Origin of the sequence: Streptomyces sp. NPDC059743 (assembly GCF_042732975.1) — a bacterium.
In the GTDB taxonomy this organism is placed as follows: domain Bacteria; phylum Actinomycetota; class Actinomycetes; order Streptomycetales; family Streptomycetaceae; genus Streptomyces.
Window position 1 is genome coordinate 158129 of record NZ_JBHWGS010000012.1, and the last position, 57671, is coordinate 215799.

Below are 57671 nucleotides of genomic sequence, written 5' to 3' on the forward strand. Positions count from 1 at the left end.
TTTTTTTAAACCCCCCCTTTTCAAAACCTCACCCTGTTTTTCCTCCTCCTCCCCCTCCCCTATTATCACGGGGCGGCGGGCCCTGCGGGCCGGCCCGCCCCCCCCGCCGCCCGGCCCCCACGACAGGCCGGAGACACGGCGCATTTGGGTACCGCACGGTGGGAAGAATTCGATGTCGTCCGATCGCCCGCGTGCGCGTGCACAGTCAACTCGCCCTCAATACGCCGTCTCTGGTGCCGCAAAGGGGTGCGTATTTCGCACGGGGCCGCCCAGGGGTGCCAGGATCGGACAGTGGACGGTCAGACGCTTGGGGGGCGGGCATGATGGCACCAGACGGCATCGGCGCCATGCTGAGAGGACTCCGTGAAGCGGCGGACCTCACCCGTGAGGAACAGGCTCAGGTCTTACAGAAGGCCCAAGGCGGCAAGTGGTTCGACCCCGAGAACTTGAAACGCTGGGAGACCGAACGGCGTCTCCCCATCCCGAGGTGGCACCAACTGCTGGCAAACGGATACGGGCGGCCCGTGGAAGAGATCGTCCGGGCAGTAGCGGCTTCAAGGCGCCAACGCAGGCTTGAGCGCCGGGCGGCCGGCGGTGAGGGAGAGGAGGGTACGGCGGTGAACCGAAGGAAGTTTCTCGGCACGGCGGGGCTGGCGACAGGAGGCATCGCCCTGCCCGGTATCGCAGAGGCGCGCCAGGGCATCGATGTCGGGCTGTCCGGCTCCGACGCAGGTGACCTCGCCTATCTCAACGGGGCGTTCGAGCGCCATCGGGGCGGCTACCGCGGGCGCCCGCCCAGCGCCGTGCTCGCGCGGATGCGCGACGATCTGAACCTTCTGCGCGAGGTCCTCGGTCGGCCGCACCCTGCCGACGCCCGCGCGACGCTGGCCCGTACCGCCGCCGGGATCGCCGGCCTGGTCGCGATCATCCAGCACGACCGGGGCGACCAGCGCGACTCGCACGGCTGGTTCGCCACCGCCGAGCGAGCGGCCCGCGAGTCCGGCGACCGGCACATGCTCGCCTGGGTGCTGGCCCGGCACGCGATGGTCCCCCTCAACTATGGCGCTCCGGATGCCGCCGCCGCGCTGGCCGACCGGGCCTGCGCCGAAGCCGGCCGGACGCCGACCGCCGCCGCGGCGCTGGCTGCTGCGGTCTCCGCGCGAGCACGCGCCGCTGCCGGTGACCACAAGGGCGCACTCCGGGCTGTGGCCGATGCGCGCGGCATCGCCGAGAACCTGGACACCGCGCAGTCGGCCGACACCTGGTTCGGCTATCCCCAGCAGAAGCACCACGTCCATCTCTCGCAGGCGTTCACTCTCATGGGCCGCACACGCGAGGCATACGCCGAGCAGGAAGCCTCGCTGGCCCTCACCCGCTCCCAGTCCGTCATGACCCGCGCCCTGTTGGCCATGGACACCGCGACCTGCCTCCAAGCGGACGGCGACCCCACAGCGGCGGCCGACATGGCCGTGGACATCTGGCAGCAGCTACCGGAGGCGTACCGAGGCGGACTGGTCCAATCCCGGGCCGAAGCCCTGTATCACACGCTCTCCGGTACGGCCCAGACGCGGCTGGGCGATGTTCTCATCGGCCGCTAGCCGGGAGGTTCCCAAAGACGCCCAGTACTGCCCGCCCGGAAACCCTTCGGGCGAGTTCCGGAGCGGGCTGGCTTGACGGCTTACCCGATCCATCCAGAAATACAGAGATACGACACTTATGACGGAATCCCTGGAAGTAAGTAAGAACGAGCCCCTGGCCATGTAAACCAGCAGGTCAGCTCCTGTGGTCCCCGCGCAGGCGGGGTTGGTCCCTCGATCGTTCCCGTCGCCGGGCCACCTCCCGCGTGGTCCCCGCGCACGCGGGGTTGGTCCCCGCCAGGGCGTGTTCCGCCCGATCTCCCCGTAGTGGTCCCCGCGCACGCGGGGTTGGTCCCGCGCTGATGGTCAGCTTGTGGAGAACCCAGTGGTGGTCCCCGCGCACGCGGGGTTGGTCCCTTCGTTCTCCAGGGCCGCGATGCCCTGTCCCGGTGGTCCCCGCGCACGCGGGGTTGGTCCCCGGTAAGCCTTGACGCGCTTGTGCAGGTCAGGGTAGTCCCCGCGTATGCGGGGATGGTCCCAGCGGGACGGCGGCGTTTCACTGGGCGCTGGTGTGGTCCCCGCGCACGCGGGGTGAGGTGGGCTTGCGCGGCTTCGTCAGGCGGGGCTTACCTCGTTGGCCGGGGCGTCCAACCAGGCCGTCTGTTTGCCGGTTGGGGTGATGGTGAGGCCGAAGCGGGACAGGCGTGGGGTGCCCTGGTGTTGCCACCAGGTTCGGGCCGTGGTGATTTCGTCCCAGAGTCTTCGGGGGCCGGCCTGTTGGACCGCGTCGTCCGACTGCCAGTTCTGGTATCTGGCCGAGGCCCAGGACCCGTTCCCGTCCGCCAGTCGGATCTGGAAGGTGCCGGGCGGGTCGGCGACGTCCCAGGTGTGGGTGTAGCGGACATTCGGGACGCGCAGGCCGATGGCGAAGGCCGCGTGCACGTTCTCCAGGGCCAGGTCCGGGTCCATTTCGGAGCGGCCCATGTGGTCCGGGGGCGTGCCGGGCGCCGAAGGCTGGGTAGGGCGTTGCGCGCGCATCCACATGAAGCTGACGTCGGCGACGAAACGGCCGTACGAATCCTGGCCGCGTTCGCCGACCACCAGTCGCAGCAGACCGGCGTTGGCGTACGGCGTGCCCCATGGCGTGACGATCACGCCACCCGGCCGGGTCTGTTCGATCCAGGCGAGCGGGACGTGCCGTACGGCCGCCGTCGAGTGGATACGGTCGTACGGCGATCCGGCGGGCCAGCCGGCGAGACCGTCCCCGACCACGCGACGGGGAGCGAAGCCGGCCGCCTTCAACCGTTTCGCCGCGTCGGCCGCGAGCTGCGGGTCGACTTCCACGGTCGTCACGTGCTCGTCGCCGAGCCGGCCCGCGAGAAGGGCGCTTGTCCAGCCGGTGCCGGTGCCGATGTCCAGTACGACATCCCCGTCGGCCACGCTCAGGTGGTGGAGCATCGTCGCCACGAGCGAGGGCATGGACGCCGACGACGTGGCGACGCCCGGTCCGTCGTCCGCGCCGTCGTCGAGCTGTGTCACCACGGCGTCGTCGGCGTTGACCAGCGCCCACCACTCGGCCTCGTCGGCCGCCCTGGTGATCCGCCGGTAGCCGATGGGCGCACCGTCGTCCGGAACCCATACCGTCTCCGGCACAAAGGCCGACCGCGGAGCACGCCCGAACGCGCCCCGCCACTCCTCGCCCAGCGCACCGGTCTCCATGCGTCGATGCTCGCAGAAGCCCGGCCCCGGAACCCATGGCGCGGGTTTCGGGGCCGGGTGGTGGTGCAGGGGCTGGCCTGGGAAGGTCAGGACCAGGTGATCAGGCGCTTCGGCTGTTCCAGGATCGCCGCGGTGTCCGCGAGGACCTTGGAGCCCAGTTCGCCGTCGACCAGGCGGTGGTCGAAGGAGAGCGCGAGGGTGGTGACCTGGCGGGGCTTGACCTTGCCCTTGTGGACCCAGGGCTGGAGCTTGATCGCGCCGACCGCCAGGATCGCGGACTCGCCCGGGTTGAGGATGGGCGTGCCCGTGTCGACGCCGAAGACGCCGACGTTGGTGATGGTCACCGTGCCGCCCTGCATGGCCACCGGCGTCGTCCTGCCCTCACGGGCCGTGGAGACCAGTTCGCCCAGCGCGGCGGCCAGTTGAGGCAAGGTCTTGTCGTGCGCGTCCTTGATGTTCGGCACGATCAGTCCTCGCGGAGTGGCAGCCGCGATACCCAGGTTGACGTAGTGCTTGACCACGATCTCCTGGTTCGCCTCGTCCCAGGCCGCGTTGACCTCGGGATTGCGCTTGATGGCGACCAGCAGCGCCTTGGCGATGAGGAGCAGCGGATTGACCCGCAGGCCCGCCATGTCCTTGTCGGACTTCAGCTCCTCGACCAGCTTCATCGTGCGGGTCACATCGACGGTGACGAACTCCGTGACATGCGGCGCGGTGAACGCGCTGCCCACCATGGCCGCCGCCGTGGCCTTCCGTACGCCCTTGATGGGGATACGGGTCTCCCGGGCCGGACCGGCCTGTGCCGCCGGTACAACCGTCGGCGTGGGCGCGAGCGCCGGTGCCGCTGCCGGGGCCGCCGCTGTCACAGGCGCCGTCGCCGGGAGCGGCTCCCGTACCTGCTCCGTCGGCGCGACCGCCGCGTACACGTCCTCGCGAGTGATGATCCCGTCCTGGCCCGACGGCGTGACCGTCGTCAGATCCACTCCGAGATCCTTGGCGAGCTTGCGCACGGGCGGCTTGGCCAGCGGCCGTCCGCCACCCGGCACACCACCGGGCCCGCCCACGACCGGCGTTGCACGGCCATTCAGCTCCGCCTGGATCGCCGCAGCAGCGGCGGCGGAGACAGAAGCGCTCGCCTGCTCAGGTACGGACGCTCCCCTGCGCGGGCGCCGCTTCGTGGACGCCTCCGCCACTCCGTAGCCGACCAGCACCGGCTGACGGCCCGTCGGCTCCTCGGCGACCGGTCCGTCCACAGCGGCCGGTCCGGCGACAGCAGTCGGCGCCGCCACGGCCGGCTCACCGCTCCCCGGCGCCACATCCACCGTGATGATGGACACGCCGACATCGACCGTCGTGCCCTCCTCGAACCGCAGCTCGTGCACCACGCCGTCGTACGGAATGGGCAGTTCGACGGCCGCCTTCGCCGTCTCGACCTCGCACACCACCTGGCCGTCGGTCACCGCGTCGCCCGGCTGTACGTACCACTTGAGGATCTCGGCCTCGGTCAGGCCCTCGCCCACATCGGGCATCCTGAACTCGCGGTAGCGGTCCGGGGCGCCGGCAGCCGATGGGCCGGTGGAGGTATCAGCAGTCATGGTCACGGCACTCCTCAGTACGCGAGCGAGCGGTCGACGGCGTCGAGCACCCGGTCCAGGCCCGGGAGGTACTCGTCCTCCAGCCGGGCCGGCGGATAGGGCGAGTGGTAGCCGCCGACCCGCAGCACCGGTGCTTCAAGATGGTAGAAGCACCGTTCCGTGATCCGGGCGGCGATCTCCGCTCCCGAGCCGTAGAAAACGGGCGCCTCGTGCACCACGACCAGTCGGCGCGTCTTCTCCACCGACGTCTGGATCGTGTCGAAGTCGATCGGGGACATCGAGCGGAGATCGACGATCTCCAGCGACTTGCCCTCCTCCTCGGCCGCCGCGGCGGCTTCGAGACAGACCTTCACCATCGGGCCGTACGCGACGAGCGTGAGATCCGCTCCCTCCCGCGCCACCCGCGCCCGGTGCAGCGGGCCCGGGATGGCCTCGGTGTTGACCTCGCCCTTGTCCCAGTAGCGCCGCTTCGGCTCGAAGAAGATCACCGGATCATCGGTCTGGATGGCCTGCTGCATCATCCAGTACGCGTCCGACGCCGTGGACGGCGAGACGATCTTCAGACCGGCCACATGCGCGAACAGCGCCTCGGGCGACTCGCTGTGGTGCTCGACCGCGCCGATGCCGCCGCCGTACGGGATACGGATCACCACGGGCAGCTTGATCTTGCCCAGCGCGCGGGCGTGCATCTTCGCGAGCTGGGTGACGATCTGGTCGTACGCCGGGAAGACGAAACCGTCGAACTGGATCTCCACCACCGGGCGGTAACCGCGCAGCGCGAGACCGATGGCCGTGCCGACGATGCCCGATTCGGCGAGCGGCGTGTCGATGACCCGGCCCTCGCCGAAGTCCTTCTGGAGTCCGTCCGTGACGCGGAAGACACCGCCGAGCTTGCCGACGTCCTCGCCCATGATCAGGACTTTGGGGTCGGTGTCGAGGGCCTTGCGCAGCGACTCGTTGATCGCCTTGGCGATCGGAAGCTTCTGTACGGACATGATCAGCGATCCCCCTCGTGAACACCCGGGCCACCGGCAGCACCCGCCGCGCCGGCACCACCGGCCACGCCCGCCGTGCCGGCACCACCCGCACCACCCGCAGCACCCGCCACGCCCGTGACACCCGCCGCGGCGATCGCCGCGTCCGCAGCCGGATCCGCGTCCACGAACGACGCCTGGTACGCCGCGAACTGCGCACGCTCCTCGTCGACGAGCGTGTGCCCGTCGGCGTAGACATGGTCGAAGATCGCCATCGGGTCCGGGTCGGGCATCGCCCGTACCACCTCTCGTACCCGCTTCCCGAGCGTCTCGCTCTCCTCGTCCAGAGCCGTGAAGAACGCCTCGTCCGCGTGGCCCTCCCGCTCCAGATACCGGCGCAGCCGCAGGATCGGGTCCTTGGCCTCCCAGGCCTCGCGCTCCTCGTCCGCGCGGTACTTGGTCGGATCGTCGGAGGTGGTGTGCGCGCCCATGCGGTACGTGAACGCCTCGACCAGCGTGGGTCCCTCGCCCCGGCGCGCCCGCTCCAGCGCGGAGCGCGTCACGGCCAGACAGGCCAGTACGTCATTGCCGTCGACCCGGACGCCCGGGAAGCCGTAGCCCTGCGCTCGCTGGTAGAGCGGCACCCGGGTCTGCTTCTCGGTCGGCTCGGAGATCGCCCACTGGTTGTTCTGGCAGAAGAAGACGACCGGCGCGTTGTAGACCGCGGAGAAGGTGAACGACTCGGCGACATCGCCCTGGCTGGAGGCGCCGTCCCCGAAGTACGCGATCACGGCCGAGTCCGCGCCGTCCTTGGCGACGCCCATGGCATAGCCCGTGGCGTGCAGCGTCTGCGAGCCGATCACGATCGTGTAGAGATGGAAATTGTTGCTGTTGGGGTCCCAGCCGCCGTGGTTCACACCGCGGAACATGCCCAGCAGATTGGTGGGATCGACGCCGCGGCACCAGGCGACGCCGTGCTCACGGTAGGTCGGGAAGACATAGTCGTCGTCGCGCAGCGCGCGGCCCGAACCGATCTGCGCGGCCTCCTGGCCCAGCAGCGACGCCCACAGTCCCAGCTCGCCCTGGCGCTGGAGCGCCGTGGCCTCGGCGTCGAAACGGCGGGTCAGGACCATGTCCCGGTACAGCCCGCGCAGCTCCTCCGCCGTCACGTCGATCTGATAGTCCGGGTGCTCGACGCGCTCGCCCTCGGGGCTGAGCAACTGTACGAGCGGGGGCTCGGAACTCTGCGGCTGCGGCGTCCTCTTCGCGCTGGCGCGCTTGGTGCCGCTGCTGCGTCGCGGTTTGCGCGCGGCAGCAGTGCTCTCCACGGTCACGTGCGTGCTCCTCCGTCTGTCCGGCCCCCGGGATCCGCCGGGAACCAGTGCGGCTCGCCTGGACCCGCCACGGGCACGGGGTGGGTGCGACGCGGTCGGGACAGGCGTGACAGGTGCCCCGGCGAGCGCTCTGTCACAGGCACGTTACCCAGTGGGCCGCAATACTGCGAAACCCCATCTGACCTGCAATTTTGCTTGGATTTCCAAGTAAATCGACAAAGTCTGGAACAACCACTGGTCACAGCCTCGCAGGCCGCCGGAACAACGGCACGTTATCCCGCTGATCTGCGGCAGGGAAGGGCAGGGAGGAAGTGAGTGTGTGAGACTGAATTCTGTGCACCAAGAAGGAAAAATCACGGTATTTCTAGTTGATGACCATGAAGTCGTCCGTCGGGGTGTCTACGAACTTCTCTCCGTCGAGGACGACATGGACGTCGTAGGCGAAGCGGGCACGGCGGCGGACGCCATGGCCCGGATCCCGGCGACGCGCCCGGATGTGGCCGTGCTGGACGTCCGGTTGCCGGACGGCAGCGGAGTGGAGGTCTGCCGGGAGATCCGTTCGCAGGACGAGAGCATCAAGTGTCTGATGCTCACCTCCTTCGCCGACGACGAGGCGCTCTTCGACGCGATCATGGCCGGGGCCTCGGGTTATGTGCTCAAGGCGATCCGCGGCAACGAGCTGCTGACGGCGGTACGGGACGTGGCGGCGGGCCGCTCGCTGCTGGACCCGGTGGCCACGGCGCGGGTACTGGAGCGGCTGCGCAGCGGCAGCGGCCCCAAGGGCGACGACAAGCTGGCCGCGCTCACGGACCAGGAGCGCAAGATCCTGGATCTGATCGGCGAGGGCATGACCAACCGGGCGATCGGCGAGGCGCTGCATCTCGCCGAGAAGACGATCAAGAACTATGTCTCCAGCCTGCTCTCCAAGCTGGGGATGGAGCGGCGGTCCCAGGCGGCGGCGTATGTGGCGCGCCTCCAGGCGGAGAAGAACTGAGCCGGGGGGTCACCTGTTGCGTTGGGTCACCCGGTCGGCCGTGGTACCGCGTCAGGCCCTGTCCTAACCGGGACCAACGTCCCTCGGTTGAAGGGCCGCGTCCTCTGTTGACGAGGCGGTTCCGTGACGGAGAGTGGACAACATGTCCACCGAGGAAATCCGTGCCATAGAGCTGCTCACCCGCGTGTCGTACGGACGCGTCGCGACGAGCATGCGGGCCATGCCGTTCGTGGCCCCCGCCCGCCATGTGGTCACGGGCGGCTCGGTCCTGCTGCGGATGCACGCCGGCCACGGCTACCACCGGGCCTGCGGCGGCGGAGTGGTGGCGTACGGCGCGGACAACTTCAGCAGCGACGAGCCCGACCGCTGGTCGGTGCAGTTCACAGGGACGGCCGAGATCATCCAGCCGACGGCTCCTGAGGTGGAACTGTTCGGCGGAGGCCCGCACCGGGTGGACGGAGAACCGTTCGATCCGGTGTATATGCGGCTTGTACCACAGTTCGTCACCGTACATACGCTCGACTACTCCCGAGAGCGACGTAGCCAACACGCTGCGTGATCTAACATCTGACAAGTGCCGCGCTCATATGAAATCGCTGCGCCTGCTGCGACCGTTGTCATCCCTCAGCCCGTTGCCGCTCGTGCCAGCCATGCAAACCATGCAAGCCCTGTTCCCGTAAGCCTCGTAAGCCCCGCAAGTCCCGCCGGCTCCGTAAGTCCCGCCGGCTCCGTCAGCCTCGCAGTCCCCGTAAGTCCCGTAAGCCCGGCGTTACCCTTAGCCACCGCGATCCCCGGCGCGCGCGCCGGTCATTCCGCTCCTCCCGTCCGTACGCTGCTCCGCCGCTACCGGAACACGGGCGAGCCGCTGTCCTGCGAACCTGTCGCCCAAGGGCTGCTCAATCACGGCTACCGGGTCCGCACCACGCGCGGCTCCTACTTCCTCAAGCACCATCTCGACGGCGATCACCAGGCCATCACGCGCCAGCACCGCGCCACCCAGCGGCTCCAGACGCTCGGCGTGCCCGTCGCACCGCCCGTCGAGAACGCCGACGGCGACACCGTCTCGGTCATCAAGGGCCGCTGTTACGCCCTGCATCCCTGGGTCGAAGGGCGCCATCGCGACGGCACCCAGCTCACGGCCGTCGAATCACGGCACCTCGGCGGGCTTCTCGGCCGGGTGCACACCTGTCTGGAGCGGGTGATGGAGCCGGATCCCGCGCCGCTCGCGTACGACAGCCTCTACGACAGCCCGGACCCGGCCGACACCTTCGAGCTGATTGACGAACTGCTGGCGCTGGCCCGTGGCCGTACGCCTCGGGATCCCTTCGACGCCCTCGCCGAACACCGTCTCGTGGAACGCCGCGACCTGCTGGAACGCCATGCCCACCGCCGTCCGCGCCCGGGTGCCGAGCCGGCCACGGGCTGGGTGCACGGCGACTTCCATCCCCTGAATCTGCTCTACCGGGACGAGGAGCCTGCCGCGATTGTCGACTGGGACCGGCTCGGCGTACAGCCACGGGCCGAGGAGGCCGTACGGGCCGCGGCGATCTTCTTCGTACGGCCGACGGGCGAGCTGGAGCTGCCGAAGGTACGGGCGTACGCGCGCGCCTACCGCCGCGCGGCCGGAGCCGCCGCCTCCGAACTGGCCGCGGCCGTCCACCGGGTGTGGTGGGAGCGGCTGAACGACTTCTGGGTGCTGCGCTGGCGCTATCAGCTGGACGACCGGAGGGCCGACCCGCTGTTCGCAGCGGTGTCGGCCCTCGCGGTGTGGTGGACAAGGGAGTACGAGGCGGTCTGCGAGGCCTTCGCGGGCTGACCTCCGTACCGGTCCCGGGGCGCACCCGGGACCGGGACCCGGGGGCGCCCCGACAGGGACCGGGTGGCGCGCCTCGGAAGAGTGATCGGGGTGATCGGCCGCCGGTGCCTCAGCCCTGCCGGTGCCTCAGCCGCCGAAACTCGGCCTGCGACCTCAGCCTCAGCCGCCGGTGGTGCCACCGAGCGGACCGCCGGTGTCGGCACCGGTGTCGGTGCCGCCCGGATCGCCTCCGCCGCCCGGCGTCCCGCCGCTCGGGTTCCCATTGCCGCCGCCGTCCGGCGGCGTCGACGACGTCGGATCGGTCGACGGTTCGCCGGTGGTCCCGCCGTCGCTCGTACCGCCGCCGTCCGTCGTACCCGTATCGGTGCTGGACGGCGTGTCCGTCGGCTTGTCGGAGGGGGTCAGGCTCGGGGTCGGCTTCTCGGGCGGCGGCCAGTTCGACCCGCCGCCGCCGTCCGACGAGTCGTCCGTCTGCTGGGTCTCGCTCGGCTCGTCCGACGGTGTCGGGGCCTTGTCGCTCGGTGTCTCCTGGGTCGGCGAGGGCGGCGGAGTATCCGACTTGCCGTCATTGCCGGTGTTGCTCATGCCGTTGATGGCGTAGGCCACTCCCGCCACGATCGCGATCACCGCGAGCGCGACGAAGAGCCACAGCTTGCCCCGGCCGCCACCGCCGCCGTGATGGCCGCCGTCGTATCCGCCGTCGTGCGGATTCATCGGCGGCAGGATCGGGCTCTGCGAGGTGTCGCCGTGCGGCGGATGTCCCATCGCGGTCGTCGCGGCCATGCCCATCGCCGGAGTGCTGCCGCCGATGTGCGTGTCGAACGTGCCGGTGTTCCAGGTGCCCGTGTGGCTGCCCTGCTGCTGGAGCATCTGCAAGCCGTACTGGATCAGTCCGCGCATCTCCTCGGCGCTCTGGAACCGGTCGTCCGGCTCCTTCGCGAGCGAGCGCATCACCAGGCCGTCCAGCTCCGGCGGCGCCACGTCCGAGACCTCGGAGGGCGGCACCGGGATGTCCTGGACATGCTGATACACCACGGAGAGCGGAGTCTCACCGGTGAACGGAGGCCGCAGCGCGAGGAGTTCGTAGAGCAAGCAGCCCGTGGCGTACAGATCGCTGCGGTGGTCCACGGCCTTGCCGAGCGCCTGCTCGGGCGAGAGGTACTGCGGCGTGCCCATGACCATGCCGGTCTGGGTCATCGTCGACTGCGCGCCGTGCAGGGCGCGCGCGATGCCGAAGTCCATCACCTTCACCGCGCCGGCGTCGGTGATGATCACATTGGCGGGCTTGATGTCGCGGTGCACGATGCCGTGCTGATGCGAGTAGGCCAGCGCCTCCAGCACTCCGGAGACGATGATCAGCGCCTGCTCGGGCGGCGGCGCCTCGGCGTTGACCAGCAGATCGCGGATGGTGCGGCCCTCGACCAGCTCCATCACGATGTACGGCACGGTCTGTCCGTTGACCGTGTCCTCGCCGGAGTCGTACACCGCCACCACCGCGTGGTGGTTCAGCCCGGCGACCGACTGTGCCTCACGGGTGAACCGGGCCTTGGAGACCGGATCCTCCGCGAGATCGGCGCGGAGCAGCTTGACGGCCACGGTGCGCCCGAGCCGTACGTCCTCCGCCGCGAACACCTCGGCCATGCCGCCACGGCCGAGACGGTGGGTCATCCGGTAGCGTCCGTCGCCGACCAGCCCTCCGACCAGGCCGCCATCGCCCCAGGAGTCCGCGGCGTCCGACACTCCGCCGCCTGCTTCGGGTTCGGGTGCCATCAGTCCTCGCCGTCGTTTCTGTCCGCTTCACGACCGCGCGCGCGGTCCGCGGTATGCCTGTGTTTCTCAGGGTGTTACTGAGGGTGTTTCTCAGGGGTGGTGGTCGGTGCTCGTCTTCGGGATTGGCTATGGCACATCACGCTACAGCCTCCGTATGACACGCCGGTCCACGGTGGACCGGCCATGAAACCGGGCAACGCGATACCCACGCAAATTCCACCCTTGTTCCATGCTTGTTCCACGCTTTTCCGGTAACGCTTCCGAGACGCTTGTTGTGCGTACGGTCACGGAACGGGCACCCGGCTTGACGTGTCTCTGCCCTCGGGCAGACTTGGCGCGTAATAACGGGATCACCGCGTGAGCACCATCGCGTCCACTGCTTGTCGGACCGCGTCTGCGCGCCGAGGGGGAAGCACAGTCATGAGCCAGCACGGCGCACGGGGCCGCTACGCGGGCGGTTCGGTCGCGGGCGGCCGGTACCAGCTTCGCGATCTCCTCGGCGAGGGCGGGATGGCGTCCGTATATCTCGCGTACGACACGGCGCTCGACCGCCAGGTCGCCATCAAGACGCTCCACTCGGAGCTGGGGCGCGAGCAGTCCTTCCGCGAGCGGTTCCGGCGCGAGGCCCAGGCTGTGGCCAAGCTGTCGCACACCAATGTCGTCTCGGTCTTCGACACGGGCGAGGACACGCTTCAGGAGAGCGGCGCCGCGGCGGGCTCCGGCGCGCTGATGCCGTACATCGTCATGGAGTACGTCGAAGGGCATCCGCTCGGCTCCGTGCTCCAGCGGGACATCGCGCAGTACGGCGCGATGCCGGCCGACAAGGCGCTCAAGGTGACGGCCGATGTGCTGGCGGCGCTGGAGGCCAGCCATGAGATGGGCCTCGTGCACCGGGACATCAAGCCGGGCAATGTGATGATGACCAAGCGCGGCATCGTCAAGGTGATGGACTTCGGCATCGCGCGCGCCATGCAGTCCGGCGTCACCTCGATGACGCAGACCGGCATGGTCGTCGGTACGCCGCAGTATCTCTCGCCCGAGCAGGCGCTGGGACGGGCTGTGGACGCCCGCTCCGATCTGTACTCGGTCGGCATCATGCTCTTCCAGCTGCTGACCGGCCGGCTGCCGTTCGACGCGGACTCACCGCTGGCGATCGCGTACGCCCATGTGCAGGAGGAGCCGGTCGCTCCGTCCACCATCAACCGTTCGGTCACTCCGGCGATGGACGCGCTGGTCGCGCGGGCGCTGAAGAAGAACCCGAACGAGCGGTTTCCGAGCGCTTCGGCGATGGGCGACGAGTGCGCGCGCGTGCTGACCGCCGGGCAGGCGGGCGCTCCGGTGATCGTGCCGGGCGCCGCACCGCACAGCGGCAGCGGCTCGGGCGTGGGCTCGGCGGTCTTTCCGCCGGTGGACCAGTCGGGCCAGGCACCGCCATCGCCGCCGCACGGTGTGCGGACGCCGTACAGCCCGGGATCGTACGGACCGCCGACGCCCGCCACGCCACCGGCGGCGCCGCGAACGCCTGGCCCCGGCGCCGGTCCGGGCTACGGCTATCCGCAGTCGGCCCCGGCGTACCAGGCTCCTCAGCAGCACATGCAGCCGATGGCGCAGACCCCGCCGCCGTACACGATGTCGCCGCAGCCCGCGACCGCTCCCGGTGGCCGTGGCGGCCATGGCGCGCACGGCGGGAGCCATGGCGGTGGTCACGGCGGCGGTGGCGGCAGGCGGAACATGCCGGTCATCGTCGGTTCGATCGTGGTCGCGCTGCTGGCCATCGGCGGTCTGATAACGGCACTTTCGCTCAACGGTGACGACACGGGCACCGGCGGCGGTGCGGCGGACCCGGGCAGTTCCGCCCAGGAGGGCTACCGAGCTCCGGAGCGCAATCGGACGATCGACACATCGGACTGCACGGACGCCTCGGAGGACGGGCTGGATCCGTCCAAGGTGACGGCTCCCGACCTGCGCTACAAGGACATCCTCTCGGTGAAGGACTGTCTCCGTGAGGCGGGCTGGTCGTGGGCGCCGGTGAAGTCGGAGAACGACGGGTCCTGGGCCAAGGACATCGTGATCGACCAGTACCCGAGGCCGGGGGCCGCGGTGCCGCCGGACGGGCAGGAGTTCGAGCTGACGATCTCCACGGGGTACGCCGGGTAGTCGCGGGCATCGCGGGACAGTCCGGGCTGCGCGTCCGGGCTGCGCGTCCGGGCTGCGCGAGGCAGTCGCGGAGTCCGCCGCATCCACTGCGTCCGGCGCATCCGGCGCAGGAACGTTTCGAGATGCCGGATTTGTCATTACATGTGACGCTGAGTCGGTGACTCCTACGCTCCGCACTCCCTGCGCGATCGCGGTCGCGTCGCTGCTGATCGCCGCGCCCGGCGCGTACGCCGAGGAGTCCGCTCCACCCGTGACAGGTCCCACAGCCTCCGCCGAGTCGGCCCTCTCGTTGGCCGGCCGTCCGGCCGGAGAGGGACGGCCACGGCCCGGGAGACCGCAGGAGCCCGAGACGGTGTCACCGGACGACGGAAGCCCGCGTACGGACGACGTCGGCGACGGAGACGGCGACAGCGACTCGGAGGCCGATCCCGGGGCGGAGTGGGAGTCGGGCTGGGAAGCGGACGAGGAGACGGACGGCGATCCGGAGACGGATACGGAGACGAGCCCCGCACCTTCCGTACATCCCAGCCGGCCGACCAAGGTCCCGGCCTCACCGTCCGACGCCCGCCCTCGTACGTCGCCGTCCGAGCCCGCATCGCCTTCCCGCTCCGACGAGAACGACGAGAGCGAGGAGGACGAGGAGGCCGAGCCGGGAGGGAACAGAAAGGGCACGGACGGGACGGGCGACGGGACCGACCGGAAGACGGACGGACACGCGGCGGAGGAGCCGCTGGAGGAGTTCGTCCATCCGCCGGAGGACTCCGAGGCGCCTCGGCGCCGGCCGCCCGCCGCCGCCCGTGAATCGGCCACCCGGACCGTCACCGGTCCCGCCGCGCGGCCGGTTCCGGTGCTGACGCTGGGCACGGGAATCACACTGATCGGGCTGGGCCTCGGCTTCCTCGGACTACGGCTCCGCCGCCGCTGAGCGCCTCTCCCAGCCCCGTATCCGCGCCCACAATTGCCCGGCGTCGGGGCCCATATCCGCCCGGCGTCGGCGGGCACTCGGCATTCGCGTCATCCTTATGGCGTATTTACCTGGTCCGCCTCAGGTCGCTTGCGGGCTACGCCATACCCGGTATACATACTGAGTATGTCGATTCGCCATGGGCTGCTGGCCCTTCTGGAACGCGGCCCGCGCTACGGCTCTCAGCTCCGTACGGAGTTCGAGTCCCGCACGGGTGCCACCTGGCCGCTCAACGTCGGCCAGGTCTATACGACCTTGAGCCGTCTGGAGCGTGACGGCATGGTCGCCCAGGACGGCGAGGACCGTGCGGGCCACGCGCTCTATGCGATCACCGACGCCGGCCGCGCGGAGCTGAGGTCCTGGTTCCGTACGCCGGTCGACCGCACCAGCCCGCCGCGTGACGAGCTGGCGATCAAGCTCGCCATGGCCGTGGGCGCGCCCGGCGTCGACATCCGGGAGGTCATCCAGTCGCAGCGCCGCCACACCGTCAAGGCGATGCAGGACTACACCCGGCTCAAGGCCCAGGCCCTGGAAGCCGTCCCGGCCGACCGGCACGAAGTGGCCTGGCTGCTCGTCCTGGAACAGCTCATCTTCCAGACCGAGGCCGAGGCCCGCTGGCTCGACCACTGCGAAGCCCGGCTGATCCGGCTCGCGCTGCTGCCGGAACCGGGCAACCGGCCGTCGGGCACCGCCTCGGACACCACCTCGTCGGCCTCGGTCGATGTTTCGGGCGGCACCTCGGCCTGACCGGCCCGGCCCGCCGCCGTATCGCACTCTCCTCGCCCATCTCTTCCTCGCCCAGCTCTTCCAGCACACATACCTCACACACGTATGCGCGCGTACCGCCCTAGGGGGATCCCTCATGCCCGAAAACGCACAACCGTCGCAGCAGCCCGTGCTGCAACTCCAGGAACTGACCCGTGTCCACGGCAGCGGCGCCACCGAGGTCCATGCCCTGCGCGGTATCAACCTCGATGTGTTTCCCGGCGAACTCGTCGCCGTCATGGGTCCCTCGGGCTCCGGCAAGTCCACGCTGCTGACCATCGCGGGCGGCCTCGACACGCCCAGCTCGGGCCGTGTCATCGTCGAGGGCACCGACATCACCACCGTCGGCCGCAAGCAGCTCGCGGCCCTGCGCCGCCGCAGCATCGGCTATGTCTTCCAGGACTACAACCTCATCCCGGCCCTCACCGCCGCCGAGAACATCGCGCTGCCGCGTGAACTCGACGGCACCTCCGCGCGCAAGGCACGCACCGAGGCCGTGGCCGCGCTGGCGGAGATGGGTCTTGAGCAGCTCGCCGACCGGTTCCCGGACGAGATGTCCGGCGGCCAGCAGCAGCGCGTGGCGATAGCCCGCGCGCTCGTCGGCGACCGGCGTCTGGTCCTCGCGGACGAGCCGACCGGCGCGCTGGACTCCGAGACGGGTGAGTCCGTACTCGCCCTGCTGCGCACACGCTGCGACGCGGGCGCCGCCGGTGTTCTGGTCACCCATGAGCCGCGCTTCGCGGCCTGGGCGGACCGGGTGGTCTTCCTGCGGGACGGCGCAGTTGTCGACCAGACCATCCGCAGCCAGGCGGACTCGCTGCTCACGGGCCAGGCGGCCGAACTGTGAGGACCTGGTACCACTCCTGGCGCGCGGCCCTGCGGATCGCCCGTCGCGACGCCTGGCGCTCCAAGGGACGCAGCTTTCTCGTCCTCTCCATGATCGCGCTTCCCATCCTCGGCGTGAGCGCCTTCGATCTGACGCTGCGCAGCTCCGAGCTGTCCACCCAGGAGCAGCTCGACCGCACGCTCGGCCGGGCCGATGCCCAGATCAGCGATCCGGAGTTCGGCGGTGTGCCGCTCTATCAGAACCCCCAGGCGGACAATTACTCGCCGGTCGACGACTTCGAGAACGAGCCCTGGCCCGATGGACCGGGCGATATCGCCAAGGCCATTCCGGCCGGCGCCACGGTCCTTGAGGACACGCTGGGAACCGGAAAGCTCCGTACCACATACGGGCTGCTCCAGACCGAGATCCGTGAGCTGAAGGCCGCCGACCCGATCGCCGACGGCATCATGCGCCTCAATGAGGGCCACTTTCCCGAGCGGGCCGACGAGGTCGCCGCGACCAGCCACTTCCTGGAGGTCAGCGGGCTACGGGTGGGTTCGGAGCTCACCGCGCGTGGACTCGCCACCGAGTACCGGATCGTCGGCGCCTACGAACTGCCCGACTCGCTGGACACCGACCAGGTCAACGCGCTCCCCGGGGCATTTCTGGCGCCGCTCGACAAGGCGCTCCAGGCCGACGGGCTGCCGGAAACGAACGCGAGCACCACTCAACTCATCCGCGTTCCGGGTGGTTTCACGTGGAACATGGTGAAGGAGGCCAATACCCATGGCCTGGTGGTGACCTCCCGTGCCGTGGCCCTCGATCCGCCCGCCGACGCGGATGTGCCGCTGTACCAGCAGGACGACCAAGGAAGGTACGAGCAGAGCGCGGTCGCCAATGCCACAGAGCTGGCAGCGGCGGGCACCGTCGTCGGCCTCGCCATGCTGGAGATCTGTCTGCTGGCAGGTCCGGCCTTCGCGGTCGGTGCCCGGCGCTCGCGCCGTCAGCTCGGTCTGGTCGGTGCCAACGGCGGCGACCGGCGCCATATCCGGGCCATCGTCCTCGGTGGCGGTCTGGTGATCGGTGTCGCCTCGGCCGTCATCGGTACGGCCCTCGGTCTGGGCCTCACCTATGTACTGCGTCCCGTCCTTGAGGACTATATGGGCCGGCGTTTCGGCAGCTTCGACATCCGGCCGCTGGAACTCCTCGGTATCGCGCTGCTCGCCGTGCTCACCGGTCTGCTCGCGGCAATCGTCCCGGCCGTCACCGCCTCCCGGCAGACCGTCCTGTCCTCGCTCACCGGCCGCCGCGGAGTGCGCCGGAGCAGCAGGGTCCTGCCGGTCCTCGGGCTGATCGCGGTCGCGTTGGGTGCGGTGATCGCGCTGTACGGCTCGACGATGACCGACCAGTTCACGATCGTCGCGGGCGGCAGCGCCATCGCCGAGCTGGGCGTGGTCGCGCTGACACCGGCCCTGGTCGGGCTGTTCGGCCGGCTCGGCCGCTGGCTTCCGCTCTCGCCGCGGCTGGCGCTGCGGGACGCCGTACGGAACAGAGGCCGCACGGCGCCGGCCGTGGCGGCGGTGCTGGCCGCGGTCGCGGGCACGGTGGCGGTCGCCACGTATGCCGCGAGCAGCGATGCCCAGGACCGGGCCGCGTACGAGCCGCGACTCCCTCATGGCGCGATCTCCGTGGCGGTCTACGAGGACGACGGCGGCCGGGATGTTCCGGCCATACGCACGGCGGTCCAGAAGAATCTGCCCGTCGATCTGCGGGCCGATGTGGACCGTATCTCCGTCGGAAAGCCGAACTGCTCGATGTACCGCGGCGACAACGGCTGTGGACGGTTCGAGGTCGTCGTCCCCAAGGCGCATCAGTGTCCGCTCTGGGCCACAGGGCCGGACGATCCTTCGGAGAAGTTCAGCAAGGCCGAGCGGCGCAGGCTCGCCAAGGACTGGCGCTGCGAACAGGGCTCGGTCTACAGCGACGCGGACGGCGGTCTGCTGATCGGTGACGCCACTCTGCTGAAAATCCTCGGCATCAAGGATCCGGGCGCGGAGAAGGCGTTGGCGGACGGCCGGGTCGTCTCGTTCGACAAGCGGAACGTCGACACGGCCGGAAAGATCGGCATCCTGCTGATCACGGACATCGAGAAGGCGGACGCGGCCAGTCAGAAGGGCCTGCCGTCGCCCGGCACTCTCAAGTCGATCCCGGCGTACCAGGTGCCCGGGAAGCCGAACGCGTACGGCCTTACGATGATCATCACTCCGGCCACGGCGAAGGCCGCGGGAATCAGCACCGTCCCGCTCGGCGCGTACTACTCGTCCAGTGCCCTGCCGAACAGCACACAGAAGCAGAAGCTGGACGGCGAGCTGGCCAAGACCGGCAGCCAGGTGAATCTCCATATCGAGGCCGGGTACACCAGCGAGAACAGCATTGTGCTGCTGGCGCTGACGGTCTTCGCCGGACTGGTCACCATCGGCGCGGCCGGTATCGCCACCGGTCTCGCCCAGGCGGACGCCGAGGCCGATCTCAAGACACTCGCCGCGGTCGGTGCTCCGGCGCGGGTCCGCAGGACGCTCAGCGGATTCCAGTGCGCGGTGGTGGCGGCGATGGGTGTGCTGCTGGGCTCGGCCGCCGGGGTCCTCCCGGCGATCGGACTGCGGCTGACGGAGCGCCGCGGCGAGCTCAAGTTCCACGAGCGGGCGCTCGACGAGGGCTGGGGTTCCCTCACGACGCCGTATGTGCCCATCGTCATCCCTTGGGAGACGCTGGCCGCGCTGCTGGTCGCCGTCCCGCTGGGTGCCGCGATCCTGGCCGCGCTGGTCACCCGCTCGCACCGGACGCTGGGCCGCCGGGCGGCCACGTAACCGGCGGACGGCCACCGCCGCGCGGACACGTAACCGGCGCGCGGCCGGCCGGTCCGGAGTGGCGCACACGGTGAAATCGTGCCCTCGTACGAGGATGGATCGTCTTCGTACGGGGGCACGCCATGTGGTGACTCACATGTGCGAGACAATGGGCCGTATGGAGATGCCGAGTAACGAACGGTCGCAGGAGAGCCCCCATGTCCTCGTGGTGGGACAGGACGGGATGGCACTCGGCGGCGGTGGTGGCGGTGCCGACGAGGGACGCGAGATTCCTGTGACGGAGATGGTCGAACAGCCGGCCAAGGTCATGCGCATCGGAAGCATGATCAAGCAGCTTCTTGAGGAGGTACGGGCGGCTCCTCTGGACGAGGCGAGCCGGGTCAGGCTCAAGGAGATCCACGCGGGCTCCGTGAAGGAGCTGGAGGACGGTCTCGCTCCCGAGCTGGTCGAGGAGTTGGAGCGGCTCTCGCTTCCGTTCACGGATGACGCGATTCCCTCCGAGGCCGAGCTGCGTATCGCGCAGGCCCAGTTGGTGGGCTGGCTGGAGGGCCTGTTCCACGGCATTCAGACGGCGCTGTTCGCCCAGCAGATGGCGGCCAGGGCGCAGCTCGAACAGATGCGCCGCGCGCTGCCGCCGGGCTCGGTCCAGGACGACGAGGGCGAGCAGGGACACGGCGCGCTCCGCTCCGGCCCGTATCTGTAGGTCCCTTCTGCTGGTCCCTTCCCTCACGGCCCGGTACACCGGAGGCGCACCGGGCCGGGGGCGGCCGTCAGTCGGGGTGATGGTCGGTCGGGGCGTGGACCGTCGGGATGGTCGTCAGCCGGCGGTCGGCGTGAGCAGCAGCACCTTGCCGACATGGGTGCCGGAATCCAGTACGCGGTGTGCCTCCGCCGCCTCCGGCATGGCCATCGTCCGGTCCACGACCGGACGGATGTCACCGTTGTCGATGAGCGGCCAGACATGCTCCCGTACGGCCGCGACGATCGCCGCCTTCTCGGACTGGGGACGGGCACGCAGCGAGGTCGCCGTGATCGCACCGCGCTTGTGCAGCAGCGCGCCCAGATTGAGTTCGCCCTTGACTCCGCCTTGGAGACCGATCACCGCGAGCCGGCCGTTCACGGCCAGGGCCTTCACATTCCGGTCCAGATACTTGGCACCGACGATGTCGAGGATGACATCCGCGCCGGCGCCGTCCGTGGCCTTGCGGATCTCCGCGACGAAGTCCTGCTCGCGGTAGTCGATCAGGATGTCCGCGCCCAGTTCGGCGCAGCGCGCCAGCTTCTCGGAACCGCCCGCCGTGACCGCGACCCGCGCGCCCACCGCCTTGGCGAGCTGGATGGCCATCGTGCCGATACCGCTCGCGCCGCCGTGCACCAGCAGCGTCTCGCCGGGCCGCAGATGCGAGATCATGAAGACGTTCGACCAGACGGTGCAGGTGACCTCGGGAAGCACCGCGGCCGTCGCCAGCTCCAGGCCCTTCGGTACGGGAAGAAGCTGGCCGGACGGTACGGCGACCTTCTCGGCATAGCCTCCGCCCGCCAGAAGCGCACACACCTCGTCGCCGACGGCCCAGCCCGCGACTCCCGGGCCGAGCGCGCTGATCCGTCCCGCGCACTCCAGACCGGGGTACGGGGAGGCGCCGGGCGGAGGATCGTAGAAGCCCTGCCGTTGCAGAAGATCGGCACGGTTGACGGCGCTCGCCACGACCTCGACGAGGACCTCGCCCTCGCCGGGTACGGGATCGGGCACCTCGGCCCAGACGAGCGCCTCGGGGCCACCGGGTTCCGGAATCGTGATCGCATACATGAGCGCGAGGCTACTCCCGCGCTCCCCGCGGCGGCCGGTCCTACGACACGTTGGAGCACGTTGGAGCCAGGAGGCGTTCGCGCTACGGAGTGCTGGAGTTGTCCGGGACCGTGGGGCTCTGGGCCCGGACGATGGTGATCAGACGGTCCGTGAGCTGAAGCGGGCTGGCCGTCGGATCGTCGTAACCGAGCAGCCGGTGCCCGCGCAGCACGCTCACCACCAGATCGTCCGTCTCCCGTACGCTCCGGCCCACTTCGGACTTTATGACGGGCCGTTCGATGAGATCGAGGCCACTGCCCTGCTGGATCAGATCCTCCATCACCGTGCCGGCGCTGGGGCTGAGCACCGAGAGCCCGAGCAGCCGGCCGGCGGCACTGGCACTGGTGATCACCGCGTCGGCGCCGGACTGGCGCAGCAGCGGTGCGTTCTCCTCCTCCCGTACGGCGGCCACGATCTTCGCCGTACGGTTGAGCTGGCGTGCCGTCAGCGCGACCAGCACCGCTGTGTCATCGCGCTGAGTGGCGATAACTATCTGGCGGGCGCGCTGGAGTTCCGCGCGCAGCAGCACATCGCTACGGGTCGCATCGCCGACGATCCCGACGAATCCCTCCGCGTTGGCCGCCTCGATCACCTTGTTCGACGGATCGACGATGACGATCTGATCCTTCTTCAGCCCGGTGGCACAGAGCGTCTGGATCGCCGATCGGCCCTTGGTGCCATAGCCGACGATGATGGTGTGGTCGCGCAAGTTGGACCTCCAGCGGTTCAGCCGCCACTCCTCCCGGGTGCGCTCCGTGAGGACCTCAAGAGTGGTACCGACCAGGATGATAAGAAAGAGCACGCGCAGCGGCGTCACCAGCAGCACATTCGCCAGCCGCGCGCTGTCGCTGTACGGGACGATGTCTCCGTAACCCGTCGTGGAGAGCGTCACGGTGGCGTAGTAGACGGCATCCAGGAAGTCGACCGATTCATCGGCGTTGTCGTGGTAGCCCTGTCGGTCGACAAAGACGATGAACACCGTGAGGGCCAGTACGAACAGCGCCATCAGCAGCCGTCGGCTGACCTGACGCAGCGGACGGACGACCTTACGGCGTGGCAGCTTCACCCGGGTGGTGACCAGATATTCGTCGGCCTGCCTGGCCATCGCATCATGGCCGGGAAGTTTCACGTGAAACACTCTCCATCGGCCCCGGCCGTCCAGGGCAGATCCAGCACTTCCAGCTCTTGGCCTGCCTGCGCACCGCCCGACGGTACGACCGCGAGCCCATCGGCGGCGGCGATTCCGCGCAGCATGGCCGGACCGTTGAAATGAAGCGGTACGAGTCCCTCGTCACGGTGGACGACCGGCACCAGACGGGTGTCGTACGGATGGCCCTGCACCGGGTCACGCAGCGGCGCGCGATACGGGGTCCTGGGTGCCCGTCCCGCCAGCGACCGCAGCAGAGGCTCGGCGAGCGTCAGCAGCCCGGAGACCGCGGCGAGCGGATTGCCGGGCAGGCCCACCAGATGGCGTCCCGACGCCAGCCGGGCCAGCAGCATGGGATGGCCGGGCCGTACGGCGACACCGTCCACCAGCAGCTCGGCGCCTGTTTTCCGGAGCACCGGATGGACATGATCGACCGGCCCCGAGGCCGTGCCGCCGGTGGTGATGACGAGATCGGCCTCGGAGCCGGTGATCGCATGACAGAGCGCATCGGCGTCATCGCCGATCCGGCGGGTGGCGAGAACCTCGGCGCCGAGAGAGCGGAGCCAGGGCGCGAGCATCGGGCCCAGGGCGTCGCGGATCAGTCCGTCGTGAGGCAGACCTTTGATGAGCAGTTCGTCGCCGAGGACCAGTATCTCGACGCGTGGCCGTGGAACGGTGACCAGCGCGTCGTATCCGGCCGCCGCCGCCAGACCCAGCACGGCGGGAGTCACCAGTGAACCGGCGGGCAGCAGCCGGTCGCCGGAGCGGCACTCCTGGCCGCGAGGCCTGATGTCCTGGCCCGGGACCACCTCGTGCTCGGCGTGGAGATGGCCGCCGCTGTCGATACGGGCGTGTTCGCTGCGCACCACCGCGGTCGCCTCGGGCGGGATCCGGGCGCCGGTGGCGATCCGTACCGCGGCGCCGTCGGGAAGCGGCGCCGCCTCTCCCTGTCCGGCGAGAATGCCGTGGTCCTCGATTGGGCCGTCGGACGCCCTTGGTGTGGAGGCGCGATGCGCGCTCCGTACGGTCCAGGGGCCGGGCCCCGACACCGCCCAGCCGTCCATCGCCGAGGTGTCGAAGGACGGCAGATCGGTGAGGGCGGCCAGCGGCTCGGCCAGCGCCCGGCCCAGGGCACGGTCGAGCGGTACGCGGTGGGCCGGGCCGGGCGATGCCGGGCGCGCGGAGCGTCCCGACCGTACGGCGATCGCGCGGGCCGTCTCCCATGGCTCGGCCCGGTGCCGGCCCGACGCGGCTCGGCTGCCGGGAGTGGCGGCACGGTCCGGACCGGCCGCCGACGCCGATGGCCCTGCTATCGCCGCCGTGGCTCCGGAACCGGCGCCGTGGTCCCTTTGCTCCCGGTCCGTGCCGCTGCCCTCGTTCGTACCGTCGCTCCGGTGCGCGCCGTGCGCCCGGCCGGAGTGCCCGCCCGGGTCGTGCGGCGCGGCCGACGCTCCGGCGACCAGTGCCAGGGCTTCGTCGATCCCGTCGATCCCGTCGGGCTCGCGGTCCCGGGCGGTCATCCGGCGTCGGCTCCCTTGGCTCCCGGCCCGTCGCCGCCCTCCGATTCCTCCGCCCAGCGCAGCGCGAGCGCCGCGGCCTTGCGCGCGGCCTCCGCGACGGCTTCGGGCCCGTCTCCGCCGGCCTTGGCCGCCGCGTAGCCGACCAGGAAGGTCGTCAGCGGCGCGGCGGGCCGGGCGACACCATGGGCGGCGTCGCGGGCCAGATCGAGCAGGACGCTGATGTCCACGTCCAGCTCGATGCCGAGTTCGTCCTTGACTGCGGTGATCCATTCGTCCAGCACGGTTCCATGCTCTCTGATTCGGGCCCGGGCCGTGGAGATGTCTTCCCAGGTGTCGCAGTCGAAGGAGGCGAGAGGATCGTCATCGAGCCGGGCGAGTTCGAGTTCGTCCGGCAACAGACGCAGCGGAAGCCCGCGGAGGTTGCCGTACTCGGTTGCGAGAAGGGCGAGTTCACGACGGAGCGGCTCCGCGCGATAGGCGGCGACCAGCGGCTGGTCACGGCCGTCGGCATCGGTGAGCAGGACCGCCTCCCGGCCGCTGGTGTCCAGCGTCTCGACCAGCCGGCGCACCGTCGCCCTGCCGAGGAACGGCAGATCCGCGGAGAGTACGAGCACGGTGTCGGCCTCGACGCACCGCACTCCCGCGTCGAGCGCGGCCAGCGGGCCGCCGCCGGGCGGCTCCTCGCGCGCCCAGCGCACCGGCCGCGCGGTGGGCCGCCGGCCACCCACGACCACGGTCCGGGCGGCCTCGTCACACGCGGCCAGCACACGGTCGAGAAGCGCCCGGCCCCCGACCCGTACCCCTGGCTTGTCGGCCCCGCCGAGCCGCTTGGCGGCACCTCCGGCGAGCACGATGGCGTCATACGCGGTCATGGCTGAAGTATGAGCCGCGATCACCCGTTCGAAGCTCTTGGCCTCTGTACGAAGGCCGAAGTTCTCCGCCTTTTCGGCGCGTGTCCGCGCCCGCCACCCGGAATGTCCCGCTACAGAGTGCGCAGCAGCATCGCCGGCTGTTCGACGCAGTCCGCCACATAGCGCAGGAAGCCGCCCGCCGTACCACCGTCGCAGACCCGGTGGTCGAAGGTGAGCGAGAGCTGCACCACCTGACGTACGGCCAGCTCTCCCTGGTGGACCCAGGGCTTGGGCACGATCCGGCCGACGCCGAGCATGGCCGCCTCCGGGTGGTTGATGATCGGCGTGGAACCGTCGACGCCGAACACTCCGTAGTTGTTGAGCGTGAAGGTCCCGCCGGTCAGATCGGCCGGAGTCAGCGTGCCCGCCCGGCCCGCCTCCGTCAGCCGCGCGAACTCGGCGCTCAGCGATTCGGCGGAGCGCGTGTGCGCGTCCCGTACGACGGGGACCACCAGTCCCCGGTCGGTCTGGGCGGCGAAGCCGAGATGCACCGCGGGCAGGCGCACGATCTCCCGGGCGGCCATGTCCACGGTGGAGTTCAGCTCGGGATGGCGGGCGAGGGCCGCCGTACAGATCCGGCCCAGCAGCGCGAGCAGCGAGATCTTCGGGCCTCCGGCCGCGTTCATCGCCGTACGGGCCGCCATCAGCTCCGTGGCATCCGCGTCCACCCAGCAGGTCGCGTCCGGAATCTCGTGCCGGCTGCGGCTGAGCTTGTCCGCGACCACGCCCCGGACTCCACGCAGCGGCACCCGGACCGCTCCGTCCTGGGCGGTCACGGGCGAAGGCCGGGACGCGGCCACCGGAGCGGCCGTCGCGGGCGACGCCTGCGGCTGCGCCCGGAAGTGCGGCTGGAGCTGTGGCTGTGCCTGAAGCTGTGGCTGAGGCTGTGTGACACCGTGCCGGATCGCCTGCTCGACATCGGACCGCAGGATCAGTCCGTCCCGTCCCGAGCCCGTCAGCGCCCGCAGATCGACGCCATGCTCACGGGCCAGCCGCCGTACCAGCGGGGAGACGACCGGGACCGGTCCCGACGCGCCGTTGAGCGGCCCGGCGGTGGGAGCGGACGGGATACGAGGAGCGGCGGGAGCGGTGCTCCGCACCGGACCGACCCGGCGCCTGCGCGCCACCGGCGCTCCCGTGCCATATCCGACCAGCACATTGCCCGACGCGTCACCGGACGACGGGCCCGTCGAGCCTGCCGAGCCCGCTGCCTTGGGTGCGGCCGGCTGTACGGCCGGGTCCACGGCGGGCGGTCCCGCGACGGGCGCGGGCATGTCGCCCGGCTCCGACGCGCCCACCGCCACCGTCAGCAGCGGAGCTCCGACCGGCAGCTCCGTGCCCTCCTCGCCGTAGCGCGCCGTGACCACGCCTCCGTAAGGACAGGGCACCTCGACCATCGCCTTGGCCGTCTCGACCTCGACCACCGGCTGGTCGATGGCGACGACATCTCCCACCGACACCAGCCAGCGGACGATCTCCGCCTCGGTCAGCCCTTCACCGAGGTCAGGCAGTTTGAATTCCAGCACCTGGGCCATCAGCTCTCCGTCTCCCACTGGAGCCGCGCGACCGCGTCCAGCACCCGGTCCACTCCCGGAAGATGGTGCCTCTCCAGCATCGGCGGCGGATACGGAATATCGAATCCCGCCACCCGCAGCACCGGCGCCTCCAGATGGTGGAAGCAACGCTCGGTGACCCGGGCGGCGATCTCGCCGCCGGGGCCGCCGAATCCGGTGGACTCGTGGACGACCACGGCCCGGCCCGTACGCCGTACGGATTCGGCCACCGTCTCGTCGTCGAACGGCACCAGGGAGCGCAGATCGACCACTTCCAGATCCCAGCCCTCGGCACGGGCCGCCTCGGCCGCCTCCAGACAGACCGGCAGGGACGGGCCGTAGGTGATGAGGGTGGCGCTGCTGCCCCGGCGTCTGACCACGGCGCGGCCGACCGGCTCAACCGCGGCCGGCGCGTCGGGCGACCACGCGGCCTTCGACCAGTAGAGCCGCTTCGGCTCCAGGAAGACGACCGGATCGTCCGAGGCGATCGCGGCCCGCAGCAGTCCGTAGGCGTCGTCCACCGTGGCGGGAGTGACGACATGGAGGCCGGGCGTCGCCATGTAGTACGCCTCGGAGGAATCGCTGTGGTGCTCGACTCCGCCGATCCCGCCGCCGTAGGGCACCCGCACGGTGATCGGCAGCGGCATGGCGCCGCGCGTGCGGTTGCGCATCTTCGCCACATGGCTGATCAGTTGCTCGAACGACGGATACGCGAAGGCGTCGAACTGCATCTCCACGACCGGCCGCAGTCCGTACATCGCCATCCCGACGGCCGCGCCCAGGATGCCCGCCTCGGCCAGCGGAGTGTCCGTACAGCGGTCGTCACCGAACTCCGCGGCCAGCCCGTCGGTGATCCGGAAGACGCCGCCGAGCGTGCCGACGTCCTCACCGAGCACATGGACGGACGGGTCCTCGGCCATCGCGTCGCGCAGCGCGCGCCGCAGGGCCTGCGCCATCGTGGCGGGCTTCACCGCGACCGTGGTCATCGCGTCTCACCGGGCCCTTCCTCGGCCGACGCCGCCAGCTCGGCGCGAAGCTGGGCCGCCTGCTCACGGAGCTGGGAGGTCTGGTCCGCGTAGACGTGTGCGAAGAGATCCATCGGGTCGAGCACCGGCTCGGCGTTCATCCGGTCGCGCAGCCGCGCGGCCATCGCCTCCGCGGCCTCGGCGGCCTGCCGGACGCCGTCCTCGCCGAGGATCCCGCGCGCGGTCAGCTCATCCTCCAGCAGCCGGACCGGATCGTGCGCGCGCCAGGTCTCGACCTCGTCGTCGGGGCGATAGCGGGTCGCGTCGTCCGCGTTCGTATGCGCCTCGATGCGATACGTCACGGCCTCGACGAGTGTCGGTCCCTCGCCGCGCCTGGCCCGGGCCATGGCCTCGGTGAGCACCATGTGCACCGCCAGCGCGTCGTTCCCGTCGACCAGCCTGCCCGGCATTCCGTACCCGACGGCCTTGTGGGCGAGGGACGGCGCCGCGCTCTGCTTGGCGAGCGGCACGGAGATCGCGAAGCCGTTGTTCTGTACGAGGAAGACGACCGGGGCCCGCCATACGGCGGCGAAGTTCAGCGCCTCGTGGAAGTCGCCCTCGCTGGTGCCGCCGTCGCCCACCAGGGCCAGCGCGACCAGATCGTCGCCCTTGAGCCGGGCGGCGTGGGCAAGCCCGACGGCATGCGGGAGCTGGGTGGCGAGCGGCGTGGACAGCGGCGCGACACGGTGCTCGTACGGGTCGTACCCGGTGTGCCAGTCGCCTCGCAGCAGCGTCAGCACCTCCACCGGGTCGAGTCCGCGCGCCACCGCCGCGAGGGTGTCGCGGTAACTCGGAAAGAGCCAGTCCTGCTCACGCAGCACGAGCGCGGCGGCGACCTCGCAGGCCTCCTGGCCGGTGCTCGACGGATAGACGGCGAGCCTGCCCTGCTTGGTGAGAGCCGTGGCCTGCGTATTGAACCTGCGGCCACGGACCAGCTCGGCGTGGAGCCTCAGCAGCAGTCCTGGATCGGCGTCGGCCACGGCGTCCGTGCCCAGCGCGCGATACGGCTCGGCGTCGGGAAGCAGTGGTGCGGGATCGGTACGCGGCTGCCACGCCGGTGGCGGAGTGGGCCGGTGGGCCGCGGCACCGGGCAGTTCCTGGACCGTACTGCTCTTCTTCACGCGTGCACCTCCTCGTGGGAGCGGGCGGGCGACGGGTTGCCTGGTGTGGCCCGTCTCACCTACCGATTGTTCGGTCGTTGAGGCATTTTGGCTACAGGCGGCTTCAGCCTGTGGACAAACGGTTCTCCACAGCCTGGGATGGTCACAGGTCGTCCATGGCGGAGAGGCGGGGGGACATGGGAGCTGAACAAATGGCCGACGGCGCGGACCAGGGCGCCGAGCCGGCCGTACGCGACACCGCCGTACGCGGCGCGGCCGGCACCGGCCGTGGCGGCGACGGTACGAGCGGTACGAAGCAGCCTCCTGCGCCGCCGCGCCCGCTCGACGCCATCGACCAGGACATCCTCCGGATCCTCCAGACGGACGGCCGCGCCTCGATACGGTCCGTGGCCGAGCGCGTCCATGTCTCGCGCGCCAACGCGTACGCCCGGATCAACCGGCTGATCGACGACGGAGTGATACGTGGCTTCAGCGCCAGGATCGACCATGAACGCGCAGGTCAGGGCGCGTCCGCGTATATCACCTTGAAGATCGTGCAGAACTCCTGGCGCACCGTGCGCGAACAGCTCGAAGAGCTGCCGGGAGCCACGCACATCGCCCTGGTCAGCGGTGACTTCGACGTACTGCTGCTGGTCCACGCGCCGGACAACCGGTCCCTGCGCGAACTCGTCCTGACCAGGCTCCAGTCCATTCCGGAGGTGCTGTCCACCCGCACTCTGCTGGTGTTCGAGGAGACGGACCTCGGCCCGGGAACGGCCACCGGCCCGACGCTCTAGGCGGCCTAGCGCTCCGTGCGCAGTCCGTCGAAGGCCATCCGTACGACCGCCTCCGCCACCTCGTCACGGCCATGGCCGCCGACCGCACGCGGCCGGTACCACTCCACCAGGGAGTTGACCATGCCGAAGAGCAGCCTGGTCGCCAGCCTGATGTCCATATCGGCCCGCAGATCGCCGTCCGCGGCGGCGGCCTTGAGCAGATCGGCCACCCGCTGGTCGAACTCACGGCGCCGCTCCATCGCCCAACGCTCGGTCTGCGTATTGCCCCTGACCCGCAGCAGCAGCGTCACATAGGGCAGCTCGGCCATCAGCACCTCGACCGTACGGCGGGTCACATACTCCACCCGTGCGATGGCCCGTCCCTGGACCGCGCCGTCCTCGTCGAGGATCCCGAAGAGCCCGTCCAGCGCGCGGCTGACGGCGAGGCGCAGCAGCTCCTCCTTACCCACGACATGGTGGTATATCGAGGACTTCGAGATCCCGGCGGCCTTGGAGAGATGCTCCATGGACGTGCCGTCGTAACCGCGCTCGTTGAAGACACGGACCGCGACGGTCAGCAGAGTCTCGGGCGTGTACGTGTCGCGTTTGGCGGTCGTCATGACGCGTCGTCCTCCTCCTGTGCGGCGGCCAGGCGGCGCAGCGCCTGGGAGGGGGCGTAACGGCCGGTGGGATACCCCTCGTGCAGCGACTCCAGCGTCTCCAGCACCCACCGCGCGCCGAGCTCCGCGCCCCAGTCGAGCGGCCCGCGCGGGTAGTTGACGCCCAGTCGCATCGCCGTATCGATGTCGTCCGGGGAGGCCACTCCGCGCGCCGCCGCGTCGAGCGCGAAGTCCACGAGCATCGCGACCGTACGGGCCACGATCATGCCCGGGACGTCGGCGATCACACTGACGTCCTTGCCGAGCGCCTGGAAGAGGCCGACGGCCTCGCTCAGGGCCGCCTTGTCGACTCCGGCGGCGGGCGCCAGGGCGATCCGCGTCGCCGCGCGGTAGTCCAGCGCGAGATCGAAGTGGATGACGGGCATCCCGGCGTCGTCGGCGGCCGACCCGTCCGCCAGGAACAGCCGCGTACCGTCGGACAGCTCGATCCAGCCCGGATAACCGGGAACGGCATCCTCCTTACGGAGGACCTCGATACCGGCCTCCTCGATCAGACCGGGCAGCGTCTCGGCCGCGAAGAGTCCGCCCTGCACGGTGACGGCCGCGGGCGCCGGCGCGGGCCCTTCCGTCCGTGCTCCGGCGCCCGGCGTGGCGTCCTCGCCGTACGGGAACCAGCCACGGCCCGACTTGCGGCCCAGCCGTCCCGACTCCACCAGCCTGCGCTGCGCGAGCGAGGGCGTGAACCGTACATCCTGGAAGAAGGACTCCCACACGGACCGTGTGACGGCCTCGTTGACGTCCTGGCCGATCAGATCGGTGAGCTCGAAGGGCCCCATCCGGAAGCCGCCGGACTCACGCAGCACCGCGTCGATCGTGGCGGGATCCGCGGCCCTCTCCTCGTAGATCCGGAACGCCTCGGCGTAGTACGGGCGGGCGACGCGGTTGACGATGAATCCCGGAGTGTCCGCGCAGCGCACCGGCGTCTTGCCCCAGGCGCGCGCCGTCTCGAACGCGCACCGCGCGGCCCGCTCGTCCGTCGCGAAGCCGCTGACGACCTCCACGAGCGGCAGCAGCGGCGCGGGATTGAAGAAGTGCAGTCCGACCAGACGGCCCGGGAGGCGCAGCCCGCCGGCGACGGCCGTGACGGAGAGGGAGGAGGTGTTCGTGGCGAGCAGACAGTCGTCGCCGACGATGTCCTCCAGGGCCGCGAACAGTTCCCGCTTGACGGAGAGCTGTTCCAGTACGGCCTCGACGACCAGCGCGGCATCCGCCAGCTCGGTGAGTTCCGCGGCCGGACGGAGCCGGGCCACTGCGGCGTCGCGCGCCGAGGCGTCGAGCCGGCCCTTCTCGACCAGCCGGTCGAGTCGTCCGGTGAGGGAGGCGGCGGCCTGTTCCGCGCGGCCGGGCACGGCGTCGTAGAGCCGTACGGGATGGCCGGCGACCAGGGCCACCTGGGCTATGCCCTGGCCCATCGTGCCGGTGCCGACGACCGCGACGACACGGCCGGGCTCGATTGCTGTCATGGAAGCAATCCTCCCGTATGAGCGGGCCTCGAAAGGGCCATGGGTTCTCCACAGGTGAGTTGTCCACAGGTTCGCCGGGCCCTCTTGTCCCGACCGATCGTTCGGTTACTCTAACTCTGTCCGTCCGCTCATGTCCCTGTCTCGTCCCTTCCCGTCCCGTCTCGACTCTCCCGTCCGTCTCCCGTTCCGTTTCCCGTCCGTGTCCTGATACTCAGCCCGACCGAGGAGTGGGTCCGTCATGGCCGCCCAGCTCAGCCCCCAGCAGCTCTCAGAAAAACACCGGTCCACGCTCGACCAGGCCCTGGACGCGATCCGCAGCCGCGCCTACTGGTCCCCGCACCCCGAGCACCCCAAGGCGTACGGCGAGAGCGCGCCGGCCGAGGGTCTCGCCGCGTTCCAGGCCCTGCGCGGCACCCGCTTCGAGCTGGACCAGCCGGGCACCGACGGCTGGACGGGCGGCGAGGTCTCGCCGTACGGCCCGGCGCTGGCGGTCGAGTATCCGCACGTGGATCCGGATGTCCTGCTGCCCGCCATGCGCGCGGGCATGGGCGCCTGGCGCGAGGCAGGACCGGAGACACGCGCGCTGGTCTGTCTGGAGATCCTGGCGCGCATCAGCGCCCGCACGCACGAGTTCGCCCACGCGGTGATGCACACCAGCGGACAGGCCTTCATGATGGCCTTCCAGGCGGGCGGGCCGCATGCCCAGGACCGCGGCCTGGAGGCCGTGGCGTACGCGTACGCGGAGCAGACCCGGACACCGGCCGCCGCCGACTGGTCCAAGCCGCAGGGCAAGCGCGATCCTCTTGAGCTGCGGAAGACCTTCACCGCGGCCCCGCGCGGTATCTCGCTGCTGATCGGCTGCAACACCTTCCCGACGTGGAACGGCTATCCGGGCCTGTTCGCGTCCCTGGCCACCGGCAATCCCGTGCTGGTCAAGCCGCATCCGCGCGCGGTGCTGCCGCTGGCGCTGACGGTACGCGTGGCCCGCGAGGTGCTCGCCGAGGCCGGGTTCGATCCGAATCTGGTCGCGCTGGCCGTGGAACGGCCCGGCGAGGGCATCGCCAAGTCGCTGGCCGTACGCCCGGAGATCCGGATCATCGACTACACCGGATCGACCGCGTTCGGCGACTGGCTGGAGACCCACGCCCGCCAGGCGCAGGTCTACACGGAGAAGGCCGGCGTCAACACCGTCCTCGTCGACTCCACCGACGACTACAAGGGAATGCTCTCCAATCTGGCCTTCTCGCTCTCCCTCTACAGCGGCCAGATGTGCACCACCCCGCAGAATCTGCTGATCCCCCGGGACGGCATCACGACGGACGCGGGCGAGAAGTCGTACGACGAGGTGGTGGCCGATCTCGCGGCCTCGGTGAGCGGTCTGCTGGGCGACGACGCCCGTGCCAACGCGCTGCTGGGCGCGCTGGTCAATCCCGATGTGAAGGCCAGGCTGGAGGCCGCCGCCTCGCTGGGCGACATCGCGCTCGCCTCGCGCGAGATCGTCCATCCCGAGTTCCCGGACGCGGTGGTCCGTACGCCCGCGATCGTGAAGGCCGACGGCGCCCGCAAGTCCTGGGAGAAGGCCGGGGAGGGCGGGACCGAGGCGGACGCCGAGGTGCCGTATCTCGCCGAGTGCTTCGGCCCGGTGTCCTTCGCGGTCGCCATGGACTCGACGGACGACGCGCTGGAGCTGCTGCGGCGCACGGTGCGTGAGAAGGGCGCGATGACGGTCGGCGCGTACACGACCTCGCCGGAGACGGAGCGCGCGATCGAGGAGGTCTGTCTGGAGGAGTCCGCGCAGCTCTCGCTGAATCTCACGGGCGGCGTGTATGTGAACCAGACGGCTGCCTTCTCGGACTTCCATGGCTCCGGAGGCAACCCGGCGGCGAACGCGGCGCTGTGCGACGCGGCGTTCGTGGCCAACCGCTTCCGGATGGTGGAGGTCAGGCGCCAGGCCTGAGAGCCGGCTCAGGCTTCCGGCACAGGCTCGGGCTCCGGTGCCCGTCCGCGTCCAGAGCGTGACCGCTCGCGCCTCAGGGCGCGGGCGGTCCGGGGACGCTCGGCGCGCCGACGTCCGGAATGTCGGCGTGCCGCTGGATCCAGGCGTGCATGGCGATCGCCGCGGCGGCTCCCGCGTTGATCGAGCGGGTCGAGCCGAACTGCGCGATCGAGCACACCATCGCGGCGTGCTCACGGGCCTCCTCGGTCAGACCTGGGCCCTCCTGGCCGAAGAGCAGCACACAGCGGCGAGGCAGCTCGGTCCGCTCCAGCGGGACGGATCCCGGCAGATTGTCGATCCCGATGATCGGCAGTCCTTCGGCCGCCGCCCACGCCGTCAGCTCGGCGGCGCCGGAGTGATGGCGCACATGCTGGTACCGGTCGGTGACCATCGCACCGCGCCGGTTCCAGCGCCGCCGCCCGACGATATGGATCTCCTTGGCGAGGAAGGCGTTGGCGGTACGGACCACGGAGCCGATGTTGAAGTCATGGGTCCAGTTCTCCACCGCCACATGGAAGTCATGGCGCCGGGTGTCGAGATCGGCGACGACCGCCTCGCGCGTCCAGTACCGGTAGCGGTCGACGACATTGCGCCGATCTCCGGCCGCCAGCAGCTCCGGATCGTAGCGCTCGCCCTGCGGCCAGGGCCCTGGGTGCGGCCCGACGCCGATCTCCGGCCCGAAGCCCTCGTCGTACTGAACGGGCTCCAGCGCCTCGTACTGAACGGGCTCTCGCGCCTCGGCCAGTGTCCCTCGGCCCGTCGTCATGGCCTCATGGCCCGCCGCCGTGGCCCGATCGGCCTCCGCCGTTGTCTCACTGCTCACCCGACGAGAGTACGGGTCTGCTCCGGGCTGTCGCGTCGTTGCTCCGGCAGGCGCTTCCGGTCCCGGGCGAACAGCCGGTGCCACAGCCCGGTGATCCGGCCGCCGAGCCAGCGCAGGAAGTTCGTCGGCAGGAACACCGCGTCGGCGGCGATCATCGCCAGCGAGAAGAACGGCAGTCCCAGCAGTAGGGCGATGCCCGCGTGCTCCAGCATCATCGCGACCAGCAGCACATTTTTGACGCGCCGGTTGAAGAGCGCGAACGGGAAGGCGACCTGCACGATGACCGTGCCGTAGGTCAGCAGCATCACCATCACACCGCTGGACGCGAGCAGTCCGGAGAGCTCCGGCCAGGGAGCGAAGTAGTGCAGCTTGAGCGGGTAGTAGAGCGCGGTGCCGTCCTGCCAGCGCGAGCCCTGGATCTTGTACCAGCCGGCCGTGGCGTAGACGAGACAGACCTCGGCCATGATCACGACGAGGGCGGCGTTGTGGACGAGGTTGGCGAGGACGTCCAGCAGGGCGCGCGGCTGGCCGTTCGGCGCGTGGAGATTCACCGCCCACCACACGACCTGTGCGATCCACACGCCCCAGAAGAGGACCAGCAGCCATGAGTCGCCCTGGACCCGGCCCGTCGCCGCCGTCAGCGTGCCGAAGATCAGGACCACTCCGAGGCAGCCCCAGAGAAGCGGCCCGACCCGGTCCCGGGCGCCCAGGATCCCGGGCTCGTGCCCTGCCCCGCGCCGGGCCGTCGTACGCGCCGCGCGCCTGGCGTCCAGCGACCAGACCTGACCGCAGCGGGTCAGTACGAGATAGATCGCCATCAGATGGATGACATTGTCGCCGCCGTCGCCCATGAAGATGCTGCGGTTCTGGAGCGACAGCACACCGAACATGAAGAGCACGGACATGGTGCGGGTGCGCCAGCCGACCAGCAGCAGCGCGCTGGACAGCACGGCGACAGCGAAGACGATCTCGAACCACACCGTGCTGTCCGACCACATCAGCCCGGTGAAGGCGCCGTTACGCGCGATGAGCTGCTGGGCCATGTCCCAGCTCCACGGGCCGTCGGGACCGTACAGCTCGCGCCGGTTGGGCAGTTCCCACAGCAGGAAGAGCAGCCAGGTACCGGCGAACCCGATCCGGACGACCGCGCTCTGGTACGGACCGAGAGCGGTGGCAGTGACGCGCTGGACGGCGCGGCCGACCCGTCTCTCGGCGGCGAACAGAGGCCTGTTCGCCGTTCGCGCGCCCGGCTGCTCGTTGAGACGCGCGCCCGGCTGCTCGTCAAGAGGCTCGCTCGCTGGAAGACGCTCGCTCACCGGCCCGCCTCCGTACGGCCGTTGCGTACGCCCTCGGGCAGATCGGTGGCGTTCACCGTCCACCACGGATAGAGCCGGTAGACCGGTCGCGTATTGATCTTCTCGGTGCTCCACCCGGGCGCGGCCACCGCGCTCGCGGCCGACCTGAGCTGGATGCGTTCCACCGAACCGCCCAGGTCGTGGTCCTCAAGACGCAGCATCACGATACGGCGGACATAGCTCTCGGAGAGCTGTCCGCGCAGCCCGTTGGGACGGTTCTTGTCGTCGTGCGATCCGACGAAGAAGTCCCAGCCGCGGCGCAGTTCGTTCTGCTCGACATGGCTGGGAAGAGGATTGCCGCGTATCGCCGCGCCGTCCTCGGCGGAGAGATCGATCCAGCCGGTGGTCGTCCGCGAGCCGTCGCCTTTCGCGACCTCCGCCCGCACCTGGACGGCGACGTTCTGCTGGAGCGGATTGGGCGCGAAGAGCTTCCAGTTCTGCTCGAACTCGGGATAGACCCACGCGTCGACGGCCTTGCCGTACTGCTTGGTGATCGTGTTGGACGGAGCGACATGCAGAAAGACCATGGCCAGATGGGTGCAGGCCAGCAGTCCGACGATCACGAGCACCGCGACCGCCGTCAACTGGCCGGGAAAGGAGAGGCCGGCCATCCCGGCGGCGGGCGGCTGCGCGGCCGTCCCGGCGGCGGACGGCCGTCCGGTTATCCCGGCGCCGGGCGGCTGCCAGGCCGACCCGCCCTTGTCGTCGTACGAATCCATCCCGCCCCGATCCCGCCGGCACCCGCTCAGTCACCCACCGGGTTGACACCCTACGGTCCTGGCCCGCGGCTCAGGTCTCGAACGGGTTTCCTCGGCGGCTCGCCGGCCAGGTCCACCGCGTACCCGGCCGGGACGAAGCCGGATACAAAGTCGGCCACTCGCCCGGTCTCAGAGCACGAACGCCGGAGTGCCGTTGTCGGTGACCATCGGACGCCCGGCGCCGTCCCAGGCGAGCATCCCGCCGTCCACATTCACCGCGTCGACGCCCTGCTGCACCAGATACTGGGTGACCTGCGCGGAGCGCCCGCCGACCCGGCACATCACATAAGCCTTCCGGCCCTCGGCCACCGCCTCGGTCACCTCGCCGAAGCGCGCCACGAAGTCACTCATCGGCACATGCAGCGCGCCCTCGACATGACCGGCCGCCCACTCGTCGTCCTCCCGGACGTCCAGCACCAGTCCGTCGGACGGGACCGCCGCGACATCGACCGAGGGCAGTGAGGCGAAATTCATGGATGGTGCCTTCTCTCGTACGGGACGGGGACGGGGGCCGGGACGAGGACCAGGTCCGTGAGCCATGAGCAGCAGTCCGTGCGCCACGGCCCGTGGGCCTCCGAAAAACCTACTGCACCAGCCTGGCGAGTTCCGTCTCACGCCCGGAGACCTCCGCGAGCAGCTGCTCGGCGATCTCCTCCAGCAGCCGGTCCGGGTCCTCGGGCGCCATCCTGAGCATCGCGCCGATCGCGCTCTCCTCCAGCTCCTTGGCGACCAGCGTCAGCATTTCCTTCCGCTGCGACAGCCACTCCAGCCGGGCGTAGAGCTCCTCGCTCTCGCTCAGCGGCGGTGCCTTCGGCGCGGGTCCCGCCGCCCACTCCTCGACCAGCTCGCGCAGCAGCGGCTCGTCGCCGCGCCCGTATGCGGCGTTCACGCGTGTGAGGAACTCCTCACGGCGGGCGCGCTCGTTGTCGTCCCGCGCGAGATCCGGATGAGCCTTGCGCACCAGATCGCGGTAGAGCTTGCGGGCCTCGTCGCTCGGCCGGACGCGCTTGGGAGGCCGTACGGGCTGTTCGGTCAGCATCGCCGCCGCCTCGGCCGACAGACCGTCGGAGTCGATCCAGTCGTGGAACAGTTCCTCGACGCCCGGCATCGGCTGCACCATCGCGCGGGCCTCCCGCGCCTTGCGCAGATCCTCGGGATCGCCGGTCCTGGCGGCACGGGCCTCGGCGATCATCGCGTCCAGCTCGTCCAGCCGGGCGTACATGGGACCGAGCCGCTGGTGGTGCAGCCGGGAGAAGTTCTCCACCTCGATCCGGAAGGTCTCCAGGGCGATCTCGAACTCGATCAGCGCCTGCTCGGCGGCGCGCACGGCCCTCTCCAGCCGCGCCTCGGGCCGCGCGGAGTCCGCGACGTCCGCGGCATCCGTGGCGTCCGCAGCGTCCGCGTCCGCCGGGCCCACCTCAGGGCCCGCCTCGGACCCCGCCGTATCCGTCCCCGCGCCCACGTCCGTCATGCCCGCGCCCGCCTCGGGCCCGGGCCGCGCCGCGTCACTTCCGCCCGCCGCCGCCGTGGATTCCGTCGTATCCGGCACGTCTCGTACATCCCGTTCGTCGTCGTTACGGATCGTCGGCTCCCCAGAGGTGTCCCGCATCACCCGACCAGCGTACGGGCGATCCGCCGGGCCTCCGCTCCGTACCCGGCCGTCACACGCCCGGCTCGGCGGCTATTCGTCCGTTCCTGATGGCCGCCAGCAGGTCGGCGTGGTCCGCCTCCGTACGGTCCGCGTACGCCACGGCGAAGGCCGCCACCGCCGCGTCCAGCTCCTCGTTCTTGCCGCAGTAGGCGGCGATCAGCCGCGGGTCCACGCTGTGCGCATGGGCCCTGGCCAGCAGCGCACCGGTCATCCGGCCGTAATCGTCCATCTGGTCGGCCGGCAGCGCCGCCGGATCGACGCTTCCCTTGCGGTTTCTGAACTGCCGTACCTGGAAAGGCCTGTCCCGTACGGTCGTCCAGCCCAGCAGATTGTCGCTCACCACCTGCATCCGCTTCTGTCCGAGCACCACCCGGCGCCCTTCGTGCGCCACCTCCGGCGCCTGGAAGCCGACGACCGCCAGATGCGGCAGCAGGGCAGAGGGCCGTGCCTCCTTCACCTGGAGCACGAGCGGCTCGCCGCGGTGGTCGAGCAGCAGCACCACATACGAATGTGTCCCGACGCTGCCGGTGCCGACCACCCGGAACGCCACATCGTGGATCGCGTACCGCGCGAGCAGCGGCAGCCGGTCCTCCGGCAGCGTGCCGAGATACTCCTCCAGCGAGGCGGCCACCGCCGAGGCCTCCTCGTCGGACACCCGCCGCAGTACGGGCGGCGCGTCGACAAACCTCCTCGGCGAGCCGGCGCCGACGGTCCCGCTGTCGTCGGGCACCACCTCGGTCGACCTGGCCGCGAACCGCGCGCTCGTGTTGTTCCGCGCCTTCTGCGAGACACGCTCCAGCGTGCCGGCCAGATCGCGCGCGTCCGCGTGCGAGACGAGTTCCTCGTCGGCGATCGCGTTCCACGCGTCGAGCGCCGGGAGCTTGGCCAGCAGCCGCATCGTGCGCCGGTAGGCACCGACCGTGTCGTACGCGGCGCTGCGGCAGGTGTCCTCGTCCGCGCCCGCCGCACGGCCGGCCAGCACCAGTGAGGTGGCGAGCCGCTTGACGTCCCACTCCCAGGGACCGAACACGGTCTCGTCGAAGTCGTTGAGATCGATGACGAGCCGGCCGCGCGCGTCGCCGTACAGCCCGAAGTTGGCCGCGTGCGCGTCACCGCAGATCTGCGCGCCGACGCCGGTGACCGGCGTGCCCACCAGATCCTGGGCCATCAGTCCGGCGGCACCGCGCAGAAAGGCGAAGGGCGTGGCAGCCATCCGGCCGACCCGGAGCGGCGCCAGCTCGGGCACCCGGCCGCGGCTCGACTCCTCGACGGCACGGACCGCGTCGGGCCGCGCCGCCGCGAACACGACGGAGTCGTGCGAGGACCGCGGCACCCGGGCCCGCAGCGACCTGCCAAGCTCCTTGGGCGTCCGCGCTCCGTCGGCCCTCTCGCCGTCCGCCATGGCCGTACGCGTCGCGAAGCCAGGCACCGCCGGAATGCGCACCACCGGAGTACGCCCGCTCCCGAAACCGTTCCCGGAAGCCCTCGCCGACTCGACACCGCCCACATCGACCATGGCGTGCCGCCTCCCCCGTACTCATGTGAGATCAAACGCACATGACGGTACCGCCGTACCCAAAAGACCAGTGAGCCGGACCGCGCGCCGACGGGAAGCCCGGACCGCGACCTGACACCGGACAGGACCTAGCAGCCGCCCCCGATGTCCCCTCTGTCTCCGGACCGCTCCCGCAGATTGGACTCGGCCCACAGCCGCAGCTCCTTCAGCGCCGGCTCCATCGCCGCGCCCGCGTCCGTCAGCCGGTACGCGACCCGCAGCGGCGGCCCTTCGTCCACCTCACGTACGACCAGTCCCGCCGCGCCCAGCTCCGTCAGCCGGTCCGAGAGCATCCGCTCGCTGATGCCCGGGATCGCCCGCCGCAGCTCCGCGAAGTAGATCGCGCGCTGCATGAGCACGGAGATGATCGGGCCCGACCACCGCTTGCCGAGGAGCTCGAAGACACGCGTGATGCTCACGTCGACCTTCTTGCACTCGTCCGCGCTGTGGTCCGCCATACGCACAGAGTACTGGTTTTCCGAGACGGGATGAAAAAAAGTAAGCGACTATGTTATCCATAGGTGCGAACGGAACTTCCGTCGCTACTCATTCGTATGGCACGCCACCCCTCATGGAGAACGTCATGGCCACGCTTCTGCACATCGACTCCGCCGTCTTCCCGGAAGGCTCCGCTTCGCGCGACCTCACGGCCACCTTCGTCAAGTCCTGGCTGGAGCAGCACCCGGAGGGCAAGGTCGTCTACCGCGATCTGGCCGCCACTCCGCTGCCGCACCTGGACATAGCCGCCGTGTCCGCGGGCGCGGAGGACACCCTGCGCGCCGAACTCGCCGCCGAGCTGGCGGAGGCGGACGCCGTCCTCATCGGCGCGCCGATGTACAACTTCACGATCCCGTCCACGCTGAAGGCCTGGCTGGACCAGGTGATCATCGTCGGCCACAACGCGGGCCCCGACAGCACGGTGGCCGACACGCCGTTCACGATCGTCGCCAGCCGCGGCGGCTCGTACGCTCCCGGCACTCCGCGCGAAGGCTTCGAGTTCGTCCAGAACTATCTGGAGAAGGTGCTGACCGGAATGTTCGGCGCCACCGAGATCGACTTCATCGTCCCGGAGCTGACTCTCGCGCCCTCCAAGCCGGAGATGGCCGAACTGGTCCCGCTCGCCGAGGCGTCCCGCGCCAAGGCCACCGAGGAGGCCACCCAGAAGGCCAAGGCCCTCGCCGCCCGCCACGCCGCCTGAGCCCGGCCCGACGGAAGCCCGGCGACGGGAGCCCTGCTGACGGGCCGACTCGACGGGCTCCCCGGGAGCCGCCCGCCCCCGGGGAGTCCCGGCCCGTCGAGCCCGGCCCGTCAGGCAGACCGGACAACGAAGAACCCCCGCTCCGGAGAGATCCGGAGCGGGGGTTCTGTGGTGCGCGAGGGGGGAGTTGAACCCCCACGCCCTTTCGGGCACTGGAACCTGAATCCAGCGCGTCTGCCTATTCCGCCACCCGCGCATTGGGTGTGCCGTCCGGTGCCTCACCTGCTGGTGTGCGCTCCTGGCGACATCGAGAAGATTAGCACGGTGGAGAGGGTGGCTTCACATCCGTTTGTCGGCGGAATCGCGGCCCTGGAACAAGGAACGAACAGCGGTCGGCCCCCACTCCTCCTGAGAGCACCCGGGGTGCGGGACACTGTCATGAGGCCGCCTCTACGATCCGTGTGAGAGGTGACACTCATCGACGGGGCAGACAAGGGGAACCAGCCGATTTCCCGACGCGTGGATACGATCAGTAAGCAGTACCAGGACGGCAACGACGGAGGAGGTGCCCCATGGGAGTCATGAAGCGTTTCGAACAGCGTCTCGAAGGTTTGGTCAACGGCACCTTCGCGAAGGTGTTCAAGTCCGAGGTCCAGCCCGTCGAGATCGCGGGTGCCCTCCAGCGCGAGTGCGACAACAACGCGACGATCTGGAACCGTGAACGGACGGTCGTCCCCAATGACTTCATCGTGGAGCTGAGCGCGCCCGACTACGAGCGCCTCAGTCCCTACTCAGGACAGCTCGGTGACGAACTGTCCGGGCTGGTCCGCGACTACGCGAAGCAGCAGCGCTACACCTTCATGGGCCCGATCAAGGTCCATCTGGAGAAGGCCGAGGATCTCGACACCGGTCTGTACCGGGTGCGCAGCCGTACGCTGGCGTCGAGTACGTCACAGTCGCAGCCGCCCGGCGGCGCGCCGGGCGGACCGGGACCGGGCCCGCTCGGCGGACCTGTCGGTTACGCCGGCTCCGCCGCGCCCGCCGCTTCTCCGGGCCGCGCCCCCGGCGGCTACGGCTATCCGCCCACCGCCGCACCTCCGATGCCGGCCGCGCCGCCGCCCGGCGGCCACGCGCCCGCCGCGGGCCGCGCTCCCGCGGCCGGTCCCGGCGCGCCGCCGCACGGTCAGGTACGCCGCTGGATCGAGATCAACGGCACACGCCATCAGATCTCCCGCGCCACACTCGTGCTGGGCCGCAGCACCGACGCCGACGTCCGGATCGACGATCCGGGCGTCTCCCGTCGGCACTGCGAGATCCGGACCGGTACGCCCTCGACGATCCAGGACCTCGGGTCCACCAACGGCATCGTGGTAGACGGACAGCACACCACCCGCGCTACGCTCCGCGACGGCTCGCGGATCGTCGTGGGCAACACCACCATCGTTTACAGGCAAGCCGAAGGGTGAAGCGGGGGCAATGTCAGAGCTGACCCTGACGGTCATGCGGCTAGGTTTTCTGGCCGTTCTGTGGCTGTTCGTGATCGTGGCCGTCCAGGTCATCCGCAGTGATCTGTTCGGCACACGCGTCACACAGCGCGGCTCACGCCGCAGCGGCGACGCCCGCCCGCAGCAGGCCCGCCAGCCGGCGGCGCCGCCTCAGCAGCGCCAGCAGCAGGGAGGCAGGCAGCGCCGCGGCGCGCCCACCAAGCTGGTCGTCTCCGAGGGCAGCCTCACCGGCACCACGGTGGCTCTCCAGGGGCAGACCATCACCCTGGGCCGCGCGCACGACTCGACGATCGTGCTGGACGACGACTACGCGTCCAGCAGGCATGCCAGGATCTACCCGGACCGCGACGGCCAGTGGATCGTCGAGGACCTCGGATCCACCAACGGCACGTATCTCGACCGGACCCGGCTCACGACACCGACACCGATCGCGCTGGGCGCTCCTATCCGCATCGGCAAGACCGTCATCGAGCTGCGGAAGTAGTACGACAATGAGCGAGCGGAGCGAGCGAGCCGCGGCGGTCCGGACAGCGGACCGGAGCAGGCTCCCGACCGGAGGGTGGGCAGTGTGGCTCGAGACCGGCTGGCGCGACAGTCGACCGGCGAGCCGACGGGCGAGGTGCGCATGAGTCTGTCTCTGCGCTTCGCCGCCGGATCGCACAAGGGCATGATCCGGGAGGGCAACGAGGACTCCGGCTATGCCGGACCCCGGCTGCTTGCCATCGCCGACGGCATGGGCGGCCAGGCCGCCGGTGAGGTCGCGTCCTCCGAGGTGATCTCGACGCTCGTCCAGCTAGACGACGACGTGCCCGGCTCCGACATCCTCACCTCGCTCGGCACTGCGGTGCAGCGCGCCAACGACCAGCTCCGGGTGATGGTCGAGGAGGATCCCCAGCTCGAAGGCATGGGGACGACGCTCACCGCTCTCCTGTGGACCGGCCAGCGGCTCGGTCTGGTCCATGTCGGCGACTCCCGCGCCTATCTGCTGCGCGACGGCGTCCTGACGCAGATCACCCAGGACCACACCTGGGTCCAGCGGCTGGTGGACGAGGGCCGGATCACCGAGGAAGAGGCCACCACCCATCCGCAGCGCTCGCTGCTGATGCGCGCGCTGGGCAGCGGCGACCATGTCGAGCCGGATCTCTCCATCCGCGAGGTCCGCGCCGGCGACCGCTATCTGATCTGCTCGGACGGCCTCTCCGGCGTTGTCTCCCACCAGACCATGGAGGAGACCCTCGCGAGCTACCAGGGCCCGCAGGAGACCGTACAGGCCCTCATCCAGCTCGCGCTGCGCGGCGGCGGCCCCGACAACATCACCTGCATCGTGGCCGACGTCCTGGACGTCGAGTCCAACGACACCCTGGCCGGGCAGCTCAACGACACTCCGGTCGTCGTCGGCGCGGTCGCCGAGAACCAGCTCCCGCTGAACTCCGCGGAGAACGCCGCCGCGATGCAGACGCCCGCGGGCCGCGCCGCCGGTCTCGGCCGCTCCGTACCGCCCCAGCCCGCGGGCGGCGGCTTCGGCCCGCCCGGCAGCGGCCAGGACGCCGGCTACGGAGGCATGCCTCCCGAGGGCGGCTTCGGCGCGTACAGCGACGAGGACTTCGTCAAGCCGCGCGGTGGCCGCAAGTGGCTCAAGAGATCCTTCTACTCCGTGCTCGCGCTGGCCGTCGTCGGCGGCGGGCTCTACGGCGGCTACCGCTGGACACAGACCCAGTACTACGTGGGCGCCAACGCCGAGCATGTCGCGCTCTACCGGGGCATCAGCCAGGATCTGGCCTGGCTCTCCCTCTCGGAGATCGAGAAGGACCACCCCGAGATCGAACTCAAGTACCTCCCGCCCTACCAGCGCAAGCAGGTCGAGGAGACCATCGCCGAAGGCAGCCTGGCCAACGGGCGTGACAAGATCCAGGAACTCGCCACCCAGGCGTCGGCCTGCAAGAAGGACGAGCAGCGCCGTCAGGCCGACCGCGAGGCCGCTGTGGTCACCGGCGAAGGCCAGGCCGGCGGCACGACCGGTACGAACACCTCCGGCCGGACCACCACCATCAAGCCGAAAGCCGCGACTCCCACTCCAGGCCCCAGCCTCTCGGAGGAGGAGCAGAAAGTGGCCTCGAACTGCGGGAAGCAGCAGTAGCCGGCCGTAGGGGGCCTTTCACCACCATGAGCGTTGTCACCAATACGACCACCATCGGCGCGATCGAAGCACCGAGCCGCCGCAACACCGAGCTCGGGCTGCTCGCCTTCGCCGTCGTCATCCCGGTGTTCGCGTATCTGAACGTGGGGCTCGCCCTCGACGGCAAGGTACCGGCCGGGATGCTCGGCTACGGCTTCGGCGTCGCCCTGCTCGCCGGGATCGCCCATCTCGCGGTGCGCAAGTTCGCTCCGTACGCCGATCCGCTGCTGCTGCCGCTGGCCACGCTGCTCAACGGGCTCGGGCTGGTGCTGATCTGGCGGCTGGACAAGTCGGAACGGTTCCAGGCCCTGGACACCTTCGCACCGGCCGCCACCAAGCAGCTGCTGTTCTCCGCGATCGGTGTCGCCCTTTTCGCAGCCGTACTGGTCCTTCTCAAGGACCATCGCATCCTCCAGCGCTACACCTACATCTCCATGGTGGTCTCGCTGGTCCTGCTGATCCTGCCGATGTTCTTCCCCGGCGTGTACGGCGCCAAGATCTGGATCACCATCCCCGGCTTCGGCACCATCCAGCCGGGTGAGTTCGCGAAGATCATCATCGCGATCTTCTTCTCGGGCTATCTGATGGTGAAGCGGGACGCCCTGGCGCTCGCCAGCCGCCGCTTCATGGGCCTGTACCTGCCTCGCGGCCGTGACCTCGGACCGATCCTGGTCGTCTGGGGCGTCTCCATCCTGATCCTGGTCTTCGAGACCGACCTCGGCACCTCGCTGCTCTTCTTCGGCATGTTCGTCGTCATGCTGTACGTCGCCACCGAGCGGACGAGCTGGATCGTCTTCGGTCTGCTGATGTCCGGCGTCGGCGCCGTCGGCGTGGCCTCCTTCGAACCGCACGTCCAGCAGCGCGTCACCGCCTGGCTCGACCCGTTCGACGGCTACGGCAAGATCGCCGCGAGCGAGCAGATCGCCAAGTCCCTGATGGCCTTCGGCTCCGGCGGCACACTGGGCACCGGACTCGGCCAAGGCCACTCCGACCTCATCGGCTTCGCCGCCAACTCGGACTTCATCCTCGCCACCGTCGGCGAGGAACTCGGCCTCGCCGGAGTGATGGCCGTCCTGCTGATCTACGGCCTGGTCGTGGAGCGCGGCGTCCGCACGGCGCTCGCCGCCCGCGATCCGTTCGGCAAGCTGCTCGCCGTCGGTCTCTCCGGCGCCTTCGCCATCCAGGTCTTCGTCGTCGCCGGCGGTGTGATGGGGCTCATCCCGCTGACCGGTATGACCATGCCGTTCCTGGCGGCCGGCGGCTCCTCCGTGCTCGCCAACTGGGCGCTGATCGGGATCCTGATCCGTATCAGCGACACCGCGCGCCGGCCCGCGCCGGCCCCCGCCCCGTCACCCGACGCCGAGATGACCCAGGTGGTCCGACCGTGAACAAGCCCCTGCGACGCATCGCGATCTTCTGCGGGCTTCTCATCCTCGCCCTGCTGATCCGGGACAACTGGCTCCAGTACGTCCGCGCGGACGAGCTGAACTCGCACAAGTACAACCGCCGTGTGCTCATCGAGCGCTACAGCAACGAGCGCGGCAACATCATCGTCGACGGCAAGGCCATCACCGGCTCCGTCAAGACGGACGACAGCGACTTCGCCTACAAGCGCACCTATGTCGACGGTCCCATGTGGGCACCCGTCACCGGTTATGCCTCCCAGGCCTTCGACGCCAACCAGATCGAGAAGCTCGAGGACGGCATACTCACCGGCAACGACGAACGGCTCTTCTTCGACCGCACCATGGCCATGTTCACGGGCAAGAAGAAGAAGGGCGGTGATGTCGTCACCACCCTCAGCGGCGCCGCCCAGAAGGCCGCCTACAAGGGCCTCGGGGACGCCAAGGGCGCCGTGGCGGCCATCGACCCGCAGACGGGCAAGATCCTGGCGCTGGCCTCCACGCCGAGCTACGACCCTTCCAAGTTCGCGGGCAACAGCGACAAGGACACAGAGGCCTGGGTCGCCCTCGACAAGAAGAACAACCCCGACGACCCGATGCAGAACCGCGCGCTGCGCGAGACCTACCCGCCCGGCTCCACGTTCAAGGTGGTCACCGCCGCCGCCGCCCTGGAGCACGGCAAGGTCACGGACATCGACGAGCCGACGGACACGCCGCTCCCGTGGATCATGCCGGGGACGACCACGCCGCTGCCGAACGAGGGCAACATCCCGTGCAAGGACGCCACTCTCCGGGATGCGCTGCGGTACTCCTGCAACACGGTCTTCGGCAAGCTCGGCTTCAACATCGGCAAGGACAAGATGCTGGAGACCGCGAAGAAGTTCGGATTCAACGCCGAGCAGTTCATTCCGGTCCGCTCCAACGCCTCGTTCTTCCCCGAGGAGATGAACGAGTCACAGACCGCGCTCTCCTCCATCGGCCAGTTCGACACCCGGGCCACACCGCTCCAGATGGCCATGGTCGCCGCCGCGGTCGCCAATGACGGCAAGCTGATGAAGCCGTACATGATCGACCAGCTGCGCGCCCCGAACCTGGACGTGCTCAGCAAGACCGAGCCCGAGGAGATGAGCCGTCCCCTCACCCAGGAGCACGCGCAGATGCTCCAGACCATGATGGAGACGGTCGTCAACGACGGCACCGGAAAGAACGCCCAGATTCCGAATGTGACGGTCGGTGGCAAGACCGGTACCGCGCAGCACGGCGAGAACAACAGCAAGAACCCGTACGCGTGGTTCATCTCGTACGCCAAGACGGACAGCGGCTCGCCCGTCGCCGTCGCGGTCGTCGTGGAGGACAGCAAGGCCAGCCGGGACGACATCTCCGGCGGCGGTCTCGCGGCCCCCATCGCCAGGGCTGTGATGAAGGCGGTCATCGACAGCAGGAAGTGATGCCGGTCACGCCTCACGTCCGTAGACGCACTTTGCGATACCGGTCGTATATCAGGTCACCGCTATGGGTCAATCGCATACGGCGTGCCCGGTAGCGTAGGCGCGAACAGCACACCGCCGGACCACACACCGGTGCGGTCGGGACTGACGGAGAGGGCTGGAACAGTTATGGAAGAGCCGCGTCGCCTCGGCGGCCGGTACGAGCTGGGCTCGGTGCTCGGCCGTGGTGGCATGGCTGAGGTCTACCTCGCGCATGACACCCGGCTCGGCCGCACCGTCGCCGTGAAGACGCTCCGGGCCGATCTCGCCCGCGACCCGTCCTTCCAGGCCCGGTTCCGCCGAGAGGCCCAGTCGGCCGCCTCGCTCAACCACCCGGCGATCGTCGCGGTCTACGACACCGGTGAGGATTACGTCGACGGGGTCTCCATCCCGTACATCGTGATGGAGTACGTCGACGGTTCGACGCTGCGCGAGCTGCTGCACTCCGGACGGAGACTGCTGCCCGAGCGCACGCTGGAGATGACCATCGGCATCCTCCAGGCGCTGGAGTACTCGCACCGCAACGGGATCGTCCACCGCGACATCAAGCCGGCCAACGTCATGCTGACGCGTACCGGCCAGGTCAAGGTGATGGACTTCGGTATCGCCCGCGCCATGGGCGACTCCGGTATGACGATGACCCAGACCTCCGCCGTCATCGGCACCGCCCAGTACCTCTCGCCCGAGCAGGCCAAGGGCGAGCAGGTCGACGCGCGCTCCGACCTGTACTCCACCGGCTGTCTGCTCTACGAGCTGCTGACGGTCCGGCCGCCCTTCATCGGCGACTCGCCGGTCGCCGTCGCCTATCAGCACGTACGGGAAGAGCCTCAGACGCCCAGCGTCTTCGATCCCGAGATCACGCCCGAGATGGACGCGATCGTGCTCAAGGCGCTCGTCAAGGACCCGGACTACCGCTACCAGTCCGCCGACGAGATGCGCGCCGACATCGAGGCCTGCCTCGACGGCCAGCCCGTCGCGGCCACGGCGGCCATGGGCTCGGTCGGCTACGGCGGCGGTTACGGCGGCCATGACGGCCAGCAGACGACCGCGCTGCGCCAGAACGACCCGGCCGGCCAGACGACGATGCTGCCGCCGATGAGTCCGGACGCCGGCGGATACGGCGGCGGGTACGACGACCGCCCGGACCGGCGCCGTCAGAAGAAATCGAACACCTCGACGATACTGCTGGTGACGGCGGGCGTCCTGGTGCTGATCGGCGCGATACTGATCGGCAAGGCGTTCTTCGGTGGCGACGGCGGCACCACCCAGGTGACGGTCCCGCAGCTCGTCGGCAAGACGCTCCAGGAGGCCGAGACGCTCGCGAGCAACGCGAGCGTGAAGGTCGCCCAGTCCGGCTCGGAGCGGTGCGAGGTGCCCAAGGGCTCCATCTGCAGCCAGAACCCGGCGAACGGCAAGATGGACCAGGGCGAGACCATCCAGGTCGTCGTCTCGGCGGGCTCACCGCAGGTCAAGGTCCCCGACGTCACCCAGAAGGACGTCGACAACGCCACCTCCATACTGGAGGACGACAACTTCAACGTCGTAACCGAGCAGGTCGAGTCGGACGAGGACCCCAACACGGTCCTGGAGCAGGACCCGCCGGGCGGCTCGAAGGCCGAGAAGGGTTCCACCGTCACGCTGAAGATCGCGAAGACGGCCCAGGAGACGGTTCCACCGGTCGTCGGCACGCAGTTCGACAATGCGAAGGCCCAGCTCGAAGGCCTCCGCTTCACCGTCCAGCGCAACGACGTGGACTCGCAGGAGCCGGCGGGCACGGTCGTCAAGCAGAGCCCGGGAGAGAACAGCAAGGCGCCCAAGAACTCCACGGTCACGCTGGATGTCTCCAAGGGCCCGCCGCAGGAGAAGGTACAGATCCCCGGTGACATCTTCGGCAAGCGACTCGGAGAGGTGCAGGGCCGTCTCCAGGGCTTGGGCCTCAACGTCGCGGTCGAACAGAATCAGCCGAACGACCCGAACGCCTTCGTGACGGGAAGCAACCCCCAGCCCGGCCAGGAGGTCAACAAGGGAGACACCGTCACCTTGACCACTGTGGGCGGCAACCAGGGCAACGGCGGCAACAACGGCGGAGGCTTCTTCGGCGGCCCCTCCGGCGGATAACCAGCCCAGCAGAGAGCCCCGGCACCCGTGGAGGGTGCCGGGGCTCTCTGCTGCCCGGAGCGGCCTACCACTGCGCCGCCTGGAGCGGCTAGCGCAGCTCCGGCGGCGGCGTGCGGTTCTTGTCGACCTTGTCCGTACGGACCAGCTCGGCCCAGACGATGTAGCGGTAGTCCGAGGTGTAGATCGGCGTGCAGGTCGTCAGCGTGAGATAGCGGCCCGGCTTGGTCTTCCCCGATTCCTTGGGGACGGAGCTGAGCACGTCCACGTTGTACTTGGAGGTCTTCGGAAGCTCCTTGTAGACCTTGTAGACGAACCAGGTGTCACGCGTCTCGAAGACGATCGGATCACCGGTCTTGATCTTGTGGATGTTGTGGAACCTCGCGCCATGGCCGTCCCGGTGCGCGGCCAGCGTGAAGTTGCCCTTCTTGTCCCAGGGAAGCGCGGACTTGACCGGTTCGGTGTAGTAGCCGGCGACACCGTCGTTCAGCAGCGAGGTGCCCGTGCCTTTCTTGACCAGGATCTCGCCGCTGCCCATCGCCGGGACGTGCAGGAAGCCGATCCCGTCCTCGGAGTCGAACGTCCGAGGGCTGCCGCTCTTCGTGCCCTCCTGCGCCCAGTTGTGCCGTATGTCGTCGCCCTGCCGGGCGGCCTCGCGGTCGGCCAGGACATTCGTCCACCACAGCGAGTAGACGACGAAGAGGCCGAGGACGACACCGGCGGTGATGAGCAGCTCGCCGCAGACGCTGACCACGGCCGCGAGAGGGCTACGGAACCGGCGGCGCGGGACCGTAACCGCGGCCGGGAGCCTGTCCGCCTCCGGGACGCCGTCCGACGCCCGCACCGGGTCCGACAGCGGCGGTCTTCCCGTCTGTTCCCCGTTCTCGGTACTCGCTGCCACCGCGCCCCGTCCCCGTCCCTGTCCCTGTCGCCGGTCCCTGCCGTGCTGTCCTGATCCCGATCGAGCTCAGCCGACGAGAGCGTCGGGCTTGCCCTTGCTGCGTGGCCGTTCCTCCACCATCTTGCCCCACACGATCATGCGGTAGGTACTGGTGAATTCGGGAGTGCAGGTCGTCAGCGTGATGTAGCGGCCCGGCTCCGTGAACCCGGAACCGGGCGGCACCGGACCGATCACGCTCACATTCGACGGTGCGGTCTGCGGCAGGATGCTGGTCATGTCGTACGTGTAGTACGCGTCCCGCGTCTCGACGATGATCTCGTCGCCGGGCTGGAGCTGGTTGATATAGCGGAACGGTTCGCCATGGGTGTTGCGGTGGCCCGCCACCGCGAAGTTGCCCTGCTTGTCGGAGGGCATCGCCGTCTTCAGGCTGCCCTCCGCGTAATGCCCGACCATGCCGTGGTCGAGGACCTTCGCCTTGCTGATGCCCTCGGCGATCGGGACCACGACATCCAGCTTCGGGATATGCATGATCGCGAAGCCCTGTCCCGGCTCGAAGGCCCCGGGCTGCCGGCCCTTGGCGAAGCTCTCCTGGATCTTGTTCGTCTCCTTGCCGGCATAGACATCGGCCCGGATGTTCGTCCACCAGAGCTGGTACGTGACGAACAGCAGCATCAGCACGCCGAAGGTGATGAACAGCTCACCGACCACACGGCTGGCGACGACGGCCAGACTGTCCTTGGCGGCGCGCGCGGCCCGGCGTGCCTCGACACGGGAGAGCGGCCGGGCGGGCGTCGGCCCGCTGGAGCCCTGCTCGGCCCCGGACGCTGCCCCAGACCCGGCCGGCACGGGCTCGGAGCGTCTACGGCCCCGTCCGCCCTTCGCCGCGGCCTTACGGCGCTCCGCACGGCCGCCTGTACGAGGTACGGGTTCCACCGCCGGTTCCGCCGGCGGGTCCGCCCGCAGTTCCACCACCGGGATCACGGCCGTGGCGGCTTCATCCGCTCCGGGCCCCGGCTCGACCGCGCGGCGGGTGTCCGCCGTACGGAGACCGACCGTCTCGTCGTCCAGCACCGCACCGGCGCCGACGCCGGATATCGATGCGGAAGCCGACGCCGACGCCGACGGAGACGGCGCTGAAGGTGACGGGACAGGGGCAGGGACACGAGACGGCGAAGGCAACGGGTCGGAGGCCGCCTGACCGTCCGTGTAGTACGGAGGAGCGCCGGACCACTCGCCCTGCGGGCTCCGGGCCCCGGGCGGAGTCTCGGCCGCGTACTGGCGGTAGTAGTCACCGGACCACTCCGACTCCGGATCGGCGGCGGCCGGCTCCTCGGCAGGCAACCACGGCGACCGCTGCGGCACCGGCGTCTGGCCCGCTGCCGACGCGGGCGCGCCGCCCTGCCCCGGTACGGCCACGGGTACACCCCCGGGCCCGGCTGCACTCCCCGGCCCGGGTACGCCGCCGTTCCCGGGCGCCTGGCTCTGGACCTGGCCCCGCCGACGGCGTCCCCGCCCCGGTCCCGGGACCGGCCCCGGCACCGGCCCTCGCTGTCCCGGAAGCGGATCGTTCAGCGGGTCCGCCAGCCCTTCCACCGCCGCCTCGAACGCGCCGGAGTCCTCGTACGCTCCCTGCTCGTACGAGCCTCCCTGACCGGCCTCGTGTTCGGGGCGGAGTGTGGTCACGCGAGCGCCTTGCCCACCACCGGCGCGAGGCCCGCCGACCGGTCCACCGCCTCAGGATCACCGCACCGCGCCAGCCAGTTGGCCAGCATCAGATGGCCGTGCTCGGTGAGGACGGACTCCGGATGGAACTGCACGCCCTCGACCGGCAGTTCACGGTGGCGTACGCCCATGATGATGCCGTCCGCCGTACGCGCCGTCACTTCCAGCTCGGCCGGCAGCTCCGACGGTTCCGCCGCGAGCGAGTGGTAGCGGGTCGCGGTGAACGGCGAAGGCAGCCCGGCGAACACGCCCTTGCCCTCGTGCGTGACGAGGGACGTCTTTCCGTGCAGCAGCTCGGGCGCCCTGTCCACGACACCGCCGTACGCCACGGCCATCGACTGCATCCCGAGGCAGACGCCGAAGACGGGCACTCCGGTCGCGGCGCAGTGGCGCACCATCTCGACGCAGATACCGGCCTGTTCGGGAGTGCCGGGGCCGGGAGAGAGCAGAACGCCGTCGAAGCCGTCCTGGGCGTGGGAGGTGGTCACCTCGTCGTTGCGCAGTACCTCGCACTCGGCGCCGAGCTGGTACAGGTACTGGACGAGGTTGAAGACGAAGCTGTCGTAGTTGTCGACGACGAGAATCCGCGCGCTCATCCGGCCGCCCCCGATCCGTCGACCGTCACATCGTTGAAGGGCAGCAGCGGCTCCGCCCAGGGGAAGACGTACTGGAACAGCACATAGACGACCGCCAGCGCCAAGACGAGCGAGATCGCCGCACGCAGCCACGCGTTGCCCGGCAGATGCCGCCAGATCCAGCCGTACATGCTGTCCCTTCCGTTCGGTGCCGCCCCGAGGCGGTACGGCACCAGACTAAAGGGCGGCAAGGACACATGGGCGGCGCATGGGGCAGGTGCACACAGGTTCGGGGTTGCTCTTGGTCACAGACGCCATACGCCCGCCCTGCCCGTCCCGCCGGACGGAACCGTCCATGCGCACCTCCGTGAGCACCGCCCATGAGCACCCGTGAGCGCCGCCCGTGAGCGACCGGCACGAGCGGCTGCTCGACTACTCGACCGGGTCCGCGTAGTGCAGATCCACCGTGCCCGTATAACCGGGCAGCGTCTCCTCGCCGTGCTCGTCGACCTTCCAGCCGAGGCCGTACGCCTTCACGTAGAGCTGGTAGTTCTGGATCGCCGGCGAGTCGGTGAGCGCCTTGCGGAGCCTGTCCTGGTCACCGACAGCGGTGATCTTGTACGGCGGGGAGTAGACACGGCCCTGGAGGATCAGCGTGTTGCCCACGCACCGCACCGCGCTGGTGGAGATCAGCCGCTGGTCCATCACACGGATGCCCTCCGCGCCGCCCTGCCACAGGGCATTGACGACGGCCTGGAGGTCCTGCTGATGGATGACGAGGTCATTGGGCTGGGGCTCGGGGTAGCCGGGATTGGCGGTGGCGTTCGGCGGGGCGTCGTCGAGGGTGACGGTGAGGGCCCGGCCGGTGAGCTTCTTGGTGCCCGCCGCCGTCTCCAGCGCGCGCAGCCTGGCGTTCTCGGCCTCGGTGGCACCGTCGTCACGGCCGACGAGCACGTCGATCTCGCGCCGTACCGCCGCGGTGGTGTCACCCAGTTCGGCGTTCTTGCGGTCACGCTCGTGGATCAGGTCGGAGAGCTTCAACAGCGAGGCGTCCGTACGGATGTTGGTGCCCTTGGCCGTGTTGAAACTGGTGACGAAGATAAGCCCCGCGAGTGCGAAGACGGCAGCCGTGAGCAGCCGGACGGGCCGCCGTACCGGCGGACGGACCGGCCCTGGGGGAGAGTCGGCAGAATTGCTCAACGTACCCTTATCTCCTTAGGCGCCGCGGAAGCACTACGCTAACGGACGCCCAAGGGCGGCGGTGTTCCCCCTGCTCTCCGCCCCGGCAGCCCGTTACAGTTCCCTGCGCGGTCACGCAGCGCATCGACAGGAGAGTCCCTCGTGCCGAAGTCACGTATCCGCAAGAAGGCCGACTTCACGCCGCCTCCGGCCGCGAAGCAGGCGACCACCATAAGGCTGACAAACCGGAGCTGGGTGGCCCCGGTCATGCTGGCCATGTTCCTGATCGGACTGGCCTGGATCGTGGTCTTCTATGTGACCGACGGCGATCTCCCGCTGGAGAGCTTCGGGAACTGGAACATCGTGGTCGGGTTCGGCTTCATCGCCGCCGGCTTCGGTGTCTCGACGCAGTGGAAGTAGCGGGTCCACCGCCCGGTCGTCAAGCTCTGCCCTGACTTATCCACAGCGTTGTCCACAGCAGGGGAAAAGGTCAGACGATCTGTGGATAACTCCACGGGTCCTTGACACCGGTGTGATCGCACCGACCATTCCGATGACGTGCTCGCCCCTTGTCTCCGCTGGTCAAACCCACATCGGCGACAAGGGGTACGCATGTTCCCCACAGGATGCACAAGATCCGGCACACACTGTGGACAACTGTGGAGTACGGGCCGTACGGACCGTCCCCAGGCCGTCACGCTCGGACGGCGGTCCGCCCTCCGATGATCGCGCCCCGGGATCAGGCTCCGAACATCACGGGCAGTGTGGCGGTCCTCGCCACGACCGTCACGATCGTCGCGGCCAGCACCAGCGCACAGGTGCCGTACTGCACCAGCGCCCGGTGCTCACGAGGCGCGTGCACCATGCCTATCGCGATCACCGTGCCTGCCACCAGACCGCCGACATGTGCCTGCCAGGCGATACCGGGCCAGGTGAAGGTGAAGAGCAGATTCAGCGCGAGCAGGGCGAAGACCGGGCGCATGTCGTAGTTGAGCCGGCGCATCAGTACGGCGGTGGCACCGAGCAGTCCGAAGATGGCGCCCGAGGCGCCCAGCGAGCCCTGGTTCGGCGCGGCGAGGAGATAGGTGAAGGCGCCTCCGGCAAGTCCGGAGAGCAGATAGAGCGCCAGAAAACGGATCCGGCCGAGCGCCGCCTCCAGCGGGCCGCCGAGCCACCACAGGCTCAGCATGTTGAAGGCGATGTGCCATGGCGCCTGGTGCAGGAAGACCGAGGTCAGCAGGCGGTACCACTGACCGTCCGCGACACCGATGAGATGGCCGACCGCGGGATCGTAGGCACGGCCCAGGAGATCAAGGTTCTCGACGAGCCGGTACTGATCGCCCACGGCGAGCACGGCGATGAAGACCGCGACATTGATGCCCAGCAGAATCTTGGTGATCAGCCGCGGGTCGGCCGCGATCGTGCCGCCGACGAGCGTACGCGGCTGATGCGGCGCGGGACCGCGCCCCGAACCGGAACCTTGCCTCACGCACTCCGGGCAGTGGAATCCCACAGAGGCGTCGATCATGCACTCGGGACAGATGGGACGCTCGCAGCGGGTGCACCGTATACCGGTCTCGCGGCCCGGATGCCGGTAGCAGTCGGGCAGGCCCTCGCTGACGGCGGGCTGATCCTGGCCTCCATGGCCGCCTGGCGGGTGGTCCATCGATCCCCTCGGGTCCTGGTGACGGCGGGCGGCCGACGGTCGGTGCACAGCGCACCGCCCCGCCCGTCCGGTATGTAACCACTACGGACGGGCAGGGCGGGAAGGTTCCCGGGAACCCCGGGAACCGAGCAGTCCGTGGGCGGTCAGCGCGTCTCGACGACGACCGACTCGATCACCACGTCCTGCACCGGGCGGTCGGTGCGCGGGTTGGTCCGAGTGCCGATGATGGAGTCCACGACCTTCTTGCCGGCCTCGGTGCTGACCTCGCCGAAGATGGTGTGCTTCCGGGTGAGCCAGGCGGTCGGCGCCACCGTGATGAAGAACTGCGAGCCGTTGGTCCCCGGGCCGGCGTTCGCCATGGCCAGCAGATACGGCTTGTCGAAGGCCAGGTCCGGGTGGAACTCGTCCCCGAACTCATAGCCGGGACCACCGGTGCCGTTGCCCAGCGGGTCCCCGCCCTGGATCATGAAGCCACTGATCACACGGTGGAAGACGGTGCCGTCGTACAGCCGGTCCGTGGTCTTCTTACCGGTCTCCGGGTGGGTCCACTCCCGCTCGCCCTGCGCGAGTTCGACAAAGTTCTTGACCGTCTTCGGCGCGTGGTTCGGCAGGAGCCGGATCTCGATGTCGCCGTGGTTGGTCTTCAGGGTGGCGTAAAGCTGCTCGGCCACGATCTGCCTTCCGTAAGTCTGCTCTGACTCTCACGATCCTCGCACGGAAGACACGTGTGACGCCCGGCCGCTGCCCTTGACGGGTGTTTGCGCCCGTCTTGGGGCGATTTCGGGGCCGGATGGAGGCACGATGGAGGGAGGCGTCATGGAAGACGTCATGGAAGACACGACGGCAGCACGGTGCGGCAGGGCGCAGCAGGGCCCGGCGGCGGAGTCACGCCGGGAGAGGGCGGACCCGAAGGGTCACGCCTGAAGGCCGGAAGGAACGCATGCCGAAGCCGCGCGTGGCTCGACCGTCCACACGCTTGTGGAACCGAAAGGCGCGTCGTCTGCCGTGACCCGGATGCCCGCATCACATGCCGAGACCGAATCCAGCAGGCATGATCTCGAAAAGGGTGGACAGGCGAAATACGGAACGCCACCAAGGAGGATGATCCTGTGACCCGCATGGACAGCGTGCGCACCGCCACCGGTTCGGCGAAGGAGAGCGTGCAGCACGCCGCGGAAGTGGTGGCTCCCTATGCCGGTACGGCCAAGGAGCAGGCCGCTCTCTACGCACACGAGGCGCGCGTGAGGCTCGCCCCGACTATGACGAAGGCCGCTCAGCAGGCTCGTATTCAGTACGGCGCCCATGTGGCGCCCAGGGTGCCCCCAAAGGTCGATGTCGCGGCTCACCGTGCCGCCTTCCACACCCGGCAGGCCGCCCGTCAGGCGGCGGACTACACGGTGCCGAGGATCGGGCACGCGATGGCCACCGCAGGGCCGGTCGCCGAGCAGGCCGCGGCGCGTTCGGCGGCTGCCCTGGCAGCTCTGCGCGGACAGGTCACCGCGAAGGAGATCCAGAAGCTGGTGAGGAAGCATGAGCGGCGGGCCAGGGCCGGACGGCTGGCCAAGGGCCTGGCGGCTCTCGGTGTGCTGGCCGGTGGCGCCTTCGCCGCCTGGAAGTGGTGGGACAAGCAGGCGAACCCGGACTGGCTGGTGGAACCTCCGGCCGCTACCGAGGTCTCGGAGCGCGGCCCGCTGACGTCCGTCGACGGCAGCCATGTGGTCGATCCGCTCGATCCCGAGGTACAGGCGAAGGCTCGGCAGGCGGAGGCGGAGGCCGAGGCGCGTCGCCGGGGAGACCGTCCCTGATCACGCTGCGGGTCCGCGCGCTGCGCGTTCGTACGCCGTACGGGTGTGCCAGGTCCGGCGGGCGCTCCGACGGGCGCCGGGAGTGCGCGGAAACGCGGCCGGCTCACGCGGCGACGAGTGCCGCGTCCGCGGCGTGAGCGTTCGCGCGAGCCGCTTCGGCGTCGGCCGCGCTCGGCGTACCCGCGGGCAGATGGCGGACGGACGGAGACGAACCATGTGCCTCGGCGTTGATCCGCTGCTTGATCGTGGGCGGCAGCGACCGATCGCGTGAAGCCGCCGCTGCCCTGGGCACGGATGCCCGTGCGGGTTCGGCCTCCGCCTGCTCGACGGTCTGCGCGGCGGCCGGCGCCGGCACGGGCTGCTCGACCGGCTGCTGCACGGCACTGCCGGCAGCCGCGGCCGGGCTGGTCAGCCCCAGGGAG

At 69.8% G+C, this 57671-nt stretch carries 49 protein-coding genes, 1 tRNA gene, 1 pseudogene and 1 CRISPR repeat array (1 of these 52 cut by a window edge); of the genes and pseudogenes, 21 read left to right on the plus strand and 30 right to left on the minus strand.

The features are described 5' to 3' along the window. The first annotated feature begins 347 nt into the window (after nt 1–347). On the plus strand, nt 348–1598 hold the full coding sequence (locus ACFV6H_RS22355) for a transcriptional regulator (RefSeq protein WP_385545080.1): 1251 nt from the start codon (nt 348–350) through the stop codon (nt 1596–1598). Nucleotides 1599–1782: 184 nt separating this feature from the next. Then, nucleotides 1783–2116: a CRISPR direct-repeat array (repeat unit 29 nt; unit sequence GTGGTCCCCGCGCACGCGGGGTTGGTCCC). Nucleotides 2117–2192: 76 nt separating this feature from the next. On the opposite strand, the gene ACFV6H_RS22360 is transcribed toward ACFV6H_RS22355, so the two are convergent. From ACFV6H_RS22360 to pdhA (ACFV6H_RS22375), 4 genes and pseudogenes are all read right to left on the minus strand, one after another. Beyond that, the gene (locus ACFV6H_RS22360) at nt 2193–3296 is read right to left on the minus strand and encodes a methyltransferase domain-containing protein (RefSeq protein WP_385544820.1); all 1104 of its coding nucleotides are present in this window, start codon (nt 3294–3296) and stop codon (nt 2193–2195) included. An 86-nt stretch (nt 3297–3382) separates the two neighbouring features. Continuing rightward, entirely contained in the window at nt 3383–4891 is a 1509-nt protein-coding gene (locus ACFV6H_RS22365) for a dihydrolipoamide acetyltransferase family protein (protein WP_385544823.1), read from the minus strand. A gap of 14 nt (nt 4892–4905) precedes the next feature. Further along, a complete protein-coding gene (locus ACFV6H_RS22370; protein WP_384784397.1) occupies nt 4906–5886 on the minus strand; it encodes an alpha-ketoacid dehydrogenase subunit beta in 981 nt (326 codons plus the stop codon). Nucleotides 5887–6044: 158 nt separating this feature from the next. Continuing rightward, nucleotides 6045–7199 (minus strand): annotated as a pseudogene (pdhA, locus tag ACFV6H_RS22375) (pyruvate dehydrogenase (acetyl-transferring) E1 component subunit alpha); the annotation flags it as partial. 334 nt (nt 7200–7533) lie between these two features. Here pdhA (ACFV6H_RS22375) and ACFV6H_RS22380 point away from each other — a divergent pair. From ACFV6H_RS22380 to ACFV6H_RS22390, 3 genes are all read left to right on the plus strand, one after another. Next, nucleotides 7534–8193: a response regulator gene (locus ACFV6H_RS22380; protein WP_384979480.1), complete on the plus strand. Its 660-nt coding sequence runs from the start codon at nt 7534–7536 to the stop codon at nt 8191–8193. 142 nt (nt 8194–8335) lie between these two features. Continuing rightward, nucleotides 8336–8752, plus strand: coding sequence for a pyridoxamine 5'-phosphate oxidase family protein (locus ACFV6H_RS22385; RefSeq protein ID WP_385544827.1), 417 nt, complete (start codon nt 8336–8338; stop codon nt 8750–8752). A 228-nt stretch (nt 8753–8980) separates the two neighbouring features. Beyond that, complete coding sequence (locus ACFV6H_RS22390) at nt 8981–10009, plus strand: phosphotransferase (RefSeq protein ID WP_385545083.1); 1029 nt, start codon at nt 8981–8983, stop codon at nt 10007–10009. A 159-nt stretch (nt 10010–10168) separates the two neighbouring features. Here ACFV6H_RS22390 and ACFV6H_RS22395 read toward each other — a convergent pair whose 3' ends face one another. Continuing rightward, complete coding sequence (locus ACFV6H_RS22395; protein WP_384979315.1) at nt 10169–11779, minus strand: protein kinase; 1611 nt, start codon at nt 11777–11779, stop codon at nt 10169–10171. A 420-nt stretch (nt 11780–12199) separates the two neighbouring features. Here ACFV6H_RS22395 and ACFV6H_RS22400 point away from each other — a divergent pair, with 420 nt between their 5' ends. The 6 genes from ACFV6H_RS22400 (at nt 12200) to ACFV6H_RS22425 (ending at nt 20061) form a co-directional block, all read left to right on the plus strand. Further along, the gene (locus tag ACFV6H_RS22400; RefSeq protein ID WP_385544830.1) at nt 12200–13936 is read left to right on the plus strand and encodes a protein kinase; all 1737 of its coding nucleotides are present in this window, start codon (nt 12200–12202) and stop codon (nt 13934–13936) included. Between the two features lie 157 nt (nt 13937–14093). After that, nucleotides 14094–14861: a hypothetical protein gene (locus tag ACFV6H_RS22405; RefSeq protein ID WP_385544833.1), complete on the plus strand. Its 768-nt coding sequence runs from the start codon at nt 14094–14096 to the stop codon at nt 14859–14861. Nucleotides 14862–15026: 165 nt separating this feature from the next. Beyond that, entirely contained in the window at nt 15027–15647 is a 621-nt protein-coding gene (locus ACFV6H_RS22410; protein ID WP_385544836.1) for a PadR family transcriptional regulator, read from the plus strand. A 115-nt stretch (nt 15648–15762) separates the two neighbouring features. Continuing rightward, entirely contained in the window at nt 15763–16512 is a 750-nt protein-coding gene (locus tag ACFV6H_RS22415; RefSeq protein ID WP_384979327.1) for an ABC transporter ATP-binding protein, read from the plus strand. After that, nucleotides 16509–19358, plus strand: coding sequence for an FtsX-like permease family protein (locus ACFV6H_RS22420; protein ID WP_385544839.1), 2850 nt, complete (start codon nt 16509–16511; stop codon nt 19356–19358). The genes ACFV6H_RS22415 and ACFV6H_RS22420 overlap by 4 nt, the downstream gene beginning before the upstream one ends. Before the next feature lie 157 nt (nt 19359–19515). After that, complete coding sequence (locus ACFV6H_RS22425) at nt 19516–20061, plus strand: bacterial proteasome activator family protein (protein ID WP_384979333.1); 546 nt, start codon at nt 19516–19518, stop codon at nt 20059–20061. Nucleotides 20062–20175: 114 nt separating this feature from the next. On the opposite strand, the gene ACFV6H_RS22430 is transcribed toward ACFV6H_RS22425, so the two are convergent. The 7 genes from ACFV6H_RS22430 to pdhA (ACFV6H_RS22460) all read right to left on the minus strand — a co-directional run bounded on the left by ACFV6H_RS22430 (nt 20176) and on the right by pdhA (ACFV6H_RS22460) (nt 28481). After that, nucleotides 20176–21165, minus strand: coding sequence for an NAD(P)H-quinone oxidoreductase (locus ACFV6H_RS22430; protein WP_385544842.1), 990 nt, complete (start codon nt 21163–21165; stop codon nt 20176–20178). 82 nt (nt 21166–21247) lie between these two features. Continuing rightward, nucleotides 21248–22333, minus strand: a complete 1086-nt coding sequence (locus ACFV6H_RS22435) for a potassium channel family protein (RefSeq protein WP_384784417.1) — start codon at nt 22331–22333, stop codon at nt 21248–21250. Then, complete coding sequence (locus ACFV6H_RS22440; RefSeq protein ID WP_385544845.1) at nt 22330–23871, minus strand: molybdopterin molybdotransferase MoeA; 1542 nt, start codon at nt 23869–23871, stop codon at nt 22330–22332. Before ACFV6H_RS22440 ends, ACFV6H_RS22435 begins: the two co-directional genes overlap by 4 nt. Continuing rightward, complete coding sequence (locus ACFV6H_RS22445; RefSeq protein WP_385544848.1) at nt 23868–24743, minus strand: NTP transferase domain-containing protein; 876 nt, start codon at nt 24741–24743, stop codon at nt 23868–23870. The genes ACFV6H_RS22440 and ACFV6H_RS22445 overlap by 4 nt, the downstream gene beginning before the upstream one ends. Nucleotides 24744–24853: 110 nt before the next feature. Then, a complete protein-coding gene (locus tag ACFV6H_RS22450) occupies nt 24854–26317 on the minus strand; it encodes a dihydrolipoamide acetyltransferase family protein (RefSeq protein ID WP_385544851.1) in 1464 nt (487 codons plus the stop codon). Continuing rightward, the gene (locus ACFV6H_RS22455; RefSeq protein ID WP_384979349.1) at nt 26317–27321 is read right to left on the minus strand and encodes an alpha-ketoacid dehydrogenase subunit beta; all 1005 of its coding nucleotides are present in this window, start codon (nt 27319–27321) and stop codon (nt 26317–26319) included. Before ACFV6H_RS22455 ends, ACFV6H_RS22450 begins: the two co-directional genes overlap by 1 nt. Further along, the gene (gene pdhA / locus ACFV6H_RS22460) at nt 27318–28481 is read right to left on the minus strand and encodes a pyruvate dehydrogenase (acetyl-transferring) E1 component subunit alpha (RefSeq protein WP_385544854.1); all 1164 of its coding nucleotides are present in this window, start codon (nt 28479–28481) and stop codon (nt 27318–27320) included. Before pdhA (ACFV6H_RS22460) ends, ACFV6H_RS22455 begins: the two co-directional genes overlap by 4 nt. Before the next feature lie 176 nt (nt 28482–28657). Here pdhA (ACFV6H_RS22460) and ACFV6H_RS22465 point away from each other — a divergent pair, with 176 nt between their 5' ends. Then, the gene (locus ACFV6H_RS22465; protein ID WP_384979355.1) at nt 28658–29257 is read left to right on the plus strand and encodes an Lrp/AsnC family transcriptional regulator; all 600 of its coding nucleotides are present in this window, start codon (nt 28658–28660) and stop codon (nt 29255–29257) included. Nucleotides 29258–29262: 5 nt separating this feature from the next. Here the strand turns inward: ACFV6H_RS22465 and ACFV6H_RS22470 are convergent, their stop codons facing one another. Together ACFV6H_RS22470 and ACFV6H_RS22475 are read right to left on the minus strand one after the other, a co-directional pair. Next, nucleotides 29263–29856 (minus strand): TetR/AcrR family transcriptional regulator, encoded by a 594-nt coding sequence (locus ACFV6H_RS22470; RefSeq protein ID WP_093598007.1) that lies wholly within the window; start codon nt 29854–29856, stop codon nt 29263–29265. Then, nucleotides 29853–31379, minus strand: coding sequence for a 3-hydroxyacyl-CoA dehydrogenase (locus tag ACFV6H_RS22475; RefSeq protein WP_385544859.1), 1527 nt, complete (start codon nt 31377–31379; stop codon nt 29853–29855). Before ACFV6H_RS22475 ends, ACFV6H_RS22470 begins: the two co-directional genes overlap by 4 nt. Before the next feature lie 238 nt (nt 31380–31617). Between ACFV6H_RS22475 and paaN the strand changes: the two genes are divergently transcribed. Next, a complete protein-coding gene (gene paaN / locus ACFV6H_RS22480) occupies nt 31618–33336 on the plus strand; it encodes a phenylacetic acid degradation protein PaaN (RefSeq protein ID WP_385544861.1) in 1719 nt (572 codons plus the stop codon). A gap of 73 nt (nt 33337–33409) precedes the next feature. Here paaN and ACFV6H_RS22485 read toward each other — a convergent pair whose 3' ends face one another. The 7 genes from ACFV6H_RS22485 to ACFV6H_RS22515 all read right to left on the minus strand — a co-directional run bounded on the left by ACFV6H_RS22485 (nt 33410) and on the right by ACFV6H_RS22515 (nt 39975). Next, a complete protein-coding gene (locus tag ACFV6H_RS22485; protein ID WP_385545086.1) occupies nt 33410–34141 on the minus strand; it encodes a TrmH family RNA methyltransferase in 732 nt (243 codons plus the stop codon). A gap of 53 nt (nt 34142–34194) precedes the next feature. Further along, the gene (locus ACFV6H_RS22490) at nt 34195–35514 is read right to left on the minus strand and encodes an HTTM domain-containing protein (protein WP_385544864.1); all 1320 of its coding nucleotides are present in this window, start codon (nt 35512–35514) and stop codon (nt 34195–34197) included. Continuing rightward, nucleotides 35511–36272: a DUF5819 family protein gene (locus ACFV6H_RS22495; protein ID WP_385544867.1), complete on the minus strand. Its 762-nt coding sequence runs from the start codon at nt 36270–36272 to the stop codon at nt 35511–35513. Before ACFV6H_RS22495 ends, ACFV6H_RS22490 begins: the two co-directional genes overlap by 4 nt. Before the next feature lie 168 nt (nt 36273–36440). After that, nucleotides 36441–36785 carry a rhodanese-like domain-containing protein gene (locus tag ACFV6H_RS22500; protein WP_093603153.1) on the minus strand — a complete coding sequence of 115 codons (345 nt, stop codon included), beginning with the start codon at nt 36783–36785 and terminating at the stop codon, nt 36441–36443. A 109-nt stretch (nt 36786–36894) separates the two neighbouring features. Then, the gene (locus ACFV6H_RS22505; protein WP_385544870.1) at nt 36895–37923 is read right to left on the minus strand and encodes a J domain-containing protein; all 1029 of its coding nucleotides are present in this window, start codon (nt 37921–37923) and stop codon (nt 36895–36897) included. A 49-nt stretch (nt 37924–37972) separates the two neighbouring features. After that, a complete protein-coding gene (locus tag ACFV6H_RS22510; RefSeq protein WP_385544873.1) occupies nt 37973–39478 on the minus strand; it encodes a DUF2252 domain-containing protein in 1506 nt (501 codons plus the stop codon). 128 nt (nt 39479–39606) lie between these two features. Continuing rightward, nucleotides 39607–39975, minus strand: coding sequence for a winged helix-turn-helix transcriptional regulator (locus ACFV6H_RS22515; protein WP_384784441.1), 369 nt, complete (start codon nt 39973–39975; stop codon nt 39607–39609). 125 nt (nt 39976–40100) lie between these two features. Here ACFV6H_RS22515 and ACFV6H_RS22520 point away from each other — a divergent pair, with 125 nt between their 5' ends. Then, nucleotides 40101–40715: an FMN-dependent NADH-azoreductase gene (locus ACFV6H_RS22520; RefSeq protein ID WP_385544877.1), complete on the plus strand. Its 615-nt coding sequence runs from the start codon at nt 40101–40103 to the stop codon at nt 40713–40715. A 169-nt stretch (nt 40716–40884) separates the two neighbouring features. Here ACFV6H_RS22520 and ACFV6H_RS22525 read toward each other — a convergent pair. Continuing rightward, nucleotides 40885–40971: transfer RNA gene (locus ACFV6H_RS22525), tRNA-Leu, on the minus strand. A gap of 316 nt (nt 40972–41287) precedes the next feature. Between ACFV6H_RS22525 and ACFV6H_RS22530 the strand changes: the two genes are divergently transcribed. The 6 genes from ACFV6H_RS22530 (at nt 41288) to pknB (ending at nt 49404) form a co-directional block, all read left to right on the plus strand. Next, nucleotides 41288–42181 carry an FhaA domain-containing protein gene (locus ACFV6H_RS22530; protein WP_385544880.1) on the plus strand — a complete coding sequence of 298 codons (894 nt, stop codon included), beginning with the start codon at nt 41288–41290 and terminating at the stop codon, nt 42179–42181. 10 nt (nt 42182–42191) lie between these two features. Continuing rightward, nucleotides 42192–42704 carry an FHA domain-containing protein gene (locus ACFV6H_RS22535; RefSeq protein ID WP_093604346.1) on the plus strand — a complete coding sequence of 171 codons (513 nt, stop codon included), beginning with the start codon at nt 42192–42194 and terminating at the stop codon, nt 42702–42704. Between the two features lie 141 nt (nt 42705–42845). Further along, complete coding sequence (locus ACFV6H_RS22540; protein ID WP_384784447.1) at nt 42846–44357, plus strand: Stp1/IreP family PP2C-type Ser/Thr phosphatase; 1512 nt, start codon at nt 42846–42848, stop codon at nt 44355–44357. Nucleotides 44358–44383: 26 nt separating this feature from the next. After that, nucleotides 44384–45784, plus strand: coding sequence for an FtsW/RodA/SpoVE family cell cycle protein (locus ACFV6H_RS22545; protein ID WP_384979379.1), 1401 nt, complete (start codon nt 44384–44386; stop codon nt 45782–45784). Next, nucleotides 45781–47247: a peptidoglycan D,D-transpeptidase FtsI family protein gene (locus tag ACFV6H_RS22550; protein WP_385544886.1), complete on the plus strand. Its 1467-nt coding sequence runs from the start codon at nt 45781–45783 to the stop codon at nt 47245–47247. Before ACFV6H_RS22545 ends, ACFV6H_RS22550 begins: the two co-directional genes overlap by 4 nt. Nucleotides 47248–47415: 168 nt before the next feature. Next, entirely contained in the window at nt 47416–49404 is a 1989-nt protein-coding gene (pknB, locus tag ACFV6H_RS22555) for a Stk1 family PASTA domain-containing Ser/Thr kinase (protein ID WP_385544889.1), read from the plus strand. An 88-nt stretch (nt 49405–49492) separates the two neighbouring features. On the opposite strand, the gene ACFV6H_RS22560 is transcribed toward pknB, so the two are convergent. The 5 genes from ACFV6H_RS22560 to ACFV6H_RS22580 form a co-directional block, all read right to left on the minus strand. Beyond that, the gene (locus tag ACFV6H_RS22560) at nt 49493–50155 is read right to left on the minus strand and encodes a class E sortase (protein ID WP_385545089.1); all 663 of its coding nucleotides are present in this window, start codon (nt 50153–50155) and stop codon (nt 49493–49495) included. A gap of 213 nt (nt 50156–50368) precedes the next feature. After that, nucleotides 50369–51985: a class E sortase gene (locus ACFV6H_RS22565; protein ID WP_385544892.1), complete on the minus strand. Its 1617-nt coding sequence runs from the start codon at nt 51983–51985 to the stop codon at nt 50369–50371. Continuing rightward, a complete protein-coding gene (locus ACFV6H_RS22570; RefSeq protein WP_093605144.1) occupies nt 51982–52620 on the minus strand; it encodes an aminodeoxychorismate/anthranilate synthase component II in 639 nt (212 codons plus the stop codon). Before ACFV6H_RS22570 ends, ACFV6H_RS22565 begins: the two co-directional genes overlap by 4 nt. Next, a complete protein-coding gene (locus ACFV6H_RS22575; RefSeq protein WP_093605146.1) occupies nt 52617–52790 on the minus strand; it encodes a hypothetical protein in 174 nt (57 codons plus the stop codon). Before ACFV6H_RS22575 ends, ACFV6H_RS22570 begins: the two co-directional genes overlap by 4 nt. 241 nt (nt 52791–53031) lie before the next feature. Next, nucleotides 53032–53799, minus strand: a complete 768-nt coding sequence (locus ACFV6H_RS22580; protein ID WP_385544897.1) for a DUF881 domain-containing protein — start codon at nt 53797–53799, stop codon at nt 53032–53034. A 141-nt stretch (nt 53800–53940) separates the two neighbouring features. Between ACFV6H_RS22580 and crgA the strand changes: the two genes are divergently transcribed. Next, a complete protein-coding gene (gene crgA, locus ACFV6H_RS22585; protein WP_093597651.1) occupies nt 53941–54198 on the plus strand; it encodes a cell division protein CrgA in 258 nt (85 codons plus the stop codon). 319 nt (nt 54199–54517) lie between these two features. Here crgA and ACFV6H_RS22590 read toward each other — a convergent pair whose 3' ends face one another. Together ACFV6H_RS22590 and ACFV6H_RS22595 are read right to left on the minus strand one after the other, a co-directional pair. After that, nucleotides 54518–55444, minus strand: coding sequence for a rhomboid family intramembrane serine protease (locus ACFV6H_RS22590; protein WP_385544901.1), 927 nt, complete (start codon nt 55442–55444; stop codon nt 54518–54520). Nucleotides 55445–55587: 143 nt separating this feature from the next. Then, the gene (locus ACFV6H_RS22595) at nt 55588–56115 is read right to left on the minus strand and encodes a peptidylprolyl isomerase (protein WP_384979396.1); all 528 of its coding nucleotides are present in this window, start codon (nt 56113–56115) and stop codon (nt 55588–55590) included. A gap of 438 nt (nt 56116–56553) precedes the next feature. Between ACFV6H_RS22595 and ACFV6H_RS22600 the strand changes: the two genes are divergently transcribed. After that, nucleotides 56554–57249 carry a DUF5324 family protein gene (locus ACFV6H_RS22600; protein ID WP_385544905.1) on the plus strand — a complete coding sequence of 232 codons (696 nt, stop codon included), beginning with the start codon at nt 56554–56556 and terminating at the stop codon, nt 57247–57249. 103 nt (nt 57250–57352) lie between these two features. Here the strand turns inward: ACFV6H_RS22600 and ACFV6H_RS22605 are convergent, their stop codons facing one another. Continuing rightward, nucleotides 57353–57671 carry the 3' portion of a DUF6344 domain-containing protein gene (locus ACFV6H_RS22605; protein WP_385544908.1) on the minus strand. 65 nt of this gene lie beyond the right edge of the window, so only the last 319 of its 384 coding nucleotides appear in the window; its start codon lies off the right edge, out of view; the stop codon is at nt 57353–57355.

Coding starts and splice junctions, on each gene's coding strand:
- ACFV6H_RS22470 (WP_093598007.1), bottom strand. CDS start 29,856: ATGACGACCGCCAAACGCGACACGTACACGCCCGAGACTCTGCTGACC.
- ACFV6H_RS22540 (WP_384784447.1), top strand. CDS start 42,846: ATGAGTCTGTCTCTGCGCTTCGCCGCCGGATCGCACAAGGGCATGATC.
- ACFV6H_RS22370 (WP_384784397.1), bottom strand. CDS start 5,886: ATGTCCGTACAGAAGCTTCCGATCGCCAAGGCGATCAACGAGTCGCTG.
- ACFV6H_RS22545 (WP_384979379.1), top strand. CDS start 44,384: ATGAGCGTTGTCACCAATACGACCACCATCGGCGCGATCGAAGCACCG.
- pknB (WP_385544889.1), top strand. CDS start 47,416: ATGGAAGAGCCGCGTCGCCTCGGCGGCCGGTACGAGCTGGGCTCGGTG.
- ACFV6H_RS22500 (WP_093603153.1), bottom strand. CDS start 36,785: ATGAATTTCGCCTCACTGCCCTCGGTCGATGTCGCGGCGGTCCCGTCC.
- ACFV6H_RS22455 (WP_384979349.1), bottom strand. CDS start 27,321: ATGACCACGGTCGCGGTGAAGCCCGCCACGATGGCGCAGGCCCTGCGG.
- ACFV6H_RS22430 (WP_385544842.1), bottom strand. CDS start 21,165: ATGTATGCGATCACGATTCCGGAACCCGGTGGCCCCGAGGCGCTCGTC.
- paaN (WP_385544861.1), top strand. CDS start 31,618: ATGGCCGCCCAGCTCAGCCCCCAGCAGCTCTCAGAAAAACACCGGTCC.
- ACFV6H_RS22530 (WP_385544880.1), top strand. CDS start 41,288: ATGGGAGTCATGAAGCGTTTCGAACAGCGTCTCGAAGGTTTGGTCAAC.
- ACFV6H_RS22570 (WP_093605144.1), bottom strand. CDS start 52,620: ATGAGCGCGCGGATTCTCGTCGTCGACAACTACGACAGCTTCGTCTTC.
- ACFV6H_RS22515 (WP_384784441.1), bottom strand. CDS start 39,975: ATGGCGGACCACAGCGCGGACGAGTGCAAGAAGGTCGACGTGAGCATC.
- ACFV6H_RS22440 (WP_385544845.1), bottom strand. CDS start 23,871: ATGACCGCCCGGGACCGCGAGCCCGACGGGATCGACGGGATCGACGAA.
- ACFV6H_RS22590 (WP_385544901.1), bottom strand. CDS start 55,444: ATGGACCACCCGCCAGGCGGCCATGGAGGCCAGGATCAGCCCGCCGTC.
- ACFV6H_RS22365 (WP_385544823.1), bottom strand. CDS start 4,891: ATGACTGCTGATACCTCCACCGGCCCATCGGCTGCCGGCGCCCCGGAC.
- ACFV6H_RS22465 (WP_384979355.1), top strand. CDS start 28,658: ATGGGAGCTGAACAAATGGCCGACGGCGCGGACCAGGGCGCCGAGCCG.
- ACFV6H_RS22520 (WP_385544877.1), top strand. CDS start 40,101: ATGGCCACGCTTCTGCACATCGACTCCGCCGTCTTCCCGGAAGGCTCC.
- ACFV6H_RS22495 (WP_385544867.1), bottom strand. CDS start 36,272: ATGGATTCGTACGACGACAAGGGCGGGTCGGCCTGGCAGCCGCCCGGC.
- ACFV6H_RS22360 (WP_385544820.1), bottom strand. CDS start 3,296: ATGGAGACCGGTGCGCTGGGCGAGGAGTGGCGGGGCGCGTTCGGGCGT.
- ACFV6H_RS22485 (WP_385545086.1), bottom strand. CDS start 34,141: ATGACGACGGGCCGAGGGACACTGGCCGAGGCGCGAGAGCCCGTTCAG.
- ACFV6H_RS22415 (WP_384979327.1), top strand. CDS start 15,763: ATGCCCGAAAACGCACAACCGTCGCAGCAGCCCGTGCTGCAACTCCAG.
- ACFV6H_RS22575 (WP_093605146.1), bottom strand. CDS start 52,790: ATGTACGGCTGGATCTGGCGGCATCTGCCGGGCAACGCGTGGCTGCGT.
- ACFV6H_RS22410 (WP_385544836.1), top strand. CDS start 15,027: ATGTCGATTCGCCATGGGCTGCTGGCCCTTCTGGAACGCGGCCCGCGC.
- ACFV6H_RS22535 (WP_093604346.1), top strand. CDS start 42,192: ATGTCAGAGCTGACCCTGACGGTCATGCGGCTAGGTTTTCTGGCCGTT.
- ACFV6H_RS22385 (WP_385544827.1), top strand. CDS start 8,336: ATGTCCACCGAGGAAATCCGTGCCATAGAGCTGCTCACCCGCGTGTCG.
- ACFV6H_RS22450 (WP_385544851.1), bottom strand. CDS start 26,317: ATGGCCCAGGTGCTGGAATTCAAACTGCCTGACCTCGGTGAAGGGCTG.
- ACFV6H_RS22395 (WP_384979315.1), bottom strand. CDS start 11,779: ATGGCACCCGAACCCGAAGCAGGCGGCGGAGTGTCGGACGCCGCGGAC.
- ACFV6H_RS22445 (WP_385544848.1), bottom strand. CDS start 24,743: ATGACCGCGTATGACGCCATCGTGCTCGCCGGAGGTGCCGCCAAGCGG.
- ACFV6H_RS22510 (WP_385544873.1), bottom strand. CDS start 39,478: ATGGTCGATGTGGGCGGTGTCGAGTCGGCGAGGGCTTCCGGGAACGGT.
- ACFV6H_RS22425 (WP_384979333.1), top strand. CDS start 19,516: ATGGAGATGCCGAGTAACGAACGGTCGCAGGAGAGCCCCCATGTCCTC.
- ACFV6H_RS22400 (WP_385544830.1), top strand. CDS start 12,200: ATGAGCCAGCACGGCGCACGGGGCCGCTACGCGGGCGGTTCGGTCGCG.
- ACFV6H_RS22475 (WP_385544859.1), bottom strand. CDS start 31,379: ATGACAGCAATCGAGCCCGGCCGTGTCGTCGCGGTCGTCGGCACCGGC.
- ACFV6H_RS22355 (WP_385545080.1), top strand. CDS start 348: ATGCTGAGAGGACTCCGTGAAGCGGCGGACCTCACCCGTGAGGAACAG.